The following is a 45,401-nucleotide window of genomic DNA, read 5'->3' as shown; positions in this document are numbered from 1 at the left end:
GGGGGGGGGGGGCGCCCCCCCCCCCACGGCGTTGGTGGGGTGCGCGGTGGGCGGGGTCGGCTTTCGGGGGCGTGTCGTAGGCTTGCCGGGGTAACCCCTTCTCTGGCGCGGGGCGTGCGGGTAGCGCATGGGTTGTGCGCGTCGCGGTCCGTGTACCGTGCAGGGAAGGTCGCGGTACGGGCGTAGGTGACAACGACACGGAGGCGGCGGTGCGCGAGCTGAGCGTGGTCGGGGTTCGGGTGGAGCTGCCCAGCAACCAGCCGATCGTCCTGCTGCGGGAGGTCGAGGGGGATCGCTACCTGCCGATCTGGATCGGTGCGGTGGAGGCGACGGCGATCGCGTACGAGCAGCAGGGAGTCACGCCAGCGCGGCCGTTGACGCATGATCTGTTGCGGGACGTGCTGGCGGCGCTGCAGGCGCCGTTGCGGGCGGTGGAGATCACCGAGCTGAAGGAGAACGTCTTCTACGCCGATCTGTTGATCGGTGACGACGGGGTGCGGGTGTCGGCGCGGCCGAGTGATTCGATCGCGTTGGCGTTGCGGGTCGGTGCGCCGATTCGTTGTGCCGAGCAGGTCCTCTCGGAGGCGGGGATCGTGATCCCGGACGAGCAGGAGGACGAGGTGGAGAAGTTCCGCGAGTTCCTGGAGCAGGTGCGCCCGGAGGACTTCGCGGGCTGACCGCTCTGACCCTTTCCCCACCCCCTAGGCGTGGTCACCGTGGGTGACCGGCCATGGTGGTGGGTTGATCTTTGCCGTGGCTGCGCGGCGTGTCGCGACCGTTCCTGCACGGTAACTCCTCAAGGGCGCTATAGGGTTGCCGTGTCGAGGGGTGCACGTCCCGGATGCGACGTGTCACCGCACTGGCGGGGAGGTTGGTCCGGATGCACGAGCCGCGAGATCCCGAGCCTGGCACGCAAGCGCAGGAAACGGGTGTGGTGCCGGCGGGGCCGGCGACTGAGGGTGACGGTGCGGTGGGCTACCGGGGTGTGACCGCGTGCCACGCGGTGGGCATCACGTACCGGCAGCTGGACTACTGGGCGCGCACGGCGCTGGTGGTGCCGAGCGTGCGGGACGCGTCGGGGTCGGGGACGTCCCGGTTGTACTCGTTCCGCGACCTGGTGGTGTTGAAGGTCGTCAAGCGCCTGTTGGACGCCGGGGTGTCGTTGCAGAACATCCGCAAGGCGATCGAGGCGCTGCGGTCGCGTGGCGTGGCCGACCTGGCGGGGATCACGTTGATCTCGGACGGGACGACGGTGTACGAGTGCCGGTCGCCGGAGGAGGTGGTCGACCTGTTGCAGGGTGGCCAGGGCGTGTTCGGTATCGCCATCGGTGGGGCGTTCAAGGAGATCGAGGGTTCGTTGTCGCATCTGCCGGCCGAGCCGGCCGAGCCGGCGTCGGGGGTTGCGGGCGACGAGGCGGTGGAGGACGAGTTGGCGGCCCGCCGGGCCCGGCGTCGGGCGGGGTGATCGGCCGAGCCGGCGGGTGCCGGCGCTGGTGGGCGGGGCGGCGGTCGACTGTCCTGTGTGGTCCGCTTTGGTGCGGGACCATCGCTTGTGCGCGTTCCCGCCATGTGTCGGCCAGTTGACAGCTTTTGCGTTGCCGGTAATCCTATGTGGCGGCGTTCGCGGCTTGCCGTGGTGGCGTCACCGTCGCTGAGTGCGGTGACGGCCCCGGTTGGTCGGGGGCGGGACGACGCGTGTTGTGGCGACGGCGCTGCCCGACGATCGGATTTGAACCCAAGTGCAGACTGACAGTCATGCCGCCGTGACCCTGATGGATGTCCACGGGCCCGCCGTGGGCGGGGCCGCCCCGGTGTGTCCGGTGGCGCATGGGCCGGGGAACGTGCCGCCGGCCGCGCCGGTGGGCGACGTGCTCGCCGAGGCGGTGGAGTTCCTGCAGCTGTTCCACGCGGAGCGGCGGCTGCCGGGGCTTGCCGCGCGGGTCGCGCAGGTGCGGGAGGAGATCGCGCTGACGGGCACGTACCGGCACACCCGCGAGGAGTTGACACACGGGGCGAAGGTGGCGTGGCGGCAGTCGGCGCGGTGTGTGGGCCGGGTGCGGTGGGCTGGCCTGCGGGTGCGCGACCGCCGGGACGTGACGACCGTGGCGGGGATCGCGGGGGAGCTGGCGCGGCACCTGGCGGCGGCGGACAACGGCGGGCGGATCCAGTCGGTGATGACGGTGTTCGCCCCCGACCGGCCGGGGGTGGGTCCGCGGGCGCGGATCTGGAACGACCAGCTGATCCGGTACTGCGGCCACCGGTGCGCCGACGGGTCGGTGGTGGGTGACCCGGCGCAGGCGCCGATGACGGACGCGGCGGTGGGTCTGGGCTGGCGGCCACCGCCGGCGCCGGGCCGGTTCGACCTGTTGCCGTGGGTGATCGAGACGGCGTACGAGGATCCGACGCTGGTGGAGGTGCCGCGGGACCTGGTGCGGGAGGTCGCGTTGACGCATCCGGCGTATCCGTGGTTCGCGGGACTGCGGTTGCGGTGGCACGCGTTGCCGGTCATCAGCAACATGCGGTTGCGCGTCGGCGGGGTGGACTACAGCTGCGCGCCGTTCAACGGCCACTACCTCGGTGACGAGATCGGCACCCGGAACATGGGTGACCCGGACCGGTACGACCAGTTGCTGCCGGTGGCGCGGGGGTTGGAGTTGGACACGTCGCGGGAGGACACGCTGTGGCGGGAACACGCCGCGTTGGTGATCAACCAGGCGGTGTTGCATTCGTTCCGGCTGGCGGGGGTGCGGGTGTCGGATCCGCACACCGAGTCGGAGTTGTTCATGAGGTTCTGCGCGCAGGAGGAGCGGGCGGGACGGCCGGTGCACGGTGACTGGTCGTGGCTCAACGGCAGCGTCGGGTGGGCGGCGTTGCACGCGGTGTACCACCGCTACTACGACCCGAGGGTCCCGAACCCGAACCTGTGGCCGGCGCCGCGGGCGTACGGGTCGGCCGGCGCGCCGGAGGCGACCCTGCGGGAGCGGCACGACGCGGCCCGCCGGCGGGAGGACTGAGAATGGACGTCGCGGCGTTGCGGCAGAGTTGGGCGCAGTTGCGGGTGGCGGGTCCGGAGGCGGCGAAGTACTTCTACGCGACGCTGTTCACGATCGCGCCGGAGGTCCGGTCGATGTTCCCGACGAACATGCGCTACCAGGAGGACAAGCTGCTGGCCGCGTTGGGGCACATCGTGAGTCACGTCGACGACGAGCGGGAGCTGGCCGGGTTCACGCGGCGGCTGGGCGCCGACCACCGCCGGTTCCGGGGCACGGACCGGCAGGGCCGGGCGGTGCCGTTGGGGCAGGGCCACTACCTGTGGGTGGGGCAGGCGTTGCTGGCGACGTTGGAGCGGTTCCTCGGGCCGCGGTGGACGCCGCAGCTGCGGGCGGACTGGGCGGCGGCGTACGAGGTGGTGTCGCGGTTGATGCTCACGGGCGCGGCGGACGCGCAGCGGTCGTCGCCGCCGGTGTGGGAGGCGGAGGTCCTCGGGGTGCAGCGGCGCCGCGTGGACGTGTGCGTGTTCACGGTGCGCCCGAACTACCTGTGTGACTACCTGCCGGGGCAGTCCCTGCCGGTGCAGGTGCCGCAGTTGCGGCTGTGGCGGTACCTGTCACCGGCGAACGCGCCGCGCGCCGACGGCACGATCGAGTTCCACGTGCGGGCGGCGGGCCGGTTCTCGACGCACCTGGTGCGCCGCCTGCGGGTGGGCGACCAGGTGCTGCTGGGCTCGCCGACCGGGACGGCGTTGTCGTCGTACGACAGGTCGCCGCACCTGCCGTTGCTGCTGGTGGCCGGAGGTACGGGGTTGGCGCCGTTGCGGGCGGTGGTGGAGGCGTTACGGGCGGGGCCGGGGCGGTCGACGACGTTGGTGGTGGGCGGCCGGACCCCCGAGGACCTGTACGACGACGCGGCGGTGCGGGAGTTGGCGGTCGCGGCGCAGGGATGGCTGCGGTACGTGCCGACGGTGCAGTCGGGTTGGGGGTGGTCGGGTGCGGTGGGCACGGCCGGTGACACGGCGGTGCGGCTGGGGCCGTGGCGGGAGGCCGACGTGTTGGTGTGCGGCAGCCCCGAGATGACGCGCCAGACGATCGGGGCGCTGCGGGGTTCGGGGGTGGCGGCGCAGCGGATCCTGGCCGAGGCGTACGACCACTGCCAGTATCCGCCGTTGGCCGCCGCTGCGGCGCAGCGGGACCTGAGCGGGACGGGGGCCCGATGAGCGTCGACGCGGGTGATCGGACAGGTGGCACCATGCGGGCGGTGGGTGCCCTTCAGGCCCGCCGGTTCCGTGGGGGTGACTGGTTGCCGGTCGACGAGGTTGCCGACGTGGCCCGGTCGGCCGACGAGCGGGTCGTGTTGCTGCACGGTGAGCTGGAACGGTTGCGCCGGGAGAACGACGCGCTGGTGCAGCAGGTGGAGATGCTGCGGCACGGGGCGTTGCCGAGCGCGGCCCCGCAGGGCCCGGACCCGATGGTGATCGAGTTGGCGGTGCGGGCGCAGGAGGAGGCCAACCGCACGATCGACGAGGCCAGCGCGGAAGGGGCGGAGATCATCGCCGACGCGCGGCGGCAGGCCGAGGAGATCGTCGCCGAGGCGTACCGGCGGGCGGGTGGTGTGCCCGACACCCTGCCGGACGCGGCGGACTCCCGGGTGGAGGAGCTGCGGTTGCTGGGGCGGGTGCGGGAGCTGGAGGGCCGGCAGGCGGCATCGGCGGCGGCGTTGGCGGCGGCGCAGCAGCAGGTGGACCGGTGGCAGGCGTACCTGGCGGGGCAGGCGGAGCAGGTGCGGGCGCAGGCGGCGCAGGCCGCCGAGGCCGACCGCCAGTTGCGCCACGCCCTCGGCGGGTAGCGGCCCGGGGGCGAGCAGGGTCACGGGGCCGGCGTTGGCCGGTGGGGGCGGTGCTGGGGCAGCATGGACGGCGTGACGGAGGCGATCGACGCGGTGGCGGACGGGCTCGCCGGCGGTGGTGTCGTGGTGCTCAGCGGCGCGGGCCTGTCCACCGACTCGGGAATCCCGGACTACCGGGGGCCCAGCGGTGTGGCCCGCCGGCACAACCCGATGACGGTGCAGGCGTTCACGGGCGATCCGGTGGCGCGGCGGCGATACTGGGCGCGTAGTCACCTGGGGTGGCGCACGATCGCCCGGGCGGCCCCGAACGCCGGGCACACCGCGGTGGCCCGGTTGCAGCGCGCCGGGCTGGTCGACGCGGTGATCACCCAGAACGTCGACGGTCTGCACACTGCGGCCGGGTCGGCGCCGGTGGTGGAGCTGCACGGCCGCCTCGACGAGGTGGTGTGCCTGGACTGCGGCAACCGCGTCGGTCGCGGGGAGCTGGACCGGCGGCTGCAGGAGGCGAACCCGGGGTTCGCGGCGACGGTGGCGGCGGTGAACCCGGACGGCGACGTCGACCTCCCCGACGCGCAGGTGGCCCGGTTCCGGCCGGTGGACTGTGGGGTGTGTCGCAGCGGCATGTTGAAACCGGACGTGGTGTTCTTCGGGGAGACGGTGCCGCCGACGCGGGTGGCGACCTGTTTCGACCTGGTGCGGCGGGCGCGGGCGGTGCTGGTGCTCGGCTCGTCGTTGACGGTGTTGTCGGGCCGCCGGTTCGTCGTCGACGCGGCCAAACGCGGCAAACCGGTGCTTATCGTCAATCAGGGGCCAACCCGGGGCGACGGGTACGCCACGGTGCGCGTCGACGCGCCGCTGGGGGTGGTGCTGCCGGCGCTGGCCGACCGGCTGGCCCCCGCCGCGCGACCGGCCGACGTGGCGGCCACGCGCGGGTGATCCGGGTCGCGGGGGACGACATCCGCTGGTAACGGCGACGCTGGTAGCGTGGGGGATGCCGGTACCCCGCGTGGGAGAGACCGCCTGAGGTGTTCGGGCGGCGCCGAAGGGGCAGCTTCCTCCCCGGAACCTCTCAGGCAGAAGGACCACGTGGGCAGGCACTGTGGAGCGCCCTGCCCGGGGTGCGACTCAGGGGGAGGCCGACCTGTCGACCTCACCCGGGAGCGCCGCCACATGACCGCAGAGCAGTTCGCCGCCCGCCACATCGGCCCCGACGGCGACGACGAGCGCCGCATGCTCGACGCCGTCGGCTACGACTCGATCGCCGAACTGATGGACGCGGCGATCCCCGAGGTGATCCGCTGGCCCGGCACCCTGGACCTGCCGGAACCGGCCAGCGAACACGACGCCCTCGCCGAGCTGCGCCGGATCGCCGGCCGCAACACCGTCGCCGTGTCCATGATCGGATTGGGCTACCACGGCACGCACACCCCGGCGGTGATCCGCCGCAACATGCTGGAGAACCCGGCCTGGTACACGGCGTACACCCCGTACCAGCCGGAGATCAGCCAGGGCCGGCTGGAAGCGCTGCTGAACTTCCAGACGATGGTGACGGACCTGACGGGGCTGGCCACGGCGAACGCGTCGATGCTCGACGAGGCCACGGCCGCGGCGGAGGCGATGACCCTGGCCCGGCGCGCGTCGCGGAGCAAGAGCCCGGTGTACGTGGTCGACGCCGACGCGTTGCCGCAGACCATCGCGGTGATCAGCAGCCGGGCGCAGCCGTTGGGCATCGAGGTGCGCGTGGTGGACCTGGACGTCGACGAGGAGCCGCCGGGGGAGTTCTTCGGCCTGCACCTGCAGTATCCGGGGGCGTCGGGGACGGTACGCGACCACACGCCACTGGTGGCGGCGGCCCACGCGGCCGGGGCGCTGGTGACGGTGGCCGCGGACCTGCTGGCGTTGACGGTGCTGCGCGCGCCGGGGGAGATCGGCGCGGACATCGCCGCCGGCACCACCCAACGGTTCGGGGTGCCGATGGGCTTCGGCGGCCCGCACGCCGGATACCTGGCGGTGCGCGCGGGCCTGGAGCGGATGCTCCCCGGCCGCCTCGTCGGGGTGTCCCGCGACGCCGACGGCAACCCGGCGTACCGCCTGGCGTTGCAGACCCGCGAGCAGCACATCCGGCGGGAGAAGGCGACCAGCAACATCTGCACCGCGCAGGTGCTCCTCGCGGTGATGGCCGGCATGTACGCCGTCTACCACGGCCCGGACGGGCTGCGGCAGATCGCGGAGCGTACCCACTCGATGGCGGCGCGGCTCGCGGCCGGGCTGCGCGCGGGCGGGGTGGCCGTCGCGGACGTCGCGTTCTTCGACACGGTCGTCGCGACCGTGCCGGGCCGGGCCGCGCAGGTGGTCGCCGACGCGCGGCGGCGGGGGGTGAACCTGCGGTTGGTCGACGCCGACCGGGTGGGCATCTCGTGCGACGAGACGACCACGGCCGGGCACCTGGCGACGGTGTGGGCGGCGTTCGGGGTGCCCGCGTTCGACGGCGCCGTCGACGCGGCGTGGCCGGCGGGGTCGGCGCGCACGTCGGCGTTCCTGACCCACCCGGTGTTCGGCGCCCACCACTCGGAGACGGCGATGCTGCGCTACCTGCGGCGGCTGGCGGACTTCGACTACGCCCTGGACCGGGGCATGATCCCGCTGGGCTCGTGCACGATGAAGCTGAACGCGACCACGGAGATGGAGCCGGTGAGCTGGGCGGAGTTCGCCCACATTCACCCGTTCGCGCCGCCGTCGCAGACGGCCGGCTACCGGGAGCTGATCGCCCAGTTGGAGGGGTGGCTGGCGGAGGTGACCGGCTACGACGCGGTCAGCGTGCAGCCCAACGCCGGCTCGCAGGGGGAGCTGGCGGGGCTGCTGGCGATCCGCGCCTACCACGCCGACCGGGGGCAAAAACAGCGGGACGTGTGCCTGATCCCGTCGTCGGCGCACGGCACGAACGCCGCGTCGGCGGTGATGGCGGGGATGCGGGTGGTCGTGGTGGGCTGCGACGACGACGGCAACGTCGACCTGGTCGACCTCGACGCGAAGATCGACAAACACCGGGGCGCGCTCGCGGCGATCATGGTGACGTACCCGTCGACGCACGGGGTGTACGAGACGGGCATCGCGCAGTTGTGCGCGAAGGTCCACGACGCCGGCGGCCAGGTGTACGTCGACGGGGCGAACCTCAACGCCCTCGTCGGGTTCGCCAAGCCGGGCCGGTTCGGCGCGGACGTGTCGCACCTGAACCTGCACAAGACGTTCTGCATCCCGCACGGCGGCGGCGGGCCGGGGGTGGGTCCGGTGGCGGTGCGGGAGCACCTGGCCCGGTTCCTGCCGGGCGACCCGGTCGGCGACGGCGGCGACCGGCCGGTGATCTCCGCGGCGCGGTACGGGTCGGCGGGCATCCTGCCGATCCCGTGGGCGTACCTGCGGATGATGGGCGCGGCGGGCCTGACCCGGGCGACCGGGGTGGCGGTGCTGGCCGCGAACTACGTGGCGGCACGGCTGCGGGAACACTTCCCGGTGCTGTACGTCGGCAACAAGGGCCTGGTGGCGCACGAGTGCATCCTGGACCTGCGGCCGGTGACGAAGGCTGCGGGGATCAGCGTCGACGACGTGGCCAAGCGGCTGATCGACTACGGCTTCCACGCGCCGACGATGTCGTTCCCGGTGGCGGGGACGCTGATGGTGGAGCCGACGGAGAGCGAGGACCTGGCCGAGCTGGACCGGTTCTGCGACGCGATGATCGCCATCCGCGCGGAGATCGACAAGGTGGCCTCGGGGCAGTGGCCGGCCGGCGACAACCCCCTGGTCAACGCGCCGCACACGGCGGCGATGGTGTCGGCAGACGAGTGGCCGCACCCTTATCTGCGGTCGGTGGGCGGCTACCCGGTGGGAGTGGACCGGGCCGGGAAGTACTGGCCGCCGGTGCGGCGCGTCGACGGCGCCTACGGCGATCGGAACCTGGTCTGCTCGTGCCCCGCGCCGGAGGCGTTCGAGGACTGAGCGGGGGATCGGCGCGGTTCGGGGACCGGCGCGGGACGCCGGGGCGGTGCACGTGGCCGCCCCGGCCGGTGCGTCGACCTGGGGAGGGCGGCCCCGGAGGTGGGGACTAGCCTGAGGTCGACGTGTGCGTCAGGTTGACGCTGGGTGAACGGTCAGGCCACGAGGGCGTGTCGGGCGGGGCCGCGGTGGGGGGCGATGGTGCTGCCGTCGGGAAGGAGCTCGCCGGTGTCCTCGAAGACGATGACACCGTTGCAGAGCAGGCTCCAGCCCTGCTCAGGGAAGCAGGCGAGGACCCGGGCGGCTTCCCGGTCGGTCGCTTCGGCGGAGGGACAGGTGGGTTGGTGCTGGCACATCGGGTTCTCCGGACTGTGGGGGCACTGTGTCATGGTTCACATGACCAGTGACGCACAGTACCAAGCGACAGTGAGCCGCATCGAGCAGGTTCACGCCATGTCGGGGGGAAATCCACTGAACGGACGAGGCAGAATGGGCCGGACGGCGTGGAAGCGCTCCCATTGAGGCGGGTTGCCGCCCCCGCCGCCCCCGCGCACTGCCGCGACCGCCTCGTCGAACGCGACCGCCTCGAATGGCGCCTGACCGACGGCGGCGACCCCGCCGCACTCGCCCAGGACTTCCTCACCGCCCACGGCGTCGGCGCCGACGACCTCACCCGCCCCGCCGCGCACCGCCCCGACGGCACCTGCGGCGCCGCCCTCTACCTCTCCGCCGCCGCAGCCGCCACCATGACCGCCGCCGCACCCGGCGCACCCACCCCCGCCCCCGCCCTGCCCGACCTCGCCGTCGTCGTCTACGACCACGCCACCACCCCACCCCACCCGACACCCCGCCCCGACGGCGACTGGTGGGTCGGCGACTGGACCCCCAGCTGGACCCCCCACCAACACGCCACCGCCGTCACCACCGTCCGCGCCGCCATCAGCCACGGCGACGTCTACCAGGTCAACCTCGTCGGCCACGCCGCCGCCCCATACACCGGCGACCCCCACCCCGCCCTCGCCCGCCTGGCCCGCCTGCCCGGTGCCCGCTACGGCGGCACCCTGCACGGCCCCGGCTGGGCCATCGGCTGCGCCTCACCGGAAACCCTCATCGCCGTCGAAGCCGGCCGCCTCGTCACCCGCCCCATCAAGGGCACCCGCCCCGCCACCACCGCCGGCCGCACCGAACTGCTCGCCTCCGCCAAGGAACGCGCCGAACACATCATGATCGTCGACCTGGAACGCAACGACCTCGCCCGCGTCGCCGCCACCGGCACCGTCACCGTCGACGAACTGTTCGCCGTACGCCGCTGGTGCGACCTGTGGCAGGCCGAATCCACCGTCTCCGCCGCCCCCGCCGACGGCCTCGGCCTGGCCGACCTGCTCCACGCGACCTGCCCCGGCGGCTCCGTCACCGGCGCCCCGAAACTCGCCGCCTGCGACATCATCGCCGCCTGCGAACCCGTCGGCCGCGGCGCCGCCATGGGCGCCCTCGGCTGGATCGCCCCCGGCCACCTCGACCTCGGCCTCACCATCCGCACCGCCGCCGCCGACACCCACCACCTGCACACCTGGGCCGGCGGCGGCATCACCTGGGACAGCGACCCCGACGCCGAAGTCGCCGAAGCCGCCGCCAAGGCCCACCCCGTCCGCGCCACCCTCACCGACCGATAATCTGCCCAGATGACGATGCGACCCATCCGGATCATCGGCGACCCGGTGCTACGCACCCCCTGCGAGCCCGTGACCATCTTCGACGCCGACCTGCGCGCCCTGGTCACCGACCTCATGGACACCCTGCTCGGCGCCCCCGGCCGCGCCGGCGTCGCCGCCAACCAGATCGGCGTGTCCGCCCAGGTCTTCGTCTACGACGCCGACGGACACCGCGGCCACATGATCAACCCCACCCTCGAACTGGCCGACGAAACCCAGGACGACGACGAGGGCTGCCTGTCCATCCCCGGCCTCCACTTCCCGACCCCCCGCGCCCTGCACGCCACCGCCCACGGCCTCGACCAGCACGGCGAACCACTCACCATCTCCGGCAGCGGATTCCTCGCCCGCGCCCTGCAACACGAGACCGACCACCTCCACGGCCGCCTCTACGTCGACACCCTGCGCGGCGACACCCGACGCAAAGCCCTGCGCGAGATCCGCGCCGGCCGATACGACGCCCCCCGCCGCTAACACCACGCGCGACCCGGGCCGTCACGCCTACGAAAACGCTACCGCCAACCTCACCCCAACCGGGCCGTCAACACGTACTCCCCGTACTCGGCCACCGCCGTGAACCCCAACCCCCGATACAACCGCAACGCCGCCACGTTGTCGCCCCGCACGTTCAACGTCACGTGCTCCACCTCCCCGACCAACCGCCCGCACAACGCCGCCACCACCGCCGCACCCAACCCCCGCCCCCGAAACCCCGGATGCGTCGTCACGTTCCCCAACGCCGCCACCCGCCACGTCGGCGAATACACGTGCACCCCCGCCACCGCGACCAGAGCCCCACCCCGACGCACCCCCACGTACCGGCCCGTGTCGAGCATCCGCGCGTCGAACCAGTTCCCCGGATACGCCTCCGCGTACAGATCCCTCAACTCCGGCAGATCCGCCACCGTCAACGGCTGCCCCTCCGCCACCACCCCGGCCAACCGGACCCGATCCGTCAACGCCATCTTCACGTGCCCGACACCACCACCGACGTCGAACCCAGCACCCACCGCCGCCACCAGACCGGGCGACAGATGCGCGTGCAGCCGGGCCGGCAACACCGGCGTCAGATCCGCCAGCAACCCCGCCAACTCCGCCCGCCCACCCGGCCCGGCGAACGCCAGCAGCGTCGGCGGCACCGCCCCGTGATACAGCAACGCCACCTGCCCACCACGACGGAACCACGACGTGTACGGCCAGAAGAAGTCGTCCAGGTCACCCAACTCGTACGCGTGCAACGCCGGATCCCGACCCAGCAGCCGACCCAACAACCCACGGTCGTGCTCGGCACGCGCCAACCCGCTCAGCTGCACCCCTCGGCCGGCAGGTTCTCGTGCGCCCACCGCGCCAGGGCGTCCAACGCCGGCAACACCGCCGCACCCCGCTCCGTCAGCTCGTACGTGACCCCCAGCGGCGGGCCCTCCCGCACCGTGCGACTGACCAACCCCACCCGGGCCAGCTCACCCAACCGGTCCGACAACACCGACTCGCTGATCCCCGGCAACGCCCGCGCCAACTCCGCGAACCCCGCCGGCCCCAACCCCAGCGTGCCCAGCAACACCCCGGTCCACCGCTTGCCCAGGAACGCGAACGCCCGCGTCAGACCCCGGTCACACACACGGGGGGCCTCGTCGGCGGGGGAGCGCAGCATCATGAACCCAGGATACGCGGCACCCACCACGACCAAGATGCTTCGAAAAAACTAGCTGCTACCGTAGACGCAGCAACAGCCCCTCGACCCCCCGGAGGACACCATGACCGACACCACCACACCCCTGATCACCCTGCACCCCGACGCCCAAGCCCAACTCTTCACCGACGCCCGCACCGCCAACACCTTCACCGACGAACCCGTCACCGACGAACACCTGCACGCCATCTTCGACCTCGCCAAGTACCCACCCACCGCCGCCAACACCCAACCCCTACGCGTCCTCTACATCCGCCCCGGAAACGCCCGCGACCGCCTCCTCACCCACATGAGCGAAGGCAACCGCACCAAGACCGCCACCGCCCCCGTCGTCGCCGTCCTCGCCGCCGACACCGACTTCCACGAGCACATCCCCCACGTCTTCCCCATCCGCCCCGAACTACGCGACGGCCTCGCCGCCGACCCCGCCGGCCGCGACACCATGGCCCGCTTCAACGCCACCCTCCAGATCGCCTACTGGCTCCTCGCCGTCCGCGCCGCCGGCCTCGCCGCCGGCCCCATGGCCGGCTTCGACGCCGCCGGCATCGACCGCGAATTCTTCGCCGACACCAGCTGGCGCTCCCTGCTCGTCGTCAACCTCGGCAAGCCCGGCCCCAACGCCTGGTTCCCCCGCCTGCCCCGCCTCGACTACGACGACGTCGTCCGCCACGCCTGACCCACCCCACCGGGTCGGCGCACGCCAGTGCCGCGTGCGCCGACCCGGCACCAACACTCACCGACCCCGACGCCGCCGCAACCACACACCCGCCCACCCCACCACCACGAACACCACCATCGAACACACCAACACCTTCAGCATCCAGCAACCCTCCCACCACCCACGTAGGCCGCACAGAGTACGGCTGGCCACCTTTCAACCCGCTCCACGGCCGATCCCTCACCAACGGACTCGTCGACCCCCACCGACTACCACCCGCCACCGCCACCATCTCCGACCACCGCCCCTCGCCGTCGACCTCGGCTAACCACCCCACCCCGCCGCCCGCCGCGCCGCCCCCACCGCATTACGGAACAACATCGCCACCGTCGTCGGACCCACCCCACCCACCCGCGGCGTGATCGCCCCCGCCACCCGCGCACACGAGGGGTCCACATCCGGCAACAACCGCCGCCCCGCATACCGCACCCCACCACCCACCACCACCGCACCCGCCCGCACATGCTCCGGCCGCACGAACCCCGGCACCCCCACCGCCGCCACCAGCACCTCCGCCCGCCGCGCGAACCGCGGCCAATCCGCCACCCCCGAATGCACCACCGTCACCGCCGCATTCGCCGTCGCCCGCTTCTGCCCCAACAACATCGCCAACGGCCGACCCAACGTCGCACCCCGACCCAGCACCACCACCTCCCGACCCGCCACCGACACCCCATGAAACGCCAACAACGCCTCGATTCCCGCCGGCGTACACGGCACCGGCCCCGGCAACCCCAACGCCAACCGCCCCAGATTCACCGGATGCATCCCGTCCACGTCCTTGTCCGGATCCAACACCTGCAACGCCCGCCCGAAGTCCAGACCCACCGGAACCGGATGCTGCACCAACACCCCGTGCACCCCACGGTCGGCATTGAACTCCTCGATCACCCGATGCAGGTCCACCTGCGACGCCGACGCCGGCAGCCGCACATGCGGCGACGCGAACCCCAACCGCGCCGCCTGCCGCTGCTTGATCCGGATGTACCCGGCGCTCGCCTCGTCGTCCCCGACCAGCACCGTCGCCAACGACGGCGTCACCCCCGCCGCCCGCAACGCGGCGACCTCCGCCGCCACCCCACCCAGCACCCGATCCGCGACCGGCCCACCCGGCAACAACCGAGCCACACCCGCAGAAGCCACCGAAGAGGACATGACACCACCTCGCCCGCAGGGGCCCAGGCGGACGACCCCCACGACGAGCTCCCCGATGGTCCATCCATCCCCGGTGCCGCCAGTCGCGCACAACCATCCTGCCGCACCCACCCCTCACCCCGCGTCCCCCCGCGCCGACACCAACCCCGCCAACACCCGATTCGTACGGTTCGACCGCACCGCCGCCCGCTGCTGACCCGCCGTCACCTCGATGTACGTCTGCGACGACGCCAACGACGCATGCCCCAACAACCGCATGATCTCCGCCGCGCTCGCCCCGTCCTCCGCCAACCGCGTCGCGAACGTGTGCCGCAACGCGTGCAACCGCGCCCCCCGCGGCACCCGGTCGACCACCCCCGACCGCCGATAACAGGACTCCACCAGATACTGCAACCCGCCCCGACGCAGCGGCTCACCGTGCCGATCCACCAGCAACGGCGACTCCGGCCGCACCGACCGCGACCCGAACCGCCGCGCCCGACTGTCCAGGTATGCCACCAGCACCCCGTCCAGCTCCGGCTCGATCGGCACCACCCGCGGCCGACCCCCCTTGCCAGCCACATCCACCCGGCGCTCACCCGGCCGCCCCGCCAGCGACGCCACCCGCAACGCCAACAGCTCCGACAGGCGCAACCCCGCGCACAGCGCCAACGCCAACACCGCCACGTCCCGCTCCGGCCAGGGGTCACGCTGCCGGTCATCCTGCCGGGACACCGCCGCGAGCAGCCGTTCCGGGGTGTCCTCACCACGCAGCGGCTTGGGCTGGGGGAGCGGGGCGCGGGGGCGACCCACCGCCGGCATCGGATTGCCCGCCACCACCTGCTCGGCCACCAGGAACGAGAAGAAGCTGTTCCACGTCGACCAGGCGCGGTGCACGGAGGCCACGGCGCGGGGCGCGGCGAACCGGGCGAACGCCGCCCGCATGACCCTGGGGGAGAGGGCGTCGACCGGCAGCGCCTCCGGTGGCAGGGCCGGGGTGACGGCCTCCGCGGCCAGCGTCACCACCGCCCGCAGGTCCCGTCGGTATGCCGCGAGGGTGTGCGGGGACGGCTTGCGGGTGGCCCGGGCAGTCAGGAACTCCTCGACGAGGCTCACTACCGATTCGTCCTGTTTGTCATGCATAAGTGACATTATGCATGATTCTCGGGTTCGCGGCGACCCGCCGCAGGGGGAGCGGGAGGCTCACCCCGGCTGTGGATGCGGGAGGAGGGAGGTGTCGCGGAGCCCGTCCGGCGTCAAGGGCGCGGGGCGGTGGCCGGACGCGCGCGCGGACCGCGAGACGCGCCCGCCATGCGCGGCCGATGGGGGACGCATACGAGGTGGGCGGTTGCGGCGGCCTCGATGGCCCGCGGGCGGTGATCGGCGGCTCCGGCCGGAGCGCCCGCCCAGGGCGACCAGGGCGTTGCGGCTGGTGTATCCGCTCCGGGTGACCCCGTGGGTGGCGAGAAGAACCCCGAGGGCGGGCGCTGCCGGATGTGCGGAGGGTCGTCCGTGGCCGCCCCGGGCCCCTGCGGGAGGAGCCCCGGAACGGTCAGCTTTACATAATGTACATTATCGAATCAGTCGCCGGATGCCGGGTTTACCGCTGGCTTCCCCCTGATGATCACCCTTTGCTGGGCCGATGCCGCCGCTGCCGACCTGCTCACCCGCCGTCACGTCGGTGACGCGGGCGCACGTCGCCCGCGGTGCGGTCGCCGTGGTTGCGCCGGTCGTCGTCGGCCAGGCGAGCGCCGTGGTCACCTACGGGCTGCCGAGCCCGACCGGCCGTGGCCCCCCGGCGGCAGGTCCCCCCCGAAACGACCGCCAGGGCGAAGCCGTAGAGCTTCGGCCCTTTTTCTTTTCCCGGGTTTCCCATCGGAAGGACCGAACATGAGTCTGGATCACCGCACCGTCGACCAGAGGTGGCTGGCTGAGCTTCGCGCGTCTCTGGCGGACGAGTTCGCCACGCAGACGGCTCGGCTCAGGGAACTGACCGAACTCAACGCCGACACGGGCGACCCCGGCGAGGCGCACACCCGGGCGGCGCTGGTGGTGGCCGCGCGGCGCGGCGTCGAGCAGGTCGTCGACGCGTTGCGCCGCATCGACGAGGGTGGGTACGGCGTGTGCGAGAGGTGCGAGCGGCCCATTCCGGTGCAGCGACTGGAGGTGGTGCCGTACGCCCGTTTCTGCGTGCCCTGTCAGGAGAGGTCGGCCGGCTGACGGTGTGGCGTGGGCGGGGTCGTCGTCCTTCTGGGCGGCGGCCCCGCCGCGTGCCGTGGGTGGTGCTCAGAGGCCACCGGAGACGCGGAGGACGGTGCCGGTGGTGTAGCTGGCGTCGGGGCTGAGCAGCCAGGCGATGGCGGCGGCGATCTCGTCGGGTTCGCCGGCGCGGCCGAGCGGGATGCGGCCGGCGGCGGTGTCGGCGCGGTCGGGTGCGCCGGAGAGGGCGTGCAGGTCGGTGCGGACGATGCCGGGGGCGACGCCGTTGACGCGGATGCCGTGGGGGGCGAGTTCCTTGGCGAGGCCGACGGTGAGGGTGTCGGTGGCGGCTTTGGCGGCGGCGTAGTGGACGTACTCCCCTGGGCTGCCGAGGGTGGCGGCGGCGGAGGAGACGTTGACGATGGCGCCGCCTCGGGTGAGGCGGCGGGCGGCTTGTTGGGCGCAGAGGACGTATCCGATGAGGTTGACGTCGACGACGTGGCGCAGGTCTTCGGCGCGGAGGTCGGTGAGGGGGCCGATGGGGCTGGTGATGCCGGCGTTGTTGACCAGGCCGGTGAGGGTGCCGAGGGTGGCGGCGGTGTCGAAGAGGTGGCCGACGGCGTCGGGGTCGGTGGTGTCGGCTTGGACGGCGACGGCGTTGCGACCGGTGGCGTGGATGTCGGCGACGACGCGGGTGGCGGCGGTGTGGTCGCGGCGGTAGGCGATGGCGACGTGGTGGCCGTGGTGGGCGAGGCGGCGGGCGGTGGCGGCGCCGATGCCGCGGCTGCCGCCGGTGACGATGGTGACGGGTGGCATCGGGTGCTCCTCCCCCGGGTGTGGTGGTGACGTTACCGGTGGCGTGGGCGCGGTGGTTCCGGTGATCGCTTACGCTGCCGGCGTCGGTTCGTGGAGAGGGGTGGTTTGGGTGGCGGGTGTGCGGGTCGGTGACCTGGTCGAGGATTTCGAGTTGCCGGACGAGACGGGGGCGCTGCGGCGGTTGTCGGGGTTCCTTGCGGTGGGGCCGGTGGTGTTGTTCTTCTATCCGGCGGCGATGACGCGGGGTTGCACGGCGGAGAGTTGTCATTTTCGGGATCTGGCGGCGGAGTTCGCGGCGGTGGGTGCGTCTCGGGTGGGGATCAGTCGGGATGCGGTGGACAGGCAGGCGGAGTTTTCGCGGTTGCACGGGTTCGACTATCCGTTGTTGTCGGATGTCGACGGTGTGGTGGCGCGGCGGTTCGGGGTGTTGCGGCGGGTGCCGTTGGGGCCGTTGAGTGTGCGGCGGATGACGTTCGTGATCGGTGTGGATCGGCGGGTGGTGGAGGTGGTGCACAGCGAGTTGGGGATGAGCGAGCATGCGGATCGGGCGTTGCGGGCGTTGGGGGGTTGATCTTCGCGGTGTCGCAGCGGGCTGGTATCAAGGCAGGATCAAACAGGTGTACGGAAGAGGGTTGTGATGGTTGCCGCGGGCCAGGGGTTGTCCACTGACGAGGTGCAGAGCATCCGGGAGGCGTTGGGTGCCGGCCGGAAGCCGAGGGTGGTGTTCACCTCGTCGGCCGGTCAGATCGCCGGTCAGGTGGGTCAGGTGGTGGAGTTGACGGATCCGGCGGTGTCGGACGAGTTCGTGGTGGTGCGGTTCGGGCGTGACGAGTTGCCGTTCTCCCCTGTTGATGTGGCGGTGGCGCCGCGGGGGGCGGGTCGGAAGGCGGCGGTGGCGGAGGTGCAGCCGGAGCCCGAGCCGGAGCCGGTGGTGGCGGTGGAGCCGGAGTTCGTGTTGGATACGCCGCGGGTGCCGGCGCAGCGGCGGGAGGAGCCGAGGGTGGAGCAGCAGCAGGTGGAGGTGAAGCCGGCGCGTCGGCCGGTGAAGGTGGTGAAGCCGAAGGGTCCGGCGGGGTTGACGGTGACGTTGGCGTATGCCGAGGGTGAGTGGACGGTGGCGGCGCAGCAGGGTGCGAAGGCGTTGGCGAAGCCGTATGTGGTGAAGCCGGCGGAGGCGTTGCGGATGGTGGCGTTGGTGGATGTGCCGGGGGTGCAGGAGGCGGTGGAGCAGATTCTGGCGGCGGAGCGGGCGGAGGCGGAGCAGCAGGCGGAGAAGTTGCGGGCGGAGTTGGCGGAGATCGAGGCGCGGTTGGCGGAGTTGCGCGAGGCGGGTTGATGGTGTCTCTCCCCCGTACCCGCCCCCGTCGCTGTGTGCGGCGGGGGCGGTTTTGTGTGTGGGGTCGTCCGTAGTTTCCAGGTCAACAACAGCGCTAAGCGGCGACTCAGCCCGTTGGAGGACAGTGGGCGGGTGTCAGCCTTCCGGGTGTCCGTCGTAGACGCGGATCTTGTACTCGGTGGTCTCCAGCGCCAGGCCGAGCTCACGGATCTGCCGCGTGATTCGGTCCTGCTGGTCGAGCATGATGCGGCGGCGTTCCGGGATGGTGCTCGGGCCCTGGCCGACGAGCAGGATGTAGCGCTTGAGGTCGGTCATGGTCATGCCGGACAGGCGCATCCGGGTGAGGAAGACGAGGCGGCGCAGGTCGAACGCGGAGTACTCGCGGTACCCGGAGGCGTTGCGAGCGGGCCGCACGAGTCCCTCCTGCTCGTAGTACCGGAGGGTGTGCGTCGACAGGCCGACAAGCCGGGCGGCCTCGGTGACACTCTTGGGCATCGCCGAGCCCTCGATCGTGGCGTCGTCGAGCAGCTCGTGCAGCGCATCGATCGCCGACGAGGATGGCCCGTCGCTGGCAGCGAGGATGCGTTCGATCAGCGCTTCAGTGGCCATGGCCGACAGCGTACGGCGATCAGAACGCGCGCACCGCGGGCGGCATGCCTGGGAAGTCTGCCGACTCGCTCACAGACGCCCATTTCTCGACGTCGTCGAGCGCACCACGGTAGACGCGGGTGAGATTGCGAACCGCCTCGGCACCGAGCGGGAGCCGGAGCGGCGCGTCGGGGGTGTCGAGCATGTCGCGGATCACCCGGGCGGCGCGTGCCGGGTCGCCCTCCTGGATGCCGTGGGCCTCGGCCATGTTCGCGCGCACGGCACCGATGGTCTCGTCGTAGATCGAGCTCTGCTGCGCTGTGTGGAGCACGTCGGTGGCGTTGAACGCGGTGCGGAAGCGACTGGGTTCGACGATGAGGACGCGGATACCGAACGGTGCGACCTCGCCCGCGAGCGCCTCCGACCAGCCCTCGAGCGCGAACTTGCCGGCTGAGTAGCTGCCGACGGCGGGGAACGACATCCGCCCGCCCTGGCTGCTCATCTGCACGATCGCACCCGAGCGACGCTCCCGCAGGTGGGGCAGCACGGCACGCACGTAGGCGGCCGGGCCGAACAGGTGCTGCTCGAGCATGGCCCGCAGCGCGGCATCCGTGATCTCTTCGGCGGTGCCGACCTGTCCGGCGCCGGCATTGTTGACGAGCACGTCGACGCGCCCGAACACCTCCAGCGCCCGCTGCGCGACCGCGGTCGCTCCCGCCGTGTCGCGCACATTGTGTTCGATGGCGAGGAGCCGATCCCCGTACCGCGCCTTGAGCTCGTTGAACCGGTCGGCCCGTCGCGCGGTCCCGATCACATGCTCGCCGGCCGTGAGTGCCGCCTCGGCGAGCGCCAGGCCGAGGCCCGAACTCGCGCCCGTGATGATCCATGTCTTCGTTTCGTTCGTCGTGGTCATGGCCCCGACGCTATGGCTTTGAGCGCGCTTGAAAGCAAGCCGCGCTCGGGGGCGAGGACAGGCCTGTGGGGCCGGCGCGCGGGGAGTCGCGCCGGCCCCGGGTGGGGTGGTCAGTGGGTGGGGATGTGGGCGATGCCGATGCGCCTGCGGAACACCCAGTAGGTCCAGCCCTGGTAGGCCAGGACGATGGGGGTGAAGATGACCGCGACCCAGGTCATGATCTTGAGGGTGTAGGGGGTGGAGGCGGCGTTGGTGGCGGTGAGGGTTCCGGTGGGGTCGAGGGTGGATGGCATGACGTTGGGGAAGAGTGCGGCGAAGAGGGTGGCCACGGCGAGGGCGATGGCGATGGCGGTGCCGGTGAAGGCCCAGCCTTCGCGGCGTACCCGGGCGGCGGCGAGGCCGCCGAGTAGGGCGAGGGCGGCGCCGGCGGCGAGCACGACGGCGGCGGCGCTGGAGCGGATGGTCAGCGACCAGCCGAGGAACGCCACTGCGGTCGCGGCGGTGCCGGTGCCGAGTTTGACGGCGAGGGCGCGGGCGCGGTGGCGGATGTCGCCGGTGGTCTTGAGGGCGATGAAGACGGCGCCGTGGGTGAGGAAGAGGCCGAGGGTGGTGAGGCCGCCGAGGAGGGCGTAGGGGTGGAGCAGGTTGGTCAGGCCGCCGACGTATTCGTGGTCGGCGTCGAGGGGTACGCCGCGGAAGATGTTGGCGAAGGCGACGCCCCACAGCACGGCTGGCACTGCTGAGCCCCAGAAGATGGCGTGGTCCCAGCGGCGTTTCCAGGTGGGTTCGGGGCGCTTGTGGCGGTATTCGAAGGCGACGCCGCGGGCGATGAGTGCGAGGAGGATGAGGAGGAGGGGCAGGTAGAAGCCGGAGAAGAGGGTGGCGTACCACTCGGGGAAGGCGGCGAACATGGCGCCGCCGGCGGTGATGAGCCAGACCTCGTTGCCGTCCCAGAGGGGGCCGATGGTGTTGATGAGGACGCGGCGTTCGCGGTCGTCGCGGCCGAGGACGGGTAGGAGCATTCCGACGCCGAAGTCGAAGCCTTCGAGGATGAAGTAGCCGGTGAAGAGCACGGCGACGAGGAGAAACCAGATGGTGGTGAGTTCCACGGTGGGCTCCGGGTCAGTAGGCGAAGGCGAGCGGGCGCTCGGTGTCGTCGTCGGTGGGTTCGGGGTCGGGGGTGATGTCGGGTACGCCGGCTTTGGCGTAGCGGACGAGGAGTTTGAATTCGATGACGGCGAGGGTGGCGTAGATGAGGGTGAAGGCGGTGAAGGAGGTGAGGACTTCGGTGAGGGAGACGGTGCGGGAGACGCCGTTGCGGGTGAGCATTTCGCCGAAGACGATCCAGGGTTGGCGGCCCATTTCGGTGAAGATCCAGCCGAAGGAGTTGGCGAGCAGGGGTAGTGCGGGCATGACGAGGGCGGCGCGCAGTAGCCAGCGGTTGGTGGGGGTGCGGCCTTTGCGGTGGGTCCAGAGCACGATCAGGGCGATGGCGGCGGCGGCGAGGCCGAGGCCGATCATGAAGCGGAAGCTCCAGTAGGTGACGGGGATGATCGGGGCGTAGTCGCCGGGGCCGTACTGGGTGGCGTATTGGGCTTGGAGGTCGTTGATGCCCTGGACGGTGCCGTTGGGGTCGCCGGTGCCGAGGAACGACAGCAGGTAGGGGATCTTGATGGCGAAGACCTCGCGGCTGCCGTCGAGGCTGCCGACGGTGAGTACGGAGAACGAGGCGGGGCCTTCGGTGGTGTAGAGGCCTTCGGCGGCGGCCATTTTCATGGGCTGCACCTCGGTCATGATCTTGCCTTGGATGTCGCCGGTGAACAGGACGAGTGCCGAGGAGATCAGGACCACCCAGGAGCCGAACTTGGTGGCGAAGCGGTAGGCGTTGGTGTCGGCGCTGTCGCGGTTGCGCATGACGTGCCAGAGGCCGACGGTGACGATGAGGGAGCCGGCGACGAGGAATGATCCGGCGAGGGTGTGGGGGAAGGTGATGAGGGCGACTTTGTTGGTGAGGACGGCGACGAAGTCGGTGAGTTCGGCGCGGCCGGTGTCGGGGTTGATCCGGTAGCCGACGGGGTTCTGCATGAAGGAGTTGGCGGCGAGGATGAAGTAGGCGGAGAGGTTGGTGCCGATGGCGGCGGCCCAGATGCTGGCGAGGTGGAGGCGTTTGGGCAGTCGGTCCCAGCCGAAGATCCACAGGCCGATGAAGGTGGATTCGAGGAAGAAGGCGACGAGGGCTTCGATGGCCAGGGGCGCGCCGAAGATGTCGCCGACGAAGCGGGAGTAGTCGCTCCAGTTCATGCCGAACTGGAATTCCTGGACGATGCCGGTGACGACGCCCATGGCGAAGTTGATGAGGAAGAGTTTGCCGTAGAACTTGGTGAGTTTGAGGTAGCGCTCGTTGCCGGTGCGGTGCCACATGGTCTGGAGGATGGCGACGAGCACGGACAGGCCGATGGTGAGCGGCACGAACAGGAAGTGGTAGACGGTGGTGACACCGAACTGCCAGCGGGCGACGTCCAACGCGTCCACCTGGAACCCCCAGCCTTTCATACTACGAGACGTAGTAGATGCTACTCGCCGTCGTAGACGAGCCGGCAGGGGCGGAGGTCCCGACCGGGCCCGGGACCAATGACCTTGACCACCTCTGTCGTACGGCCCAGCTGCTCCCCCTGGTCCCCGCCTGGCCGGGCCCACGGGCCTGGCGCGGGCGTGCGACCATCGACCGCTGATGGACACCCCCACCTCTCGCTGGCAGCCGCCCCTGATCTGGCGCGGCGCCCAGCTGCTCGCCCGCGCCGTCGTCGGCGCCCTGGCCCACCTCGAGGTCACCGGCGACGTGCCCGACGGTCTGCGCCGGGGGCCGCTGATCCTGGCCGCCAACCACCTGAGCCCCTTCGACCCGCTCGTGCTCGCCGCCGCCTGCCGCGCCCGCGGCGTCTCCCCCCGGATCATGGCGACCGGCGGGCTGTTCCGTGCCCCGCTGCTGGGTGCCGCGATGCGCCGCGCCGGTCACCTGCGCGTCGACCGGGGCACCGCCGCCGTGCACCGGGCCCTGGACGACGCGGCGCGGGCCGTGGCCGCCGGGTCGGTGATCCTGGTGTACCCGGAGGGCCGCATCGGCCTGGACCCGGGCCTGTGGCCCGAGCGCGGCAAGACGGGCACCGCCCGGCTCGCCCTGGCCAGCGGCGCACCCGTGGTTGCCGTGGCCCAGTGGGGCTCGCACGAGGTGCTGCCGTACCGGGCGCCGAAGGGCATGCTGCGCGCCGTGGCCCGGGCGGCGTGGCGGCGGCCGGTGGTGCGGGTGCACTTCGGCGAGCCGGTCGCGCTGGGCGACGTCGCCGCCGACGCGCCGGGCGCGGCCCGGCGGGTCACCGACCGGATCGTCGACGCGATCACCGACGCCCTCGTGCCGCTGCGCCCCGACGAACCGGACGGGCCGCGTCACGTCGACCCGGGCCGCCCCGTCGACACCTCCCGGGCGCACCGCCGCCGGCTGCCCTGACCGCCTGACACGTCGGCGTGGCGCGCCGCTCACCTGCCGGTCGTCCGGCGTCGGCCGGAGCGGGGCATACTGCCGGGCGTGCAGTCCCCCTCCGGCTACCTCGACGCGCCCGCGCCGCTGGCGTTCGCCCACCGTGGCGGCGCGGCCCACGGCGACGAGAACACCGCCGCCGCGTTCGCCCGCGCCGTCGGCCTCGGTTACCGGTACGTCGAGACCGACGTGCACGGCACCGCCGACGGGGTCGCCGTGGTCTTCCACGACCCCACCCTGCGGCGGGTCACCGGGCAGCCGGGGCGCATCGCGCAGCTGCGCTGGGCCGACCTGGCGTCGGTACGTGTCGGCGGGGCCGCCGTGGTGCCCCGCCTCGACGACGTGCTCGCCGCGTGGCCGCAGGTGCGGTTCAACATCGACGTCAAGGCCGACGGCGGCATCGCGCCGACCGTCGACGCGCTGCGCCGGGCCGGGGCCGGTGACCGGGTGCTGCTGGCCTCGTTCAGCGACGCCCGGCTGGCCCGGCTGCGGGCGGCCACCGGCGGGCGGGTCGCCACGGGCCTCGGGGCGCGCGGGGTGGCCCGGCTGCGGGTGGCGTCGCTGCACGGGCGGCCGGTGCGGCTGCACCCGTCGGTGGCGGCCGTCCAGGTGCCGCCGCGCTACGGTCGGCTGCCCGTGGTCGACCGCCGGTTCCTGGCGTACGCGCACCGGCTGGGGTTGCACGTGCACGTCTGGACGATCGACGAACCTGCCGAGATGCACGAGTTACTTGATCTTGGTGTGGATGGCATCATGACCGATCACGTCGGCGTGCTGCGCGACGTCTACCGCAGCCGCGGCCACTGGGCCGCCTGAGACCGGCGGAGGAAACCGATGGCCGAGACGGTCACCCCGACGGTGGCGACCCCGCCACCGCCTGCCAGCACCGCCCGCGAACGCCGCGGCTGGTACCTCTACGACTGGGCCAACTCGGCGTTCCAGTCCACGGTCATCACCGTGTTCCTCGGTCCGTTCCTGACCACCGTCGCCGAACTGGCCGCCGGCTGCGAGCTGGGCGCGGACACCTGCGACGGGTACGTGCACCCGCTGGGAATCCGGGTCGCCGCCGGCTCCTACTACCCGTACCTGATCTCCCTGTCGGTGTTCCTCACGGTGTTCGTGCTGCCCGTGGTCGGCGCGGTCGCCGACCGGTCGGCGCACAAGAAGCGGCTGCTGGGCGCGGCGGCGTTCACCGGCGCCGGGGCCACGATCGCGTTCGCGTTCGTCACCGGCGAGCGGTACCTGCTCGGCGGGGCCCTGTTCCTCGTGGCCAACATCGCCTTCGGCGCGGCCGTGGTGGTCTACAACTCGTTCCTGCCGCAGCTGGGCGGCCCCGACGAACGCGACGGCATCTCCAGCCGCGGCTGGGCCATCGGCTACCTCGGCGGTGGCCTGCTGCTGGCCGCGAACCTCGTCGCGGTGACCGCGCTCGCCGAGGAGGGCAACCCGCAGCGCACCCTGGACCTGGCCCGCTGGTCGATCGTGTCGGCCGGGGTGTGGTGGGCCGCGTTCACCCTGGTGCCGCTGCGCTGGCTGCGCGAGCGTCCTCCCGTCGCCGCGCCGACCGGCGGCGGCAACGTGCTCACCGACGGGTTCCGGCAGCTCGGCCGCACCCTGCGCGAGGTCAAGGCGTACCCGCTGACGTTGTTCTTCCTGCTGGCGTTCCTGGTCTACAACGACGGTATCCAGACCGTGATCACGCTGGCCAGCCAGTACGGCACCGAGGAGCTGAAGCTGGGGCAGAGCACCCTGATCACCACCATCCTGCTGGTGCAGTTCCTCGCCTTCGGCGGGGCCCTGGCCCTCGGCGCGCTGGCCCGGCGCATCGGGGCGTGGAAGACGGTGCTGCTCAGCCTCGTGCTGTGGACCGGTGTGATCATCGCCGCGTTCCGGTTGCCCGCCGAGGCGCCGCTGCCGTTCATGATCCTCGGCGGGGCCATCGGTCTGGTGCTGGGCGGCAGCCAGGCGCTGAGCCGGTCGCTGTTCAGCCAGCTCATCCCCGCCGGCAAGGAAGGCGAGTACTACGGCTTCTACGAGATCAGCGACAAGGGCACCAGCTGGCTCGGGCCCCTGGCCTTCGGGCTGGTGTTCCAGCTCACCGCCTCCTACCGGGTGGGCCTGGTCTCCCTGCTGATCTTCTTCGTGGTCGGGTTCGTGCTGCTGGCCGCCGTGCCGATCCGCCGCGCCATCATCGCCGCCGGCAACACCCCGCCGAGGGTGCTGTAGGGGCGCACGCGCCGGGCCGATCGGCGGTGCTCGATCGGCTAGGCTGCCCCGACGTGACCGACGACGCCGCTGCCGCCCCGCTCTGCCTGGCCCGGCCCCTCCCGGGCCCGGACGACGACACCCGCCGCGGCTGCGCCGCCGCCCGGGGCGCCGACGGCCGGCCGCTGCACGCCGCCGCCCTGAAGTTCTTCTGGGGGCCGATGGACTGCGGCAAGTCCACGATGGCCCTGCAGATGAACCACAACCACGCCCGGCAGGGCCGCCGCGGCCTGGTCACCACCCGCATCGACCGGTCCCTGGGCCCGCAGGTCACCACCCGCATCGGCCTGGCCCACGCCGCGATCGAGGTCACCGACGGCCTCGACCTGCGCGACCTGGTCCGCGACGCCTGGGCCGAGGGGGTACGCGTGGACTACCTCATCTGCGACGAGGCGTCGTTCTACGACCTCGAGCACGTCGAGCAGATGGCCGACCTCGTCGACAACTACGACGTCGACGTGTACGCCTTCGGCCTGGCCACCGACTTCCGGTCCAGCCTGTTCCCCGCCGCCCGGCGACTGTTCGAACTCGCCGACTCCGTCGCCCGCATCCAGGTCGAGGTGCTGTGCTGGTGTGGCCGCGAGGGGCTGCTCAACGCCCGCGTCGTCGGCGGCCGGGTCGTGCGCGAGGGCGAACAGGTCGTCATCGGCGACACCGTGGACACCGCCGACGTGCGCTACCAGGTGCTGTGCCGGCGGCACTACCGCGCCGGCGACCTCGGCCCCCGCGACTGACCCCGCCCCGCAAGCCCCACGGCCTCAGAACGGGTCCCCGCACACCCGCCACCGGCCGTCCTCCTTCACCATCGTCACCGTGCGGTCCTCGCCCGCGCCGCCGTCGCGGATCAGCCGCGCCCGCACCGCACCCGTCGGCCGGCCTCCCCTCGTGCGCACCGACACGTCGACGATCTCGTAGCCGGTGACCACCGGCGGCGTACGCACCCAGCTGGCGAAACCGACCGCGCTCCACCGGCTGCGCGACTGGGCGCACAGCCGTCCGTAGGCCCGCTCCACGTCGCCCGCGGCGACCTCCCGCAGGAACCCGTCGGCGCTGTCGCGGACCTGGTCACCGGCACCGGCCAACATCTGCACGTTCCACGCCCCGAGGCCGGCCACCCCCACCAGGCACAGCCCCAACCCCGCGCCGGCCACCAGCAGCCCGGTGCGCGCCGGCCGGCCACGCCGCGCCGGCCGCGTCCACGGCTGCCCACTGCCCATCACGTCGACCGTAGGCCCACCCGCAGCCGCCGCGCAGGCAGTCGCCCCCTGTCGCCCCGCCCGGGGCGCATCGTCTACGGTCGGCGCACACGGATACGAACCCGCGGAGGCGAGGCGACGATGACCCGTTACGTGCAGCCGGTGCCCACCCCCGACGACCCATACACCGGTGACCCGCTGCTGCGGTCCTGGCTGCGCCGCCTGCTCGGCCCGGCCGGGCACGACGCCGCGCAGCCCCGCCTGGTCGACCTGGCCGCCGACGTGGTCGGGCCGCTGCGCGCCGCGCACGCCGACGCCGAGGCCCACCCGCCGGTCCTGGTCCGCTACGACCCGTGGGGCGCGCGCGTCGACCGCGTCGACACCTCCGCCGGGTGGCAGGCCCAACGCGCCGCCGCCGCCCGGCACGCCGTGGTCGCCCTGCCCTACCAGGCCGCGGCGCGCGGGCGGTGGGGGGCCGGCGCGCGGATCGTCCAACACGCCCTGCTGCACCTGTACGGGCCCGAGTCGGCCACGTTCTCCTGCCCGGTGGCGATGGCCGACGGGGCGGCGGCGTTGCTCAGCCTGCCCGACGTCGACGCGGGCGTGCGCGACGCGTGGCTGCCCCGGCTGACCTCCACCGACCCCGACACGGCAATCGTGTCCGGGCAGTGGATGACCGAGTCGCAGGGCGGCTCGGACCTGTCCGGCTCCAGCACCATCGGCCGGCCCGCCGCCGACGGGTCGTGGCGGCTCACCGGCCAGAAGTGGTTCTGCTCCGCCGCCGACGCCCCGATGGCGGTGGCCCTGGCCCGACCCGAGGGCGCCGGGCGGGGCAGCCGCGTGCTCGCCCCGTTCCTGGTACCCCGCTACGCCGCCGACTCGCCCCTGGCCGGTGTCACCGCCGCCGCCGCCGCGCCCGCCCCCGGCGTCACCGTGCACCGGCTCAAGGACAAGCTGGGCACGTGGGCGCTGCCGACCGCCGAGATCGGCCTCACCGACGCGTACGCGCTGCCGTTGGGCGACCCGGCGGTGCCCGGCCTGGCCCGGGCGATGACCCTGGTGGTGGTGACCCGGGTGCACAACGCCGCCGCCGCAGCCGGCGGGATACGCCGTGGCCTCGACTACGCCCGCGCCTACGCCACCGCCCGCGTCGTCGCCGGGGGACGACTGGCCGACAGCCCGCTGCACCGGGCCACCCTCGGCGCGCTCGCCGTGGACGCCGCCGCCGCGTTCGCCCTGGCCGGGCACGCGTTCGCGCTGCTCGGCCGCGTCGAGACCGGTGCCGACGCGGACGCCGTCGCCGAGCTGCGGGTCGTCGCGCCGCTGGCGAAACTCGCCACCGGCCGGCTCGCGGTGTCCTGCGCCAGCGAATACGTGGAGGCCTTCGGCGGCGCCGGGTACGTCGAGGACACCGGCGTGCCCCGGCTGCTGCGCGACGCGCAGGTCCTGCCGATCTGGGAGGGCACCACCAACGTGCTCGCCCTGGACGTGCTGCGCGCCGTCGCCCGCGAGGACGCCGGCGGGCCCCTGCTGCGCCGGCTGACCGCCGCCGTCGACCTGGCCCGGCCGTTGTCGCCCGCCCTGGCCGACACCCTCGCGGCCGTCACCGGGGAGCTGACCGCCGCCCTCGCCGACGTCACCGCCGACCCGCGCGCCACCGCCGTCGTCGCCGGGGCGCGGGGGCTGGCGTTGCGCCTGGCGGCGGCGCTGGCCTGCGCCCTGCTCGTCGAGCACGCCGCGTGGGGCGACGAGCAGGCACGCATCGCCGCCGAGCTGTGGGCGCGGCGGCGGCTGCGCCACGAAGACATCTCCGTCGACGCCCACCGCCACCTGGACCTGCTCTGCTGACCCCGGGTCAGGCCCGCCGCCGCGCCCGCGCCGCCCAGATCGCGTACGCCGGGTCGCGGTCGAGGTTGTGCCGGTCCCGGTCGTAGCGGCGGGTGGTCCGCGGGTCCGCGTGCCCCATCGCGTCCTGCACGTCCTCCAGCGGCACCCCCTCCGCGCGGGCCGTCGTGGCGAACGCGTGCCGCAGCGAGTGCGGCGACAACTTCTCCCACGCCGGGATGCCGGCCGCGCGGGCCAGGCGACGCACCAGCCGGAACACCGAGTGCCGGTCCAGCCGCGCCCCGGTCGCGGTGACCAGCAGCGGCCCGGTCACCTCGTGCACGCCCACCCCCCGTGCCGCCGCCCGCTCGGTCAGGTAAGCGTCCACCTCGTACGCCGTGGACGGCGTCAGCGCCCGCCGCCGCGGCTTGCCACCCTTGCCGACGAACCGGACACTGCGGTGCCCCCGCTCCGCGCCCAGGTCGGCCACGTCCAGCGACACCAGCTCCCCCACCCGCAACCCCAGGTCGGCCAGCAGCGCCACCGCCGCCCGGTTACGAGCCGCCGTCGGCCCGGTCTCGGCCTGCGCGGCGGCCAGCAGCGCGTCCACCTCCTGCGGGGTCAACCCGATCGTCGAGGAGTGGTCCCGGTCGACGCGCGGGCGGTCCGCGGCCGTCACCGGGTTCGCCTCGATCGCCCGCAGCTTGACCAGGAAGTCGTACCAGCTCGACAGGGCCGACAGCTTGCGGGCCACCGTCGCCGGGGTCAACGGCCGGCCGCTGCGCGCCGCCGGGGTGGCCTCCAACTCCCGGCCGTAGGCGTTGACGTCGAGGAAGTTCGCCCGCAGCGGGTCCAACTCCCGCGCTCGGCACCACACCAACCAGCCCGCCACGTCCCGCCGGTACGCGTCGCGGGTGTGCTCGGACAACCGGCGGTTACGCAGCCACGCCTCGGTGAAGTCGCCCGGACCGGCCCCGCGCAGGGCCGGACGGGCCGCGCCACGCGGCAGCACCGGAAACTCGGGACGAAGCATGGGTGAAAGGTTCTCAGCCGCCGTGCGCATCGGCGGTGAGGCGCGCCCGGGCCGATTCCATCGGCGTTCCCGCGGCGGCCCGCTCCTCGTGGACCCGGCCGTCGGCGACCCGCCAACACCGGTCGTAGCCGACCGCGTCGGCGAACCACACGTCGTGGGTCACCAGCACCACCGCGCCCCGGTGGGCGCGCAGGCCGACGAGCAGACGCAGCAGCGTGGTCTTGCCGGCACCGTTGTCGACGGTGAGCAGCACCCGGTCGCCGGCGCGCACATTCAGGTCCACACCCGCGAACAGGTGCCGGTCGTCGGCGCGGGCGGTCACGCCCCGCGAGGCGAGCACCTCCCGGTCGTCGGCGCCAGCCGGGTCACGCAACGCCAGGGTCAGCCCGGTGAACAGCGGTTCGGCGTCGTACTGCTTGCTGACGGACACGACCTCCAACACGGTGATCCTCCGCAGGACGGCAGGCGGGCCGGGACGCCCACGACGGGCGGCCGGTCGGTGCGCGTGGCGGCGGGGCGGACAGCCCGGCCGTGGCCTGCGGGATCACATGTGCTGGTCGGCTCCGGTGTCTCGGCTGCGGGGACGCCGTCGAGTCTGACGTTCCCCGTCGCCGCCCGTGACCGGTTTACCCGGTGCGGCGGCGGTGTCCGGGGCGGTCGGGGCACCCGACATCGGGTGCCCCGACCGCAGGTGTCGGAGTCAGGCGTCGATCTGCCGGCGGCCGTTGCCGCTGGTGGCGATGGCCACCCGGCGGGGCTTGGCCCGCTCGGCCACGGGGATGCGCAGGGGCAGCCCCCGTTGTCGTAGCCCGCCTCGAGGTGGTCGGTGTCGAGGGTGTCGCTGAGGAACAGTTGCCGGCTGAACGTGCCCATGGGACGCTCGGCCGCGACCAGTTCGACGTTGTCGCCGGTCGGGCGGCGGCGCTCCGCGCGGACGGTCAGCACGTTGCGCTCGACGGTGCAGTCGACCCTGTCCGGGTTCACCCCGGGCAGGTCGAACGTGGCGTAGAAGTAGTCCCCGTCGCGGTAGGCGTCCATGTGCATCACTGCGGGGCGGGAGTTGATGCCGAGCAGCTGCTCGGCGAGCCGGTCGATCTCACGGAACGGGTCGGTGCACATCAGCATCGCGGCTCCTCCTCGGTTCTCCTGGCCGCAGGTCCCACTCGGGGGTGACCGGGGCGGCGAAGTCCCAGTCGAAGAACCCGGCGAGCCGCCCGTCGGCCCAGGCCGCGTTGTACGGGGCCGCGTCGTTGTGCCCGACGATCAGGCCCGGCCGCCAGACGCCGCCCTCGCGCCACCGCGCCCCGGTGGACGGCACGAAACCCGCCACCGCGGCGTGCAGGTCCCGCAGCCACCACACGCGACCTGGCGCAGCGCATCGTCGCTGTGGGTCCAGGCCGGCCACGGCCGGGCGGCGCCGACCGTCTCGCCGGGCAGGAACGACAGGATCTCCCGCCCGTGCCCGTCGAAGCCCCGTGCCGTCGAAGCCCCGTGCCCGGGGCGCGCCGTCGAAGCCGACCGCCTCCAAGTGCCGCAGCAGCGCGTGCACCGACGGCGTCCACGGCCCCGGCGTACGCCGCACGGTGTCTGCCTGCATCGGCGCCACCGTAGTTCGGCGTTCGTGGCGCCGCAGCCGCGCTTCGGAGCCCGGTCCCCAGCGGCGAACACCTGTCCGCACCGGCCGACACCGCACTGCGCACATAACTGTCATTATGATGTGCGGATGATTAGCCCGTTTTGCGGCATCTAGTTATCGAATTATCGTTACCGGCAATCCGATAATTTGGGTGGGTTGCCGGCGGGGATGACGGCTGGCACGGTCGGGGCATGACGCACACGGGTGGGGCGGACGTACGCGCCGCGATCGGCGAGATGGGCCGCGTCCTCGGGCCACACGCCGACTGGGCGATGCCGGCGGGGACGTCGGAGTGGAGCTGCTGGACCACGGCGGCGCACGTGGCGCACGACCTGCTCGCGTACGCCGGGCAACTAGCCGGCCGTCCCGCCGACGGCTACCTGCCGTTCGACTTGCGCGTCTCTCCCACCGCGACGCCCGCCCAGATGCTGACCGTCGTCGCCGCCTGCGGCGGACTGCTCGCCACCGCCGTCGACACGGCCGACCCTGACCTGCGGGCCTGGCACTTCGGCCCCTGCGACCCGGCCGGGTTCGCCGCCATGGGCGTGGCGGAGACCCTGCTGCACACCCACGACATCACCCGGGGCCTACACATCGACTGGCGGCCACCCGCCGCGCCCGCCGCCGCCGTGCTGACCCGGCTGTTCCCGGACGCCCCGCCCGGCCCGCCGGCCGAGGTGCTGCTGTGGATGACGGGGTGGGCCGAGTTCGACGGCGGCCCCGCCGCGCCTCGTGGACGTGGCAGGCCGCACTGACCTGACCACACCGGCCGATCAGCCACCGGGCCTGGCGATCACGATCCTCGCGGAGGAGTCGACAAGGGATCGACCACGACCAGGCCCCGCTCGTCGCCGGCCTGCCAACGACTTGCTAGAGGCCGAGTTGGACCGGCTGGTCCGGCGTTCCCCCTGTGAGAAGCGCTGTCAAGGGTGTGGTGAGGTCGCGGGGCGAGAACAGCTCAGGTCCCCGGTGAGCAGCGATCTCCGAGAGCTGCCACCACCGGAACGCGACCAGGTTCTCCGCAGCGAGTTGGTCGTCTGTCATCTCACCGCGGGGCTGGAAGTGGTTCGTGCGGATGAGGAAGTAGTCGTTGATGATGCCGTCGAAGCCCGGCGCGATGTCGGCGGCCACGACTTCCTGGTGCCAGACGTGCGGTGGTTCGGCGATGATCGCCAGACCGGTTTCCTCCCGTAGTTCACGGCGCAAAGCCGTCAGCCGGTCCTCACCGGGTTCGATGCCGCCGCCTGGGGCCGCCCAAACGACCTTCGACTGCTCCGGCACGATCGGGTGGGGAAAGACGAACCGGCAGAGCAGGATGCGGTCGTTCTCGTCAAGGACGATCGCGCGGACGGAGGGGCGCAGGTTCGGCGTCATGCCATGTCGGAAGCGGCGGCGAGGCGCATGATCGGCATTGCCGCAGGTTATCAACCGCCCGCTTGCACCTCGGTCAGCCCCGGCGTGTCGCGGTGGGGTTGTCGTCACCGAAAGGTCTTGTTAGCGTGCCGTTGCGGGTCGAGAGGCGCTGCGACGGATGACCATCCGCCACGCTCGGCCTGTTCTTGGTCCAAGGGCGCCTCCCGCTGGGAGGCTGCCGTCCTTCCCGGCGGATCACCCGCACGGTGAGGGTTGTGCAATGGCAACGGACCTGACTGACTTCATCGCCGGCTTGCCCAAGGTGGAACTGCACGTCCACCACGTCGGGTCGGCGACACCGCACACCGTGGCTCGGCTGGCCGAACGGCGCGCCGGGACCACTGCGGTGCCGGCCGACCCGGCGCTGCTGGCCGAGTACTTCACGTTCACCGACTTCGCGCACTTCATCGAGGTGTACCTGTCGGTGGTGGACCTGATCCGCGACGCCGAGGACGTGGCCACGCTCACCTACGACATCGGCGCCGGCCTGGCCGCCCAGTCGGTGCGGTACGCCGAGCTGACGCTGACCCCGTACTGCTCGATCGTGCGCGGTATCCCGGCCGAGGCGTACTGCGAGGCGGTGGAGGACGCCCGGCTGCGGGCCGCCCGCGACCACGGCATCCAGCTGCGCTGGTGCTTCGACATCCCGGGCGCGCCCACGATGACCGGCGCCGACGTCACCCTGGAGGTGGCGCTCAAACAGCGCCCGGACGGGCTGGTCAGCTTCGGACTGGGCGGCCCCGAGTCCGGAATCCCCCGCGCCCGGTACGCCGGGCATTTCGCCGCCGCGCGGGCAGCCGGGCTGCGCAGCGTTCCCCACGCCGGTGAGTCGACCGGCCCGCAGACCGTGTGGGATGCGGTACGCCATCTAGGCGCGGAACGCGTCGGCCACGGCATCGCCGCCGCCCGCGACCCCGAGTTGATGGCCTACCTGCGTGAGCACGACATCGCCCTGGAGGTGTGCCCGACCTCCAACGCCTGTACCCGCTCGGTGCCGTCGCTGGCCGAGCATCCGCTGCCGCAGTTGGTGGCCGCCGGTGTACCGGTCACCGTCAACTCCGACGACCCGCCCATGTTCTCCACCACCCTGAACAGGGAATACCAGGTGGCCGCAGATCTGCTCGACCTCGACGAGCGCGGCGTCGCGGAGCTGGCCCGCCAGGCCGTGCGGTTCTCGTTTCTCGACGCTGCGGACAAGGCCGCCGTGCTGGCTGAGATCGACGACTATCTCCAGGCGTTCGCCGGTTCCTCCATGGTCGGTCGCCCCTGCGTGCATCCGGCCGATTGAAGGTTGACCCTGACGAGTGCCGGCGATGCCGGGAAAAGTCCACACGGTTCGTTCAACGATACCGTTGAGGGAATGACCATCAGGAACATCGCACGGAAACTCGACGGGGCCGCCGTCTCGGCCTTCCTGCGTTCCCTGCCCGCCCGGCCTCTGCTGCTCGGCCTGGGCGAAGCCCGGCACTTCGTGGGAGAGTTGGGCGAGTTGCGCAACGAGATCTTCCGGCACCTGGTCGAACACGAGGGCTACCGGTCGTTCGCCATCGAGAGCGACTGCCTGATGGGCCTCGTGGTGGACAACCACATCGCGACCGGCGCCGGTGACCTCGACGACGTCATGGCGCGCGGCTTCAGCCACGGCTTCGGCGCGTCGGCGGCCAACCGCGACCTCGTGCGCTGGATGCGCGCCTACAACGAGGCCCACGAGGAGAAGCTGCGGTTCTTCGGGATCGACGGCCCCCTGGAATACTGGGCGGCCAGCCCGCGTCAGGCGCTCACCGCCCTGCACGGTCTCCTCGACGGCCCGCTGCCCTGCACCCGGGAAACCCTCGACGCGCTGCTCGGCCCCGACGAGCGGTGGTCGAACGAGGCCACCGTCATGGACCCTTCCCGGTCGATCGGCCAGTCCGCCGACGCCCAGCGGCTGCGGGTGATTGCGGACGACCTGTTGGCGCTGCTCGACACGCAGGCGCCGCAGCTGAGCGTGCGCGATCGGGAACGGGCGGAGTTGTACGGGCGCACCGCCGTCGGCCTGCTCCGCTACCACCGCTGGATGGCAGACGTCTCTGCGGCCCGGATTTCCCGGCTGTCGGGGCTGCGGGACGCGATGATGGCCGCCAACCTGAGTGCCGTGGCCGAGCACGGCCCGGCCATGGTCTTCGCCCACAACCTCCACCTGCAGCGGAACAGCAGCCGCATGTCGCTCGGCGACCAGCCGATCGAGATGTGGGGCGCGGGGGCAATCACGGCGGCCCGCCTGGGCGACCGGTACGCCTTCCTGGCCTCAGCGTTCGGCACCGTCGGTGGCGACGCCCCGCCTGCGGGGACCGTCGAGGGCGTCCTGGCCAGGCTCCCGTGGGACAATTCCCTCGTCGACGGCCGGCGGCTGGCCCGGGCGACCACCACCGCCGGCCTGCGGGTCTCCCCCGACTTCGCCTACTTCCCGCTGGACCCAGCCCAGCTCGACCTGGTCGACGGCATCGTCTTCGTCAAAGAGGCCGTCGAACTGGGCGCACCCTAGCGCTGCGTCAGGGCCGACCCCCGCCGCCGCCAGCGGCGGCGGGGGCCGGGCTGTGCAGGCGGTGCCGGACGCGCCGCCGCCACCGCCACCGCCTGCGCGTGGGCCCGTTCCCGGCCGGCGTGCCACCCGGCGACCACCTCGTCAACGTTGACGGGACGCACCACGACCTGCGGGCCGGTCGGGTTGCGCAGCCAGGCGACGACCTCCCGGTTGAGGTCGGCGACGTACGCCCGCACGGAGGCCTCGGTGGGCAGGTCCCGCACCTCGTCGGGCACCCGTTCGATCCTGCGGCGCAGCAGCAGCGGGGTGGGCAGCAGCAGGTCGCTGGGCAGCTTCTCGCGCTCCAGGAAGCTCTTGATCCACCACGACTCGTCGTAGGGCCTGCCCCGGCCCGGCAGCGGTTTGCCCGCCCCGGGCAGGTTGTCGAACTCGCCGTGCTCCTGGGCGGTGCGGATCTGCGCCTCGGCGGCGGCCTCCCACCTTCCGGTCACCTCGCCACCTCCCCGGTCTCCACCGTAGCGTCTTGACCGCGGACGCAGCCGGATGCCGGGGAAGCGCTCGCAGCTCCGCCTCGGTCGCTGCCGTGGCGTGGGGCGGCGTGGCGGTGCCCGTCGTGCGCGCAGCCGGGCAGGACGTCCTTGAGCACCACCGTGGCGACGAGGCGGTCGCCGCCGCCGGGGCGGGGTTCGCGCACGGCGAAGGCGAACCGCCGGCCGGCGGCCCAGCCCTGCCGGCTGCGGGTCATCCACCGGTGGGCGTCGCGGGTGTCGTCGACCGGGTGCCGGCTCCAGTGGCGCAGCACCGGGTCGCGGTAGACCTCGATCAGCTCGGGGATGTCGCCGTCGCGCCAGGGGCGCAGCTCCAGCTCGGGATGGTGGGGGACGCGGGGGTCCGCAGGAGCACCGACATCACCGTAGTGTCACCCGTCGACGGCGTCCGGCGCCGCCCCGGGAACGGCTCGGGAACGGCTCGGGGCCGGGGTCAGCCGGCCCCGGGGTGGCGGTGGCGGCGCACCAGGCCGGCGGCCAGTGGCGCGCCGTCGAGGTCACCGGCGGCGATCCGGCCGGCGACGGTACGCCGCACGAGGCGGTCGGCCAGGGCGGGCGCGTGCCGGGCAACGGCCAGCTCGAGGCGACCCCGGGCGGTGGTGGCCACGTCGCGCGGGGCGCGGCGTGCTGCTGCGGCGCGCAGGATCGCCGCGACGACGCCCTCGACCGGTTCGGGCCGGGATACCCCGTCCAGGGACAGCCCGGCGCGCACGGTGCTGTCGTGGATCGGTGAGGCGACCATGCTGGGGTAGACGACGGTCACGCCGACGTGGGTGCCGACCTCCAGGCGCAACGCGTCGGCGTACGCGACGAGGGCGCGTTTGCTGACCCCGTACGCGGCGGCCAGGGGCAACGGCAGCACCGCCATCCGGCTGGCCACGAAGATCACCCGGCCGTGGGCGGCGACGAGGGCGGGCAGGGCGGCGGCGGTGGTGCGCCAGGCGGCGAGGAGGTTCACCTCGATCTGCTGGCGCACAGTGTCGTCGGGGGGCAGTTCGGCGGGGGCGGGGCCGCCGACGCCGGCGTTGTTGACCAGCAGGTCGAGGCCGCCGAGCCGGTCGACGGCGGCGGCCACCGCAGCGGCCGTGGCGTGCGGGTCGGTCAGGTCGACGCCGAACACCGGGGTGTCGGGGTCGTCGTGGGCGTGCAGGTCGAGGCCGACGACGCGGGCGCCGGCGGCGCGCAGCGCCGCGCACAGGTGCCGGCCGAAGGTGCCGGCCGCGCCGGTGACGAGGGTGCGGCGGCCGGTCAGGGCGCTCACGCCGCGTCCCGGGCGGCGCGGCGGGCACCGGCGGCGAGTTCGCGGCCCAGCTGCACCAGGTACGCGTCGAAGTCGACCCGCATGGCCGGGCGCCGGTGCCCCCAGCGGGCGGCGGCGGCGCGCAGCTCGGCGCGGCAGGCGGCGCGTTGGGCTGCTGCGTCGGGCGGGGCGTACCGGCCGGCGAGGCGCGCGGCGACGAGGCGGGCCTGCGCCTCGAGTAGGGGGAACGCCGCGCCGGTGGACTGCATCAGCCCGACGAAGGCCAGGCCGGGGGCGTCGAGGTGGAACACGTGCCGGTACAGCGGCAGGGTGTCGGGGCCGGCGCCGAGCAGCGCGGGGTCGAGGAACGGCATCTCGACGCGGTAGCCGGTGCACCAGACGACCAGGTCGACGGCGTCGATGCGGCCGTCGGTGAACTCGACCCGGTCGCCGTGGAACGCGGCGACGCCGGGGCGGGCCTCGACGTCGCCGTGGGTGAGCCGCGACAGCAGCGCGTCGGAGAGGGTGGGGTGGTCCTGGAGGAAGCCGTGGGTGGGTGCGGGCAGCCCGTAGCGGGTGGGCGGGCCGACGGTGGCGGTGAGCATGGCCTGGCTGATCCGCTGGCGCAGCCGCCAGGGCAGCCGCCGCGCGAGCGCCCCGTTGAGGGTGTCCGACGGGCGGCCGAGCAGGTGCTTGGGCACCACCCACACGCCGCGGCGCAGCGACAGCAGGGTACGTCGGGCGGTGTGGGAGGCGTCCACGGCGATGTCCATGGCGGAGTTGCCGCCGCCGACGACGAGGACCCGTCTGCCGGTGAGTTGGTCGGGGCCACGGTAGGCGTGGCTGTGGATCTGCTCGGCGGTGCAGTCGCCCGGCGGGCCGGGGTCGGGCAGTCGGGGGACCCGGTTGTGCCCGTTGGCCACGACGACGGCCTCGGCGGTGACCTCGCTCGCGCCGTCGGGGCCGGTGACGCGTATCGTCCAGCGGTCGTCGGGGTCGCGGGTGACCCCGACGACGGTGTGCCGCAGCCGGACGGCGTCGAACAGCCCGAAGCGGTGGGCGTAGTCGCGCAGATAGCCGGCGACGCGGGTGTGGTCGGGGTAGTCGGGCCAGCAGGCGGGCATGGGGTGGTCGGCGAACTGGGTGCGGGTCCGGCTGGTGTTCAGGTGCAGGGTGCGGTAGGCGGGCGAGCCGGGCGCCCCGTACACCCACAGGCCGCCGACGGTGTCGGCGGCCTCGAAGGCCACGGCCGCGACGCCGGCGTCAGCGAGGGCCTTGAGGGTGGCCAGGCCGGCGGCGCCGGCGCCGATCACCGCGACCCGCGGGGGTTGCCCCATGTCGTGTCCTCCCCCACCATAAATCCAACGTCTGATGGATAATGCGGGGTTCGCGGTCCGCCGTCAAGGTGGCCGGCGCGGGCCGGACCTACGCACCCGGGCGGCCGGTCGCCGTCTTCGCGTGGCTGGCGCGCAACGCCCGTCGCTGACCGCCGCCTCGGGCCGGTCAGGCGCGGCGTGCGGCCCATACGGTGCGTTCGGTGCGCACCGCGAGATCGCTGCGGCGCAGGATGCTGCGGGGGCTGTCGATGTGGAGCAGCTGGTCGAGAGCGGCAAGGTCCTCAGCGGTGAGGGCGTGGGCGGCGCTGGCACGCAGGCGCCGCAGGCTGCTGAGCGCGTACCGACCGACCGCCTCGTCGTCGGAGCCGTGGACGTTCACGGTGATCGTGCGCTCGCCCTCGACGGTGAACCCGGCAGCGGTGAGCTTGGGGCCCCAGTCGGCACCGCGGTGCGGCACGTGCTCGGCGTGGTGGTGCGTGAGGGCGGCGTGACAGCGCTCCTCCAGGCCGGGGCGTTCCGCCGGGGCGTTGGCGGGCAGGAAGCGCGGGAAGCCGGCCAGCTCGACGACGGCGAACAGACCGCCGGTCGCGAGCAGGTCGTGGACCTTGCGCAGGGTACGGTCGGGGTCGACCAGGTGGTGCATCGAGGCTGACGCCCACACCAGCTCAGGCTGGTCGAGACCGGGCCAGGTCGCGTCGAGATCGGCCACCTCCGTGCGTACCCGGTCGGCCACGCCGAGCGCCTCGGCCCTCTCCCGCAGGCGGTGCAGGTGGCCGGCCGATGCGTCCACGGCGGTCACCTGTGCTTCGGGAAAGCGCGTGAGCAGGGCGAAGGTGCCGGCGCCCGTCCCGCAGCCCAGGTCCACGATGTGGCGCGGCTCCCGTTCGACGGGCAGCCACGCGGTGATGGACGCGGTGTGCTTGGCGAGCACTTCCGCGTCCAGCTCGAGGATCTCCGCCTGGCCGTCGGAGTCCAGGGTGTGGTGCTGGGAAACGGGGTGCGCGCCGTCGCGTGCCGGGTGGGGGGAAGCGTGGGTCATGACAGCCACGCTAGGAGGATCTTGCCGTCGCGGCACCACGGTTCCCGGGGTGCGCAAGACGATGGCCGGATGACGTGCCGCACGCGCAAACGGCCGACTCCGGACAGCCGACAGAGCGGCCCACGCCATCGCCCTTCGCCGTGACCGACCCGGGCACCCGGTGCGTCACCGGGAGGGTCGACCGCGGCTTCAGCTGTCCTCACCGCGCTGGTGGCCGCGTCGGGCGTCGCGATCGAAGATGCCCAGGATCTCGCAGGGCCCACCCTCGGCGCCGATCGCGTGCGGCAGCATCGTGGGGAACTCCGCGGCCTGGTTCGTCTCCACCCGAACGCGCCGGTTGCCCAGCAGCAGGACCGCGGTGCCGGACAGGACGACGAGCCATTCGCGGCCCGGATGGGCGCGCATGCCTGAGGGGCTGTCGGGCGGCGGGTTCGTCATGCGCTGGCGCACGACGCTCATGCCGGGTTCGGCCTTGATGGGCCAACGCATGAGCCCATGCGCTCTGTCGATCATCGGGCTGGTGACGATGCTGTCGGCCGCGGTCTCGACGAGCTGGTCCAGGGAGGTGTCCAGGGCCCGGGCGAGGGTGACGAGCTGGTCGAGGGCCAGGCGGCGCTGGCCGTTCTCGATACGGCTGAGCGTGGACTGGCTGACCCTGGCCCGGGCGGCCAACTCCTCCAGGGACCAGCCCTGCGCCACTCGCAGAGCGCGGATCCGCTTGCGTACCAGGCTGTCCAGCTCGCCATTGCCTTGCGTCATAAGCAACATCCTATGCCGTTGCCGCAAACCATGCCTATCGTCGTGCCGCGGTCCCCGCACCGACCGGGGCCCGCGCGAAGGAAACGCGTCGCCCGGTCTGAACCGCTGCCGCGTTGGCGACCGAGGCGGTGTCCACCCGGATGCCGACCGGGCCGCTGCCCTGACGCCGAACTCTGCATGCCCTGCGAGAGGAACCCCATGAGCACGAACCAGCTTCCACCGGTGAGCGTGTCCGACCCGCCCAGCGCCACCAGCGAGGGCGTGCCGGACGCGCGCCAGCGTCGCACGATCCTGGTGACCGTGTGTATCGCGTTGATGGCCGTCATCGCCTCGGTGTCCGGGCTCAACGTCGCCCAACCAGACCTCGCGGTCGACTTCGGCGCCTCGCAGAGCACGATCCTGTGGATCATCAATATCTACACCCTCAGCCTGGCCGCGCTGCTGCTGCCGCTCGGCGCGCTCGGCGACCGCTGGGGCCGCAAGCCCATGCTCGTCACCGGCCTGACCGTCTTCGGCACCGCCAGCGCAGCCGGTGGTTTCGCCCCGTCGACGGAGGTCATGCTCGCCGCACGCCTGTTCGGCGGTGTGGGCGCGGCAATGATCATGCCCATCACGCTCGCCGTCATCACCTCCACCTTCCCGAAGGAGGAGCGCGGACGGGCGATCGGCGTGTGGACCGGCGTCGCCGGAGGCGGCGGCATCCTGGGCATGTTCCTCTCCGCCGCCCTGGTCGACGTAGCGACCTGGCGGTGGCTGTTCGCCCTGCCCGTGGCACTCGTCGTCGTGGCCCTCGTCCTGGCGCTGCGGTCCGTCCCCAACTCCCGCGAGAGGTCCGGGCATCCCTTCGACACCGTCGGCGCGCTCACCTCCGGCGTCGCGGTGGTCGGCCTCATCTTCGTCCTGCAGGAGGGGCCCGAGCGGGGATGGACCGCCCCCGCCACCCTGCTCAGCCTCGTCGTCGGTGTCGTCGCCGCTGTGGGTTTCGTGGCCTGGGAACTGCGCGTCGGTGACGCCGCGCTACTGGACGTGCGCCTCTTCGGCGAGCGCTCTCTGGCGGGTGGCTCGACGACGCTGCTGGTGCTCTTCGGCGTCCAGGCCGGCATCTTCGTGGTCCTGTTCCCCTTCTTCCAGGCCGTGCTCGGCTGGTCGGGTCTGCGGTCCACCCTGGCGCTCATGCCCATGGCCGTGCTCATGATGATGGCCTCTGGCCTGGCACCCAGGCTGGCCGCGCGCGTCGGCAGCCGGTCCACCATGGCGACCGGGGTCCTCCTGGCCGGCGCCGGCCTGGCCCTCATGTCCACCCTCGTCTCCATCGACGGCGGCTACCTGTCCGTTCTTCCCGGCATGCTCGCCATGGGGATCGGCATGGGACTGTCGATGACGCCCTCGACCGAGGCCATCACCGGTTCCCTGCCACGGGAGCGTCAGGGCGTTGCCTCCGCACTCAACGACGTCACCCGGGAGTTCGGCACCGCGCTCGGCGTCGCCCTGCTCGGCGCGCTCCTGTCCGCCGGCTACCGCAACGCGATCGGCTCCCTGCTCGACGGTGTTCCCCAAGGCCCCGCCGACGCCGCACGCGAAGGCGTCGCCAACGCCCTCGATGCCGCCAACGGTGCCGGACCCCACGGACAGGAACTGGTCCATGCCGCTCAGCAATCGTTCGTCGACGGATGGCAGCAGGCCATGTGGGCGGGCGTCGCCGTCATGACCGTCCTGTTCTTCTTCGTCCTCACCCGAGGCCCGCTGCCGCGCCCACACGCACCAGCGGACGAACACGACGCCTAGCCACCACCGGAGCGGTTCGTGGTCAGCCGCTCGATGCCGAGTGCAGCCGCGTCCGCTCCCGGCGTGAGGAACTCGAGAAGTGGATCTGCCACGCAGTTTTGTCAGTGCTGGGACCGTTACGTCGCCGCGCAGCGGTTGTCGGCGCACCGCTGGCTCGACGCCCACCCCGACGGCGAACTGGCCGCCCGGCTAGGGCGTGGTCGGCTGCTCGCCGGGCCAGTACAGGCTGTCGAGGAAGCGGTGCACGAAAGCGCGGAACTCCTGGCGTTCCCGCTGCGCCGACGCCGCGTCGGCGGCCAGCGCCACCACGTGCGCGTGCACGGCCCAGACCAGGCTGCGTACCGTGAGGTGCGGGGTGGGCTCGACCAGCGCGCCGGCCGCCGCGGCAGCCCGCAGCAGCTGCTCCACCAGCTCGTACAGCGGCGCGGAGTAGCGCTCGTCGAGGTCGGCGTGCCGGTGCGGCTCCAGCCAGCGGCGTAGCCACAGGGCGGTGGTCTGCGGATGCTGCTGCAGGAAGTCGACGAACACGTCGACCAGGTCGTGCAGCGCCCCCCGGGCCGCGGCGGGCCCGGTGGCGAGGGCGTCGTGGGCCGCCCGCGTCGCGGCTTGCAGGACGCCGCGTTCGGCGACGAACACCCGGGCGAAGCAGGCGTCGTAGAGCTGCGCCTTCGTACCCGTGTGGTGGGAGACCGTGGCGACGTCGACGCCGGCGGCGGCGGCGACCTGCCGCAGCCCGACGGCGTCGAAGCCTCGGGCCGCGAACAGCGCGGTGGCGGCGGTCAGCACCACCTCGCGGGTGTCGCGGCTCTCGGAACGCCGGGGTCGGCCGGGGCGCCGTCGGGGCATGGTCATGGCCGCCATTGTCCCCCTACAATCCAGCAACCGTTGGATTTGGGGGCGGCGTGCCGCCGGAAGGACACCGACCATGACCCGGCCCGACCCGCCCGCCCCCGACCCGCAGACAGACCTGCCGCGCGGCCCGCTGCTCGGCTTCGCCGCCGGTTCCCTCGGCATGGGTGTCTGGGTAACCGTACCCGGGCTGCTGCTGCTGTACTTCCTCACCGACGTGCTCGCCGTGACGCCGTGGCTGGCCGGCCTGGCGCTGCTGGCACCGAAGGTCGCCGACGTGCTGGCCCACCCGTGGGTCGGCCACCGCAGCGACGCCGAGTCGGCCCGCCGCGGCGACCGGCGGCGGCTGCTGCTGACCGGCTGCGCGCTGCCGGCGGCGTTCGCCGCGCTGTTCGCGGTGCCCGGCGGCCTCACCGGCGCGTCCGCGGCGGCGTGGGTGGCCGTGTTCTTCGTCGCCGGGAACCTGCTGTTCGCCGCCTACCAGGTGCCCTACCTGGCCACCTCGGCGGACCTGCGGATCGGCTACCACGAGCGGACCCGGCTGATGGCGTTCCGGATGGTGGTGCTCACCACCGGGATCCTGGTCTGCGGGCTGCTCGCGCCGCTGCTGACCGGCAGCGGCGACGCCACCCGCAGCGGCTACCAGCGGATGGGACTGCTGCTGGGCGCCGGCGCCCTCGCCACCATGCTGGTCGGTGTCGCCGGCATCGGCCGGCTGCGCCGGGCCGCCGGCACCACCGCGCAGCGCCACGCACCGGGCGGCTGGCCCGCCCTCGCGGCGGCGCTGCGCGACGGGCAGTTCCGCTGGCTGGCCGCCGCCTACCTGGCGATGTCGACGACGACGCACCTGGTGCTGGCCGGCGTGCCGTACTACGCCGAGTACGAGCTGGGCCGTCCGGCGCTGACCACGGTGCTGGTCGCCGCGTTCGTCGCGCCGGCGCTGCTGGTCACCCCGGGCTGGCTGGCCGTGGCCCGCCGCGTCGGCAAGCAGCGGGCCCTGCTGGTCGCGCAGGGCGCGTTCGCGGCCGGGTCGCTGGTCCTCGCCGTGGGTCGACCCGCCGGCCTGCCGGTGCTGCTCACGGCGGTGACGGTGCTCGGGGTCGCGTTCGCCGGCATGCAGCTGCTGCCGTTCGCGATGATGCCCGACGTCATCCGGGCCGCCGGCACCACCGGCGCGGGCACCTACACCGGGGTGTGGACGGCCACCGAGGCCACCGGCGCGGCGCTGGGCCCCTACGCGTACGCGTTGTGCCTGACCGCCGGCGGGTTCGTCGCCTCCACCGGCGGCCAGATGGTCGACCAGCCGGACGCGGCCGGGGCCGCGATCCGCTACGGCTTCGGGTTGCTGCCGGCGGCGCTGATGCTCGCCGCAGTGGGGCTGCAACGCCGCTACACCCTCGACGGCGCGGCCCGCGCCGCCGGCTGACGGGTGTAAGCAGGGGCACCCTGTTGACGCTTCCGGTGGAGCCGGGCCCCTTGTTGACGCCCGCCGCGGGCGGCCACCGGGCGGGACTGACGCCCGCCGCTAGACTTCCGCCTCGATGGACGACCAGCCCTCCCCCACCACCGAGACCCGCCCCTGCACCCACTGCGGACGCGACGTGCCCCAGCGGGCCGGCGCGGGCCGGCCGTTTCGCTACTGCCGGGACAACGACGGCGCCTGCCAGCGGGCCTCCCGCAACAGCCGGATGCGTCACCGCAACGCCCCCGGCCTGCCCGGGCAGGTGGCCCGCACCTGGGAGGCGGTGGACCGGCTCGACCAGATCGTGCAGACCCTCACCGAGGCGCTGCACGCCGAACTGTCCCCGGCCGGGGTGCAACGGCAGCTGGCGCAGCTGCGCGCGGAGACCGCCGCCGAACTCGCCCAGGCCCACACCGAACGCGACGAGGCCCGCCGCGACGCCCAGGACGCGGCGGCGGCCGCCGCCCGCGCCGGCCAGCAGGCCCGCACCGCCGCCGCCGAACGCGACACCGCCACCGCCCGCGCCGACGCGGTGCAGGCCGACGCGGCCGCGGACCGGCAGCGGGCCGACGCCGCCGAGGCGGCCCGCGACACCGCGCGCCGCGACACCGGCGCGGCGCAGGCACTGCGGGTGCAGGCCGAACGGGACCGCGACGCCGCCCGCTACGAGCTGCGCACGGTGCGCGGCGAGCGCGACGCCGAGCGGCAACGCGCCGCCGACCTGACCGCCGAACGCGACGCCGCCCGCGATACCGCCCGCCGCGACGCCGAGGCGGCGGCGCAGGCCCGCCGCCGCGCCGAGCAGGCCGACGCGCAGGCACAACAGGCCCACGCCGACGCCCGCAGCGCCGCGCTGGGCGCCGACGCCGCCCGCGCCGACGCGCAGCAGGCCCGCGAGCAGGCCGGTGCCCGCCGTCCGGGCGCTGCGCCGGGCGCCGGAGAAGCCCTCCGGGGCGGACCGGGCGGTCGCGGACGGCTGAGCGGCGGGGTCCCGGCGCCGGACCCCGGGTAAACAGAT

46 protein-coding genes, 1 pseudogene and 3 riboswitches are annotated in these 45,401 nt (G+C 73.1%); of the genes and pseudogenes, 24 read left to right on the top strand and 23 right to left on the bottom strand.

Translation table 11 applies throughout. The features are described from left to right. Positions 1–209 precede the first annotated feature (209 nt). The 7 genes from ACFT41_RS22870 to gcvP all read left to right on the top strand — a co-directional run bounded on the left by ACFT41_RS22870 (position 210) and on the right by gcvP (position 8,835). Positions 210–677 (top strand): bifunctional nuclease family protein, encoded by a 468-nt coding sequence (locus ACFT41_RS22870; protein WP_377588205.1) that lies wholly within the window; start codon positions 210–212, stop codon positions 675–677. Positions 678–880: 203 nt separating this feature from the next. Further along, positions 881–1,465, top strand: a complete 585-nt coding sequence (locus tag ACFT41_RS22865) for a MerR family transcriptional regulator (RefSeq protein WP_377588204.1) — start codon at positions 881–883, stop codon at positions 1,463–1,465. 307 nt (positions 1,466–1,772) lie between these two features. Further along, on the top strand, positions 1,773–3,014 hold the full coding sequence (locus ACFT41_RS22860; RefSeq protein ID WP_377588207.1) for a nitric oxide synthase oxygenase: 1,242 nt from the start codon (positions 1,773–1,775) through the stop codon (positions 3,012–3,014). Between the two features lie 2 nt (positions 3,015–3,016). Continuing rightward, entirely contained in the window at positions 3,017–4,213 is a 1,197-nt protein-coding gene (locus tag ACFT41_RS22855; RefSeq protein ID WP_377588203.1) for a globin domain-containing protein, read from the top strand. 41 nt (positions 4,214–4,254) lie between these two features. Then, entirely contained in the window at positions 4,255–4,842 is a 588-nt protein-coding gene (locus ACFT41_RS22850; protein ID WP_377588202.1) for a DivIVA domain-containing protein, read from the top strand. Between the two features lie 63 nt (positions 4,843–4,905). Next, positions 4,906–5,778: an NAD-dependent protein deacetylase gene (locus ACFT41_RS22845; RefSeq protein ID WP_377588201.1), complete on the top strand. Its 873-nt coding sequence runs from the start codon at positions 4,906–4,908 to the stop codon at positions 5,776–5,778. 61 nt (positions 5,779–5,839) lie between these two features. Further along, positions 5,840–5,937, top strand: a riboswitch (glycine riboswitch). A 75-nt stretch (positions 5,938–6,012) separates the two neighbouring features. Continuing rightward, on the top strand, positions 6,013–8,835 hold the full coding sequence (gene gcvP, locus ACFT41_RS22840; protein ID WP_377588200.1) for an aminomethyl-transferring glycine dehydrogenase: 2,823 nt from the start codon (positions 6,013–6,015) through the stop codon (positions 8,833–8,835). Between the two features lie 152 nt (positions 8,836–8,987). Here the strand turns inward: gcvP and ACFT41_RS22835 are convergent, their stop codons facing one another. After that, the gene (locus ACFT41_RS22835) at positions 8,988–9,188 is read right to left on the bottom strand and encodes a DUF5999 family protein (RefSeq protein ID WP_036371784.1); all 201 of its coding nucleotides are present in this window, start codon (positions 9,186–9,188) and stop codon (positions 8,988–8,990) included. 162 nt (positions 9,189–9,350) lie between these two features. Here ACFT41_RS22835 and ACFT41_RS22830 point away from each other — a divergent pair, with 162 nt between their 5' ends. Together ACFT41_RS22830 and ACFT41_RS22825 are read left to right on the top strand one after the other, a co-directional pair. Then, positions 9,351–10,505, top strand: coding sequence for a chorismate-binding protein (locus tag ACFT41_RS22830; RefSeq protein ID WP_377588199.1), 1,155 nt, complete (start codon positions 9,351–9,353; stop codon positions 10,503–10,505). Between the two features lie 9 nt (positions 10,506–10,514). Further along, complete coding sequence (locus tag ACFT41_RS22825) at positions 10,515–11,018, top strand: peptide deformylase (protein WP_377588198.1); 504 nt, start codon at positions 10,515–10,517, stop codon at positions 11,016–11,018. A 50-nt stretch (positions 11,019–11,068) separates the two neighbouring features. Here the strand turns inward: ACFT41_RS22825 and ACFT41_RS22820 are convergent, their stop codons facing one another. After that, positions 11,069–11,812: a GNAT family N-acetyltransferase gene (locus ACFT41_RS22820; protein WP_377588197.1), complete on the bottom strand. Its 744-nt coding sequence runs from the start codon at positions 11,810–11,812 to the stop codon at positions 11,069–11,071. Between the two features lie 35 nt (positions 11,813–11,847). After that, positions 11,848–12,198, bottom strand: coding sequence for a winged helix-turn-helix transcriptional regulator (locus ACFT41_RS22815; RefSeq protein ID WP_377588196.1), 351 nt, complete (start codon positions 12,196–12,198; stop codon positions 11,848–11,850). Between the two features lie 100 nt (positions 12,199–12,298). On the opposite strand from ACFT41_RS22815, the gene ACFT41_RS22810 reads away from it, so the two are divergent. Beyond that, a complete protein-coding gene (locus ACFT41_RS22810) occupies positions 12,299–12,910 on the top strand; it encodes a malonic semialdehyde reductase (protein WP_377613971.1) in 612 nt (203 codons plus the stop codon). Positions 12,911–13,216: 306 nt separating this feature from the next. Here the strand turns inward: ACFT41_RS22810 and ACFT41_RS22805 are convergent, their stop codons facing one another. Together ACFT41_RS22805 and ACFT41_RS22800 are read right to left on the bottom strand one after the other, a co-directional pair. Further along, positions 13,217–14,107: a bifunctional 5,10-methylenetetrahydrofolate dehydrogenase/5,10-methenyltetrahydrofolate cyclohydrolase gene (locus ACFT41_RS22805; RefSeq protein ID WP_377588194.1), complete on the bottom strand. Its 891-nt coding sequence runs from the start codon at positions 14,105–14,107 to the stop codon at positions 13,217–13,219. A gap of 14 nt (positions 14,108–14,121) precedes the next feature. After that, a riboswitch (ZMP/ZTP riboswitch) is annotated at positions 14,122–14,204 on the bottom strand. Between the two features lie 17 nt (positions 14,205–14,221). Beyond that, positions 14,222–15,229: a tyrosine-type recombinase/integrase gene (locus ACFT41_RS22800; RefSeq protein ID WP_377588193.1), complete on the bottom strand. Its 1,008-nt coding sequence runs from the start codon at positions 15,227–15,229 to the stop codon at positions 14,222–14,224. A gap of 747 nt (positions 15,230–15,976) precedes the next feature. Between ACFT41_RS22800 and ACFT41_RS22795 the strand changes: the two genes are divergently transcribed. Continuing rightward, on the top strand, positions 15,977–16,306 hold the full coding sequence (locus ACFT41_RS22795; RefSeq protein WP_377588192.1) for a TraR/DksA family transcriptional regulator: 330 nt from the start codon (positions 15,977–15,979) through the stop codon (positions 16,304–16,306). 66 nt (positions 16,307–16,372) lie between these two features. On the opposite strand, the gene ACFT41_RS22790 is transcribed toward ACFT41_RS22795, so the two are convergent. After that, entirely contained in the window at positions 16,373–17,101 is a 729-nt protein-coding gene (locus ACFT41_RS22790) for an SDR family NAD(P)-dependent oxidoreductase (RefSeq protein WP_377588191.1), read from the bottom strand. Positions 17,102–17,210: 109 nt separating this feature from the next. On the opposite strand from ACFT41_RS22790, the gene ACFT41_RS22785 reads away from it, so the two are divergent. Further along, on the top strand, positions 17,211–17,672 hold the full coding sequence (locus ACFT41_RS22785; RefSeq protein WP_377588190.1) for a peroxiredoxin: 462 nt from the start codon (positions 17,211–17,213) through the stop codon (positions 17,670–17,672). A gap of 66 nt (positions 17,673–17,738) precedes the next feature. Then, positions 17,739–18,437, top strand: coding sequence for a hypothetical protein (locus ACFT41_RS22780; protein ID WP_377588189.1), 699 nt, complete (start codon positions 17,739–17,741; stop codon positions 18,435–18,437). A gap of 135 nt (positions 18,438–18,572) precedes the next feature. Here ACFT41_RS22780 and ACFT41_RS22775 read toward each other — a convergent pair whose 3' ends face one another. The 4 genes from ACFT41_RS22775 to ACFT41_RS22760 form a co-directional block, all read right to left on the bottom strand. Beyond that, a complete protein-coding gene (locus ACFT41_RS22775; protein ID WP_377588188.1) occupies positions 18,573–19,046 on the bottom strand; it encodes a MerR family transcriptional regulator in 474 nt (157 codons plus the stop codon). A gap of 19 nt (positions 19,047–19,065) precedes the next feature. Continuing rightward, positions 19,066–19,938, bottom strand: a complete 873-nt coding sequence (locus ACFT41_RS22770; protein WP_377588187.1) for an SDR family NAD(P)-dependent oxidoreductase — start codon at positions 19,936–19,938, stop codon at positions 19,066–19,068. A 110-nt stretch (positions 19,939–20,048) separates the two neighbouring features. After that, entirely contained in the window at positions 20,049–21,047 is a 999-nt protein-coding gene (gene cydB, locus ACFT41_RS22765) for a cytochrome d ubiquinol oxidase subunit II (protein WP_377588186.1), read from the bottom strand. 13 nt (positions 21,048–21,060) lie between these two features. Beyond that, the gene (locus ACFT41_RS22760; RefSeq protein ID WP_377588206.1) at positions 21,061–22,470 is read right to left on the bottom strand and encodes a cytochrome ubiquinol oxidase subunit I; all 1,410 of its coding nucleotides are present in this window, start codon (positions 22,468–22,470) and stop codon (positions 21,061–21,063) included. A gap of 199 nt (positions 22,471–22,669) precedes the next feature. Here ACFT41_RS22760 and ACFT41_RS22755 point away from each other — a divergent pair, with 199 nt between their 5' ends. The 4 genes from ACFT41_RS22755 (at position 22,670) to ACFT41_RS22740 (ending at position 26,472) form a co-directional block, all read left to right on the top strand. Beyond that, the gene (locus ACFT41_RS22755) at positions 22,670–23,443 is read left to right on the top strand and encodes a lysophospholipid acyltransferase family protein (protein ID WP_377588185.1); all 774 of its coding nucleotides are present in this window, start codon (positions 22,670–22,672) and stop codon (positions 23,441–23,443) included. Positions 23,444–23,521: 78 nt separating this feature from the next. Then, on the top strand, positions 23,522–24,289 hold the full coding sequence (locus ACFT41_RS22750; protein ID WP_377588184.1) for a glycerophosphodiester phosphodiesterase: 768 nt from the start codon (positions 23,522–23,524) through the stop codon (positions 24,287–24,289). Positions 24,290–24,307: 18 nt separating this feature from the next. Continuing rightward, on the top strand, positions 24,308–25,699 hold the full coding sequence (locus ACFT41_RS22745; RefSeq protein ID WP_377588183.1) for an MFS transporter: 1,392 nt from the start codon (positions 24,308–24,310) through the stop codon (positions 25,697–25,699). A 53-nt stretch (positions 25,700–25,752) separates the two neighbouring features. Further along, positions 25,753–26,472: a thymidine kinase gene (locus ACFT41_RS22740; protein ID WP_377588182.1), complete on the top strand. Its 720-nt coding sequence runs from the start codon at positions 25,753–25,755 to the stop codon at positions 26,470–26,472. Positions 26,473–26,496: 24 nt separating this feature from the next. Here ACFT41_RS22740 and ACFT41_RS22735 read toward each other — a convergent pair whose 3' ends face one another. Next, entirely contained in the window at positions 26,497–26,955 is a 459-nt protein-coding gene (locus ACFT41_RS22735) for a hypothetical protein (protein ID WP_377588181.1), read from the bottom strand. Between the two features lie 120 nt (positions 26,956–27,075). Between ACFT41_RS22735 and ACFT41_RS22730 the strand changes: the two genes are divergently transcribed. Further along, positions 27,076–28,782 (top strand): acyl-CoA dehydrogenase family protein, encoded by a 1,707-nt coding sequence (locus ACFT41_RS22730; RefSeq protein WP_377588180.1) that lies wholly within the window; start codon positions 27,076–27,078, stop codon positions 28,780–28,782. 7 nt (positions 28,783–28,789) lie between these two features. Here ACFT41_RS22730 and ACFT41_RS22725 read toward each other — a convergent pair whose 3' ends face one another. The 4 genes and pseudogenes from ACFT41_RS22725 to ACFT41_RS22710 all read right to left on the bottom strand — a co-directional run bounded on the left by ACFT41_RS22725 (position 28,790) and on the right by ACFT41_RS22710 (position 31,388). Continuing rightward, positions 28,790–29,791: a tyrosine-type recombinase/integrase gene (locus ACFT41_RS22725; protein ID WP_377588179.1), complete on the bottom strand. Its 1,002-nt coding sequence runs from the start codon at positions 29,789–29,791 to the stop codon at positions 28,790–28,792. A gap of 13 nt (positions 29,792–29,804) precedes the next feature. Next, on the bottom strand, positions 29,805–30,233 hold the full coding sequence (locus ACFT41_RS22720; RefSeq protein WP_377613970.1) for an ATP-binding cassette domain-containing protein: 429 nt from the start codon (positions 30,231–30,233) through the stop codon (positions 29,805–29,807). 258 nt (positions 30,234–30,491) lie between these two features. Further along, positions 30,492–30,916: pseudogene (locus ACFT41_RS22715) on the bottom strand (Hsp20/alpha crystallin family protein). Further along, a complete protein-coding gene (locus tag ACFT41_RS22710) occupies positions 30,888–31,388 on the bottom strand; it encodes a hypothetical protein (RefSeq protein ID WP_377589490.1) in 501 nt (166 codons plus the stop codon). The pseudogene ACFT41_RS22715 and the gene ACFT41_RS22710 overlap by 29 nt, the downstream one beginning before the upstream one ends. A 230-nt stretch (positions 31,389–31,618) precedes the next feature. Between ACFT41_RS22710 and ACFT41_RS22705 the strand changes: the two genes are divergently transcribed. Continuing rightward, positions 31,619–32,182, top strand: a complete 564-nt coding sequence (locus tag ACFT41_RS22705) for a maleylpyruvate isomerase N-terminal domain-containing protein (RefSeq protein WP_377589489.1) — start codon at positions 31,619–31,621, stop codon at positions 32,180–32,182. 115 nt (positions 32,183–32,297) lie between these two features. Here ACFT41_RS22705 and ACFT41_RS22700 read toward each other — a convergent pair whose 3' ends face one another. Beyond that, positions 32,298–32,801 (bottom strand): NUDIX domain-containing protein, encoded by a 504-nt coding sequence (locus tag ACFT41_RS22700; RefSeq protein WP_377589488.1) that lies wholly within the window; start codon positions 32,799–32,801, stop codon positions 32,298–32,300. Positions 32,802–32,935: 134 nt separating this feature from the next. Then, a riboswitch (S-adenosyl-L-homocysteine riboswitch) is annotated at positions 32,936–33,009 on the top strand. 51 nt (positions 33,010–33,060) lie between these two features. Here ACFT41_RS22700 and ACFT41_RS22695 point away from each other — a divergent pair. Further along, entirely contained in the window at positions 33,061–34,128 is a 1,068-nt protein-coding gene (locus tag ACFT41_RS22695; RefSeq protein ID WP_377589487.1) for an adenosine deaminase, read from the top strand. A gap of 72 nt (positions 34,129–34,200) precedes the next feature. Next, positions 34,201–35,364, top strand: coding sequence for an erythromycin esterase family protein (locus tag ACFT41_RS22690; protein WP_377589486.1), 1,164 nt, complete (start codon positions 34,201–34,203; stop codon positions 35,362–35,364). Here the strand turns inward: ACFT41_RS22690 and ACFT41_RS22685 are convergent. From ACFT41_RS22685 to ACFT41_RS22660, 6 genes are all read right to left on the bottom strand, one after another. Beyond that, entirely contained in the window at positions 35,361–35,855 is a 495-nt protein-coding gene (locus ACFT41_RS22685; protein WP_377589485.1) for a DUF1992 domain-containing protein, read from the bottom strand. The genes ACFT41_RS22690 and ACFT41_RS22685 overlap by 4 nt on opposite strands. Further along, on the bottom strand, positions 35,852–36,223 hold the full coding sequence (locus ACFT41_RS22680) for a GNAT family N-acetyltransferase (RefSeq protein ID WP_377589491.1): 372 nt from the start codon (positions 36,221–36,223) through the stop codon (positions 35,852–35,854). The genes ACFT41_RS22685 and ACFT41_RS22680 overlap by 4 nt, the downstream gene beginning before the upstream one ends. Before the next feature lie 122 nt (positions 36,224–36,345). Further along, entirely contained in the window at positions 36,346–37,173 is an 828-nt protein-coding gene (locus ACFT41_RS22675; protein ID WP_377589484.1) for an SDR family NAD(P)-dependent oxidoreductase, read from the bottom strand. Further along, positions 37,170–38,489: a flavin-containing monooxygenase gene (locus ACFT41_RS22670; RefSeq protein WP_377589483.1), complete on the bottom strand. Its 1,320-nt coding sequence runs from the start codon at positions 38,487–38,489 to the stop codon at positions 37,170–37,172. Before ACFT41_RS22670 ends, ACFT41_RS22675 begins: the two co-directional genes overlap by 4 nt. Positions 38,490–38,655: 166 nt before the next feature. Beyond that, positions 38,656–39,528 (bottom strand): class I SAM-dependent methyltransferase, encoded by an 873-nt coding sequence (locus tag ACFT41_RS22665; protein WP_377589482.1) that lies wholly within the window; start codon positions 39,526–39,528, stop codon positions 38,656–38,658. A gap of 189 nt (positions 39,529–39,717) precedes the next feature. After that, positions 39,718–40,287 carry a helix-turn-helix domain-containing protein gene (locus ACFT41_RS22660; protein ID WP_377589481.1) on the bottom strand — a complete coding sequence of 190 codons (570 nt, stop codon included), beginning with the start codon at positions 40,285–40,287 and terminating at the stop codon, positions 39,718–39,720. 198 nt (positions 40,288–40,485) lie between these two features. On the opposite strand from ACFT41_RS22660, the gene ACFT41_RS22655 reads away from it, so the two are divergent. Beyond that, positions 40,486–42,072, top strand: coding sequence for an MFS transporter (locus ACFT41_RS22655; RefSeq protein WP_377589480.1), 1,587 nt, complete (start codon positions 40,486–40,488; stop codon positions 42,070–42,072). A gap of 189 nt (positions 42,073–42,261) precedes the next feature. Here ACFT41_RS22655 and ACFT41_RS22650 read toward each other — a convergent pair whose 3' ends face one another. Beyond that, entirely contained in the window at positions 42,262–42,924 is a 663-nt protein-coding gene (locus ACFT41_RS22650) for a TetR family transcriptional regulator (protein WP_377589479.1), read from the bottom strand. Between the two features lie 73 nt (positions 42,925–42,997). Here ACFT41_RS22650 and ACFT41_RS22645 point away from each other — a divergent pair, with 73 nt between their 5' ends. Further along, entirely contained in the window at positions 42,998–44,347 is a 1,350-nt protein-coding gene (locus ACFT41_RS22645; protein ID WP_377589478.1) for an MFS transporter, read from the top strand. 115 nt (positions 44,348–44,462) lie between these two features. After that, complete coding sequence (locus ACFT41_RS22640) at positions 44,463–45,395, top strand: hypothetical protein (RefSeq protein WP_377613969.1); 933 nt, start codon at positions 44,463–44,465, stop codon at positions 45,393–45,395. Positions 45,396–45,401: the final 6 nt, after the last annotated feature.

The sequence above is a fragment of the Micromonospora sp. NPDC057141 genome (assembly GCF_042670805.1).
Classification (GTDB): Bacteria; Actinomycetota; Actinomycetes; order Mycobacteriales; family Micromonosporaceae; genus Micromonospora.
Note: the sequence above shows the minus strand (reverse complement) of the source record. Positions and strands in the feature narration are given on the sequence as shown.

Bases quoted from the DNA above. Each gene is read 5' to 3' on its own strand.
- ACFT41_RS22665 (WP_377589482.1), bottom strand. From the start codon at position 39,528: ATGACCCACGCTTCCCCCCACCCGGCACGCGACGGCGCGCACCCCGTT.
- ACFT41_RS22815 (WP_377588196.1), bottom strand. From the start codon at position 12,198: ATGATGCTGCGCTCCCCCGCCGACGAGGCCCCCCGTGTGTGTGACCGG.
- ACFT41_RS22690 (WP_377589486.1), top strand. From the start codon at position 34,201: ATGACCATCAGGAACATCGCACGGAAACTCGACGGGGCCGCCGTCTCG.
- ACFT41_RS22735 (WP_377588181.1), bottom strand. From the start codon at position 26,955: ATGGGCAGTGGGCAGCCGTGGACGCGGCCGGCGCGGCGTGGCCGGCCG.
- ACFT41_RS22730 (WP_377588180.1), top strand. From the start codon at position 27,076: ATGACCCGTTACGTGCAGCCGGTGCCCACCCCCGACGACCCATACACC.
- ACFT41_RS22745 (WP_377588183.1), top strand. From the start codon at position 24,308: ATGGCCGAGACGGTCACCCCGACGGTGGCGACCCCGCCACCGCCTGCC.
- ACFT41_RS22775 (WP_377588188.1), bottom strand. From the start codon at position 19,046: ATGGCCACTGAAGCGCTGATCGAACGCATCCTCGCTGCCAGCGACGGG.
- ACFT41_RS22790 (WP_377588191.1), bottom strand. From the start codon at position 17,101: ATGCCACCCGTCACCATCGTCACCGGCGGCAGCCGCGGCATCGGCGCC.
- ACFT41_RS22810 (WP_377613971.1), top strand. From the start codon at position 12,299: ATGACCGACACCACCACACCCCTGATCACCCTGCACCCCGACGCCCAA.
- ACFT41_RS22860 (WP_377588207.1), top strand. From the start codon at position 1,773: ATGGATGTCCACGGGCCCGCCGTGGGCGGGGCCGCCCCGGTGTGTCCG.
- ACFT41_RS22640 (WP_377613969.1), top strand. From the start codon at position 44,463: ATGGACGACCAGCCCTCCCCCACCACCGAGACCCGCCCCTGCACCCAC.
- ACFT41_RS22695 (WP_377589487.1), top strand. From the start codon at position 33,061: ATGGCAACGGACCTGACTGACTTCATCGCCGGCTTGCCCAAGGTGGAA.
- ACFT41_RS22655 (WP_377589480.1), top strand. From the start codon at position 40,486: ATGAGCACGAACCAGCTTCCACCGGTGAGCGTGTCCGACCCGCCCAGC.
- ACFT41_RS22835 (WP_036371784.1), bottom strand. From the start codon at position 9,188: ATGTGCCAGCACCAACCCACCTGTCCCTCCGCCGAAGCGACCGACCGG.
- ACFT41_RS22670 (WP_377589483.1), bottom strand. From the start codon at position 38,489: ATGGGGCAACCCCCGCGGGTCGCGGTGATCGGCGCCGGCGCCGCCGGC.
- ACFT41_RS22795 (WP_377588192.1), top strand. From the start codon at position 15,977: ATGAGTCTGGATCACCGCACCGTCGACCAGAGGTGGCTGGCTGAGCTT.
- ACFT41_RS22805 (WP_377588194.1), bottom strand. From the start codon at position 14,107: ATGTCCTCTTCGGTGGCTTCTGCGGGTGTGGCTCGGTTGTTGCCGGGT.
- ACFT41_RS22710 (WP_377589490.1), bottom strand. From the start codon at position 31,388: ATGCAGGCAGACACCGTGCGGCGTACGCCGGGGCCGTGGACGCCGTCG.
- ACFT41_RS22780 (WP_377588189.1), top strand. From the start codon at position 17,739: ATGGTTGCCGCGGGCCAGGGGTTGTCCACTGACGAGGTGCAGAGCATC.
- ACFT41_RS22865 (WP_377588204.1), top strand. From the start codon at position 881: ATGCACGAGCCGCGAGATCCCGAGCCTGGCACGCAAGCGCAGGAAACG.
- ACFT41_RS22845 (WP_377588201.1), top strand. From the start codon at position 4,906: ATGGACGGCGTGACGGAGGCGATCGACGCGGTGGCGGACGGGCTCGCC.
- ACFT41_RS22755 (WP_377588185.1), top strand. From the start codon at position 22,670: ATGGACACCCCCACCTCTCGCTGGCAGCCGCCCCTGATCTGGCGCGGC.
- ACFT41_RS22725 (WP_377588179.1), bottom strand. From the start codon at position 29,791: ATGCTTCGTCCCGAGTTTCCGGTGCTGCCGCGTGGCGCGGCCCGTCCG.
- ACFT41_RS22645 (WP_377589478.1), top strand. From the start codon at position 42,998: ATGACCCGGCCCGACCCGCCCGCCCCCGACCCGCAGACAGACCTGCCG.
- ACFT41_RS22855 (WP_377588203.1), top strand. From the start codon at position 3,017: ATGGACGTCGCGGCGTTGCGGCAGAGTTGGGCGCAGTTGCGGGTGGCG.
- ACFT41_RS22705 (WP_377589489.1), top strand. From the start codon at position 31,619: ATGACGCACACGGGTGGGGCGGACGTACGCGCCGCGATCGGCGAGATG.
- gcvP (WP_377588200.1), top strand. From the start codon at position 6,013: ATGACCGCAGAGCAGTTCGCCGCCCGCCACATCGGCCCCGACGGCGAC.
- ACFT41_RS22825 (WP_377588198.1), top strand. From the start codon at position 10,515: ATGACGATGCGACCCATCCGGATCATCGGCGACCCGGTGCTACGCACC.
- ACFT41_RS22650 (WP_377589479.1), bottom strand. From the start codon at position 42,924: ATGACCATGCCCCGACGGCGCCCCGGCCGACCCCGGCGTTCCGAGAGC.
- ACFT41_RS22660 (WP_377589481.1), bottom strand. From the start codon at position 40,287: ATGACGCAAGGCAATGGCGAGCTGGACAGCCTGGTACGCAAGCGGATC.
- ACFT41_RS22700 (WP_377589488.1), bottom strand. From the start codon at position 32,801: ATGACGCCGAACCTGCGCCCCTCCGTCCGCGCGATCGTCCTTGACGAG.
- ACFT41_RS22800 (WP_377588193.1), bottom strand. From the start codon at position 15,229: ATGCATGACAAACAGGACGAATCGGTAGTGAGCCTCGTCGAGGAGTTC.
- ACFT41_RS22770 (WP_377588187.1), bottom strand. From the start codon at position 19,938: ATGACCACGACGAACGAAACGAAGACATGGATCATCACGGGCGCGAGT.